This is a genomic window from Rhodovulum sp. HP10, from assembly GCF_047553435.1.
In the GTDB taxonomy this organism is placed as follows: Bacteria; Pseudomonadota; Alphaproteobacteria; order Rhodobacterales; family Rhodobacteraceae; genus Rhodovulum.
On sequence record NZ_CP180201.1, the window covers coordinates 2,613,268 to 2,667,806 of the forward strand.

At 64.7% G+C, this 54,539-nt stretch carries 63 protein-coding genes and 1 tRNA gene (2 of these 64 only partly in view); 57 read left to right on the forward strand and 7 right to left on the reverse strand.

The features are described from left to right. Positions 1-502 carry the 5' portion of an SDR family NAD(P)-dependent oxidoreductase gene (locus ACK8CO_RS12220; RefSeq protein WP_414896798.1) on the reverse strand. 329 nt of this gene lie to the left of the window's left edge, so the window shows 502 of its 831 coding nt (coding positions 1-502); its start codon is at positions 500-502; its stop codon lies beyond the left edge, outside the window. Between the two features lie 53 nt (positions 503-555). On the opposite strand from ACK8CO_RS12220, the gene ACK8CO_RS12225 reads away from it, so the two are divergent. The 43 genes from ACK8CO_RS12225 (at position 556) to rplQ (ending at position 37,839) form a co-directional block, all read left to right on the forward strand. Beyond that, a complete protein-coding gene (locus tag ACK8CO_RS12225; protein WP_414896799.1) occupies positions 556-2,859 on the forward strand; it encodes a DNA topoisomerase IV subunit A in 2,304 nt (767 codons plus the stop codon). 68 nt (positions 2,860-2,927) lie between these two features. After that, positions 2,928-3,641 carry a hypothetical protein gene (locus tag ACK8CO_RS12230; RefSeq protein WP_414896800.1) on the forward strand — a complete coding sequence of 238 codons (714 nt, stop codon included), beginning with the start codon at positions 2,928-2,930 and terminating at the stop codon, positions 3,639-3,641. Positions 3,642-3,729: 88 nt separating this feature from the next. Next, positions 3,730-4,905, forward strand: a complete 1,176-nt coding sequence (tuf, locus tag ACK8CO_RS12235) for an elongation factor Tu (protein WP_080617572.1) — start codon at positions 3,730-3,732, stop codon at positions 4,903-4,905. Between the two features lie 381 nt (positions 4,906-5,286). Continuing rightward, a tRNA-Trp gene (locus ACK8CO_RS12240) sits at positions 5,287-5,362 on the forward strand. 303 nt (positions 5,363-5,665) lie between these two features. Next, positions 5,666-5,857: a preprotein translocase subunit SecE gene (gene secE / locus ACK8CO_RS12245; protein ID WP_414896801.1), complete on the forward strand. Its 192-nt coding sequence runs from the start codon at positions 5,666-5,668 to the stop codon at positions 5,855-5,857. 173 nt (positions 5,858-6,030) lie between these two features. Continuing rightward, positions 6,031-6,567: a transcription termination/antitermination protein NusG gene (gene nusG, locus ACK8CO_RS12250; protein WP_080617570.1), complete on the forward strand. Its 537-nt coding sequence runs from the start codon at positions 6,031-6,033 to the stop codon at positions 6,565-6,567. Positions 6,568-6,673: 106 nt separating this feature from the next. Beyond that, complete coding sequence (rplK, locus tag ACK8CO_RS12255; RefSeq protein ID WP_080617569.1) at positions 6,674-7,126, forward strand: 50S ribosomal protein L11; 453 nt, start codon at positions 6,674-6,676, stop codon at positions 7,124-7,126. A gap of 5 nt (positions 7,127-7,131) precedes the next feature. Continuing rightward, positions 7,132-7,830 (forward strand): 50S ribosomal protein L1, encoded by a 699-nt coding sequence (gene rplA / locus ACK8CO_RS12260; protein ID WP_080617568.1) that lies wholly within the window; start codon positions 7,132-7,134, stop codon positions 7,828-7,830. Between the two features lie 265 nt (positions 7,831-8,095). Further along, positions 8,096-8,614, forward strand: coding sequence for a 50S ribosomal protein L10 (gene rplJ, locus ACK8CO_RS12265; RefSeq protein ID WP_080617567.1), 519 nt, complete (start codon positions 8,096-8,098; stop codon positions 8,612-8,614). A 71-nt stretch (positions 8,615-8,685) separates the two neighbouring features. After that, positions 8,686-9,066 carry a 50S ribosomal protein L7/L12 gene (gene rplL / locus ACK8CO_RS12270; RefSeq protein ID WP_042456871.1) on the forward strand — a complete coding sequence of 127 codons (381 nt, stop codon included), beginning with the start codon at positions 8,686-8,688 and terminating at the stop codon, positions 9,064-9,066. A gap of 249 nt (positions 9,067-9,315) precedes the next feature. Further along, positions 9,316-13,452 (forward strand): DNA-directed RNA polymerase subunit beta, encoded by a 4,137-nt coding sequence (rpoB, locus tag ACK8CO_RS12275; RefSeq protein WP_080617566.1) that lies wholly within the window; start codon positions 9,316-9,318, stop codon positions 13,450-13,452. 94 nt (positions 13,453-13,546) lie between these two features. Then, a complete protein-coding gene (gene rpoC / locus ACK8CO_RS12280) occupies positions 13,547-17,791 on the forward strand; it encodes a DNA-directed RNA polymerase subunit beta' (RefSeq protein WP_414896802.1) in 4,245 nt (1,414 codons plus the stop codon). Between the two features lie 953 nt (positions 17,792-18,744). After that, positions 18,745-19,116: a 30S ribosomal protein S12 gene (gene rpsL, locus ACK8CO_RS12285; protein WP_042456862.1), complete on the forward strand. Its 372-nt coding sequence runs from the start codon at positions 18,745-18,747 to the stop codon at positions 19,114-19,116. A gap of 12 nt (positions 19,117-19,128) precedes the next feature. Continuing rightward, complete coding sequence (gene rpsG / locus ACK8CO_RS12290) at positions 19,129-19,599, forward strand: 30S ribosomal protein S7 (protein ID WP_080617564.1); 471 nt, start codon at positions 19,129-19,131, stop codon at positions 19,597-19,599. A 27-nt stretch (positions 19,600-19,626) separates the two neighbouring features. Beyond that, positions 19,627-21,750, forward strand: coding sequence for an elongation factor G (gene fusA, locus ACK8CO_RS12295; RefSeq protein ID WP_414896803.1), 2,124 nt, complete (start codon positions 19,627-19,629; stop codon positions 21,748-21,750). 66 nt (positions 21,751-21,816) lie between these two features. Further along, positions 21,817-22,992 (forward strand): elongation factor Tu, encoded by a 1,176-nt coding sequence (gene tuf / locus ACK8CO_RS12300; RefSeq protein WP_080617562.1) that lies wholly within the window; start codon positions 21,817-21,819, stop codon positions 22,990-22,992. Between the two features lie 55 nt (positions 22,993-23,047). Then, entirely contained in the window at positions 23,048-23,356 is a 309-nt protein-coding gene (gene rpsJ, locus ACK8CO_RS12305) for a 30S ribosomal protein S10 (protein ID WP_042456850.1), read from the forward strand. 14 nt (positions 23,357-23,370) lie between these two features. Continuing rightward, positions 23,371-24,096 carry a 50S ribosomal protein L3 gene (gene rplC / locus ACK8CO_RS12310; RefSeq protein WP_414896804.1) on the forward strand — a complete coding sequence of 242 codons (726 nt, stop codon included), beginning with the start codon at positions 23,371-23,373 and terminating at the stop codon, positions 24,094-24,096. After that, complete coding sequence (gene rplD, locus ACK8CO_RS12315) at positions 24,093-24,713, forward strand: 50S ribosomal protein L4 (RefSeq protein WP_080617560.1); 621 nt, start codon at positions 24,093-24,095, stop codon at positions 24,711-24,713. Before rplC ends, rplD begins: the two co-directional genes overlap by 4 nt. Continuing rightward, the gene (locus ACK8CO_RS12320; protein WP_414896805.1) at positions 24,710-25,006 is read left to right on the forward strand and encodes a 50S ribosomal protein L23; all 297 of its coding nucleotides are present in this window, start codon (positions 24,710-24,712) and stop codon (positions 25,004-25,006) included. Before rplD ends, ACK8CO_RS12320 begins: the two co-directional genes overlap by 4 nt. Positions 25,007-25,131: 125 nt before the next feature. Beyond that, positions 25,132-25,971 carry a 50S ribosomal protein L2 gene (rplB, locus tag ACK8CO_RS12325; protein WP_080617558.1) on the forward strand — a complete coding sequence of 280 codons (840 nt, stop codon included), beginning with the start codon at positions 25,132-25,134 and terminating at the stop codon, positions 25,969-25,971. A gap of 3 nt (positions 25,972-25,974) precedes the next feature. Next, the gene (rpsS, locus tag ACK8CO_RS12330) at positions 25,975-26,253 is read left to right on the forward strand and encodes a 30S ribosomal protein S19 (RefSeq protein ID WP_080617557.1); all 279 of its coding nucleotides are present in this window, start codon (positions 25,975-25,977) and stop codon (positions 26,251-26,253) included. Positions 26,254-26,258: 5 nt separating this feature from the next. Then, positions 26,259-26,639, forward strand: coding sequence for a 50S ribosomal protein L22 (gene rplV, locus ACK8CO_RS12335; RefSeq protein WP_080617556.1), 381 nt, complete (start codon positions 26,259-26,261; stop codon positions 26,637-26,639). Next, the gene (gene rpsC, locus ACK8CO_RS12340) at positions 26,639-27,343 is read left to right on the forward strand and encodes a 30S ribosomal protein S3 (RefSeq protein ID WP_080617555.1); all 705 of its coding nucleotides are present in this window, start codon (positions 26,639-26,641) and stop codon (positions 27,341-27,343) included. Before rplV ends, rpsC begins: the two co-directional genes overlap by 1 nt. A 19-nt stretch (positions 27,344-27,362) precedes the next feature. Next, positions 27,363-27,776, forward strand: a complete 414-nt coding sequence (rplP, locus tag ACK8CO_RS12345) for a 50S ribosomal protein L16 (protein WP_075784666.1) — start codon at positions 27,363-27,365, stop codon at positions 27,774-27,776. Positions 27,777-27,999: 223 nt separating this feature from the next. Continuing rightward, positions 28,000-28,200, forward strand: coding sequence for a 50S ribosomal protein L29 (gene rpmC / locus ACK8CO_RS12350; RefSeq protein WP_080617554.1), 201 nt, complete (start codon positions 28,000-28,002; stop codon positions 28,198-28,200). Positions 28,201-28,214: 14 nt separating this feature from the next. After that, entirely contained in the window at positions 28,215-28,445 is a 231-nt protein-coding gene (gene rpsQ / locus ACK8CO_RS12355; protein WP_042456821.1) for a 30S ribosomal protein S17, read from the forward strand. 64 nt (positions 28,446-28,509) lie between these two features. Further along, on the forward strand, positions 28,510-28,878 hold the full coding sequence (rplN, locus tag ACK8CO_RS12360; RefSeq protein ID WP_042456818.1) for a 50S ribosomal protein L14: 369 nt from the start codon (positions 28,510-28,512) through the stop codon (positions 28,876-28,878). Then, the gene (gene rplX, locus ACK8CO_RS12365; protein ID WP_080617553.1) at positions 28,878-29,192 is read left to right on the forward strand and encodes a 50S ribosomal protein L24; all 315 of its coding nucleotides are present in this window, start codon (positions 28,878-28,880) and stop codon (positions 29,190-29,192) included. The genes rplN and rplX overlap by 1 nt, the downstream gene beginning before the upstream one ends. After that, positions 29,185-29,748, forward strand: coding sequence for a 50S ribosomal protein L5 (rplE, locus tag ACK8CO_RS12370; RefSeq protein ID WP_080617552.1), 564 nt, complete (start codon positions 29,185-29,187; stop codon positions 29,746-29,748). Before rplX ends, rplE begins: the two co-directional genes overlap by 8 nt. A gap of 21 nt (positions 29,749-29,769) precedes the next feature. Continuing rightward, positions 29,770-30,075 (forward strand): 30S ribosomal protein S14, encoded by a 306-nt coding sequence (gene rpsN, locus ACK8CO_RS12375; protein ID WP_075784671.1) that lies wholly within the window; start codon positions 29,770-29,772, stop codon positions 30,073-30,075. A gap of 12 nt (positions 30,076-30,087) precedes the next feature. Continuing rightward, positions 30,088-30,486: a 30S ribosomal protein S8 gene (gene rpsH, locus ACK8CO_RS12380; protein ID WP_155774103.1), complete on the forward strand. Its 399-nt coding sequence runs from the start codon at positions 30,088-30,090 to the stop codon at positions 30,484-30,486. A gap of 11 nt (positions 30,487-30,497) precedes the next feature. Next, positions 30,498-31,031, forward strand: coding sequence for a 50S ribosomal protein L6 (gene rplF, locus ACK8CO_RS12385; protein ID WP_080617551.1), 534 nt, complete (start codon positions 30,498-30,500; stop codon positions 31,029-31,031). An 11-nt stretch (positions 31,032-31,042) separates the two neighbouring features. Beyond that, positions 31,043-31,402: a 50S ribosomal protein L18 gene (gene rplR / locus ACK8CO_RS12390; protein ID WP_080617550.1), complete on the forward strand. Its 360-nt coding sequence runs from the start codon at positions 31,043-31,045 to the stop codon at positions 31,400-31,402. A gap of 11 nt (positions 31,403-31,413) precedes the next feature. Then, on the forward strand, positions 31,414-31,977 hold the full coding sequence (rpsE, locus tag ACK8CO_RS12395; RefSeq protein ID WP_080617549.1) for a 30S ribosomal protein S5: 564 nt from the start codon (positions 31,414-31,416) through the stop codon (positions 31,975-31,977). Between the two features lie 12 nt (positions 31,978-31,989). Further along, a complete protein-coding gene (rpmD, locus tag ACK8CO_RS12400) occupies positions 31,990-32,178 on the forward strand; it encodes a 50S ribosomal protein L30 (RefSeq protein ID WP_080617548.1) in 189 nt (62 codons plus the stop codon). A 222-nt stretch (positions 32,179-32,400) separates the two neighbouring features. Further along, on the forward strand, positions 32,401-32,877 hold the full coding sequence (rplO, locus tag ACK8CO_RS12405; RefSeq protein WP_080617547.1) for a 50S ribosomal protein L15: 477 nt from the start codon (positions 32,401-32,403) through the stop codon (positions 32,875-32,877). Between the two features lie 118 nt (positions 32,878-32,995). After that, positions 32,996-34,354, forward strand: a complete 1,359-nt coding sequence (gene secY / locus ACK8CO_RS12410; protein WP_080617546.1) for a preprotein translocase subunit SecY — start codon at positions 32,996-32,998, stop codon at positions 34,352-34,354. Then, positions 34,351-34,995: an adenylate kinase gene (locus ACK8CO_RS12415; RefSeq protein WP_414896806.1), complete on the forward strand. Its 645-nt coding sequence runs from the start codon at positions 34,351-34,353 to the stop codon at positions 34,993-34,995. The genes secY and ACK8CO_RS12415 overlap by 4 nt, the downstream gene beginning before the upstream one ends. Positions 34,996-35,391: 396 nt before the next feature. Beyond that, the gene (gene rpsM / locus ACK8CO_RS12420) at positions 35,392-35,760 is read left to right on the forward strand and encodes a 30S ribosomal protein S13 (protein WP_080617544.1); all 369 of its coding nucleotides are present in this window, start codon (positions 35,392-35,394) and stop codon (positions 35,758-35,760) included. A 15-nt stretch (positions 35,761-35,775) separates the two neighbouring features. Continuing rightward, positions 35,776-36,165 carry a 30S ribosomal protein S11 gene (gene rpsK, locus ACK8CO_RS12425; RefSeq protein ID WP_042456782.1) on the forward strand — a complete coding sequence of 130 codons (390 nt, stop codon included), beginning with the start codon at positions 35,776-35,778 and terminating at the stop codon, positions 36,163-36,165. 116 nt (positions 36,166-36,281) lie between these two features. Next, positions 36,282-37,298 (forward strand): DNA-directed RNA polymerase subunit alpha, encoded by a 1,017-nt coding sequence (locus ACK8CO_RS12430; RefSeq protein ID WP_080617543.1) that lies wholly within the window; start codon positions 36,282-36,284, stop codon positions 37,296-37,298. Between the two features lie 121 nt (positions 37,299-37,419). After that, complete coding sequence (gene rplQ, locus ACK8CO_RS12435) at positions 37,420-37,839, forward strand: 50S ribosomal protein L17 (RefSeq protein WP_414896807.1); 420 nt, start codon at positions 37,420-37,422, stop codon at positions 37,837-37,839. Between the two features lie 99 nt (positions 37,840-37,938). Here the strand turns inward: rplQ and ACK8CO_RS12440 are convergent, their stop codons facing one another. Continuing rightward, on the reverse strand, positions 37,939-38,142 hold the full coding sequence (locus ACK8CO_RS12440; protein WP_196774273.1) for a hypothetical protein: 204 nt from the start codon (positions 38,140-38,142) through the stop codon (positions 37,939-37,941). Between the two features lie 89 nt (positions 38,143-38,231). Here ACK8CO_RS12440 and ACK8CO_RS12445 point away from each other — a divergent pair, with 89 nt between their 5' ends. The 12 genes from ACK8CO_RS12445 (at position 38,232) to ACK8CO_RS12500 (ending at position 49,946) form a co-directional block, all read left to right on the forward strand. Continuing rightward, positions 38,232-38,843 carry an autoinducer binding domain-containing protein gene (locus ACK8CO_RS12445; RefSeq protein ID WP_080617541.1) on the forward strand — a complete coding sequence of 204 codons (612 nt, stop codon included), beginning with the start codon at positions 38,232-38,234 and terminating at the stop codon, positions 38,841-38,843. Positions 38,844-38,898: 55 nt separating this feature from the next. Further along, positions 38,899-39,489, forward strand: coding sequence for an acyl-homoserine-lactone synthase (locus tag ACK8CO_RS12450; protein WP_080617540.1), 591 nt, complete (start codon positions 38,899-38,901; stop codon positions 39,487-39,489). A gap of 136 nt (positions 39,490-39,625) precedes the next feature. Next, positions 39,626-41,014: a trypsin-like peptidase domain-containing protein gene (locus ACK8CO_RS12455; RefSeq protein WP_414896808.1), complete on the forward strand. Its 1,389-nt coding sequence runs from the start codon at positions 39,626-39,628 to the stop codon at positions 41,012-41,014. A gap of 23 nt (positions 41,015-41,037) precedes the next feature. Next, the gene (locus tag ACK8CO_RS12460) at positions 41,038-42,354 is read left to right on the forward strand and encodes a replication-associated recombination protein A (RefSeq protein WP_414896809.1); all 1,317 of its coding nucleotides are present in this window, start codon (positions 41,038-41,040) and stop codon (positions 42,352-42,354) included. A gap of 31 nt (positions 42,355-42,385) precedes the next feature. Then, a complete protein-coding gene (gene crcB / locus ACK8CO_RS12465) occupies positions 42,386-42,766 on the forward strand; it encodes a fluoride efflux transporter CrcB (RefSeq protein ID WP_080617537.1) in 381 nt (126 codons plus the stop codon). Further along, on the forward strand, positions 42,763-43,806 hold the full coding sequence (locus ACK8CO_RS12470) for an RluA family pseudouridine synthase (protein ID WP_080617536.1): 1,044 nt from the start codon (positions 42,763-42,765) through the stop codon (positions 43,804-43,806). Before crcB ends, ACK8CO_RS12470 begins: the two co-directional genes overlap by 4 nt. Then, positions 43,803-44,474, forward strand: coding sequence for an HAD-IA family hydrolase (locus ACK8CO_RS12475; RefSeq protein ID WP_414896810.1), 672 nt, complete (start codon positions 43,803-43,805; stop codon positions 44,472-44,474). The genes ACK8CO_RS12470 and ACK8CO_RS12475 overlap by 4 nt, the downstream gene beginning before the upstream one ends. Beyond that, positions 44,471-45,187 (forward strand): ATP12 family chaperone protein, encoded by a 717-nt coding sequence (locus ACK8CO_RS12480; protein ID WP_414896811.1) that lies wholly within the window; start codon positions 44,471-44,473, stop codon positions 45,185-45,187. Before ACK8CO_RS12475 ends, ACK8CO_RS12480 begins: the two co-directional genes overlap by 4 nt. Positions 45,188-45,409: 222 nt before the next feature. Then, positions 45,410-46,429 carry an amino acid ABC transporter substrate-binding protein gene (locus tag ACK8CO_RS12485; protein WP_414896812.1) on the forward strand — a complete coding sequence of 340 codons (1,020 nt, stop codon included), beginning with the start codon at positions 45,410-45,412 and terminating at the stop codon, positions 46,427-46,429. A gap of 138 nt (positions 46,430-46,567) precedes the next feature. Then, positions 46,568-47,824 (forward strand): amino acid ABC transporter permease, encoded by a 1,257-nt coding sequence (locus tag ACK8CO_RS12490; protein ID WP_414896813.1) that lies wholly within the window; start codon positions 46,568-46,570, stop codon positions 47,822-47,824. A gap of 1 nt (position 47,825) precedes the next feature. Beyond that, on the forward strand, positions 47,826-49,142 hold the full coding sequence (locus ACK8CO_RS12495) for an amino acid ABC transporter permease (RefSeq protein ID WP_414896814.1): 1,317 nt from the start codon (positions 47,826-47,828) through the stop codon (positions 49,140-49,142). Positions 49,143-49,154: 12 nt separating this feature from the next. After that, on the forward strand, positions 49,155-49,946 hold the full coding sequence (locus ACK8CO_RS12500) for an amino acid ABC transporter ATP-binding protein (protein WP_414896815.1): 792 nt from the start codon (positions 49,155-49,157) through the stop codon (positions 49,944-49,946). A 48-nt stretch (positions 49,947-49,994) separates the two neighbouring features. Here ACK8CO_RS12500 and ACK8CO_RS12505 read toward each other — a convergent pair whose 3' ends face one another. After that, positions 49,995-50,444, reverse strand: a complete 450-nt coding sequence (locus ACK8CO_RS12505) for a GNAT family N-acetyltransferase (protein WP_080617529.1) — start codon at positions 50,442-50,444, stop codon at positions 49,995-49,997. A gap of 351 nt (positions 50,445-50,795) precedes the next feature. Here ACK8CO_RS12505 and ACK8CO_RS12510 point away from each other — a divergent pair, with 351 nt between their 5' ends. Beyond that, positions 50,796-51,167: a 2Fe-2S iron-sulfur cluster-binding protein gene (locus ACK8CO_RS12510; RefSeq protein ID WP_080617528.1), complete on the forward strand. Its 372-nt coding sequence runs from the start codon at positions 50,796-50,798 to the stop codon at positions 51,165-51,167. 45 nt (positions 51,168-51,212) lie between these two features. Here ACK8CO_RS12510 and ACK8CO_RS12515 read toward each other — a convergent pair whose 3' ends face one another. Both ACK8CO_RS12515 and argB read right to left on the reverse strand, forming a co-directional pair. After that, the gene (locus tag ACK8CO_RS12515; RefSeq protein ID WP_369822793.1) at positions 51,213-51,755 is read right to left on the reverse strand and encodes a SixA phosphatase family protein; all 543 of its coding nucleotides are present in this window, start codon (positions 51,753-51,755) and stop codon (positions 51,213-51,215) included. 39 nt (positions 51,756-51,794) lie between these two features. Then, positions 51,795-52,667 (reverse strand): acetylglutamate kinase, encoded by an 873-nt coding sequence (argB, locus tag ACK8CO_RS12520; RefSeq protein ID WP_231119154.1) that lies wholly within the window; start codon positions 52,665-52,667, stop codon positions 51,795-51,797. Positions 52,668-52,782: 115 nt separating this feature from the next. Between argB and ACK8CO_RS12525 the strand changes: the two genes are divergently transcribed. Continuing rightward, the gene (locus ACK8CO_RS12525) at positions 52,783-53,514 is read left to right on the forward strand and encodes an SDR family NAD(P)-dependent oxidoreductase (protein ID WP_080617526.1); all 732 of its coding nucleotides are present in this window, start codon (positions 52,783-52,785) and stop codon (positions 53,512-53,514) included. Between the two features lie 66 nt (positions 53,515-53,580). Here the strand turns inward: ACK8CO_RS12525 and yihA are convergent, their stop codons facing one another. Next, entirely contained in the window at positions 53,581-54,234 is a 654-nt protein-coding gene (gene yihA, locus ACK8CO_RS12530) for a ribosome biogenesis GTP-binding protein YihA/YsxC (RefSeq protein ID WP_414896816.1), read from the reverse strand. Beyond that, positions 54,231-54,539, reverse strand: partial view of an MOSC domain-containing protein gene (locus ACK8CO_RS12535; protein WP_414896817.1) — the final stretch only. It continues 438 nt past the right edge of the window; only the last 309 of its 747 coding nucleotides appear in the window; its start codon lies off the right edge, out of view — the gene reads right to left on this strand; its stop codon occupies positions 54,231-54,233. The genes yihA and ACK8CO_RS12535 overlap by 4 nt, the downstream gene beginning before the upstream one ends.

Genomic DNA, 54,539 nt, shown 5'->3' on the forward strand with positions numbered 1-54,539 from the left:
TGTCCCGCATCTCGAGCCGCAGCGTGTCGGTCAGCCCTTCCAGCGCGTATTTCGTCGCCGAATAGGCGCCGCGCCATTTCAGCGGGACGAGGCCCAGGACCGATGAGCAGGTGACGATCCGGCCATGCCCCTGCGCCCGCATCGCGGGAATGACCCGCCGGGTGAGGTCATGGACCCCGAAGAGATTGGTCTCGAAGATCTCGCGCAATGCGGCACGGGGCAGATCCTCGACCGCGCCCGGGCAGGCGAAGGCGCCGTTATTGTATAGTGCGTCGAGCTGGCCGCCGGTGCGCGACAGAACTGCGTCGAGGGCCCCGGCGATGCTGTCCTCGCTGGCGTAATCGAGCGGAAAGCTCTCGAGCCCCTCGGCGGCGAGCCGGTCGCAATCGGCCTCCTGCCGGCAGGTGGCGAAGACCCGCCATCCGCGCGCTTTCAGGGCATGGGCGGCGTCATGGCCGATGCCCGAGGCGCATCCCGTGATCAGAACCGACTTTCCTGTCATTGCCCGCGCACTCGCCTCTGGACCCTTTTCAGGCTCCGCTTTACACAGCCGCCATGTCAGACGCCACCGAAGACCCGAAGCACGACGCCCTGTCCGAACCGCTGCGCCGCGCCATCGGCGACCGGTACCTGACCTATGCGCTGTCGACGATCATGGACCGGGCACTGCCCGACGCCCGGGACGGGATGAAGCCCGTGCACCGGCGCATCCTGTTCGCGATGCGCGAGCTCAGGCTGACCGCGACCGGGGGCTTCCGGAAATCTGCCAAGATCTCGGGTGACGTGATGGGCAACTATCACCCCCATGGCGATGCCGCGATCTACGATGCGATGGCGCGTCTGGCGCAGGATTTCAACGTCCGCTACCCGCTGGTGGACGGTCAGGGGAACTTCGGCAATATCGACGGCGACAACCCGGCCGCCAGCCGCTATACCGAGGCCCGGCTGACCGCCGCCGCCGAGGCCCTGATGGAGGGGCTGTCGGAAAACGCGGTCGATTTCCGGCCCAATTATGACGGCACCCTCGAAGAGCCCGTGGTGCTGCCCGCGGCCTTCCCGAACCTTCTGGCGAATGGCTCGAGCGGCATCGCCGTCGGCATGGCGACGAATATTCCGCCGCATAATATCGACGATCTGGTCGGCGCCTGCCTGCATCTGATCAGGGCGCCCGACGCGCAGGACGACACCCTCCTGCAATATGTGCCGGGGCCCGATTTCCCGACCGGCGGCGTCATCGTCGAGCCGAAGGACAGCATCGCCCAGGCCTACCGGACCGGACGCGGCAGCTTCCGGCTGCGTGCCCGGTGGGAGGTCGAGGATCTGGGCCGCGGCCAGTGGCAGGTGGTGGTTTCTGAGATCCCCTATCAGGTGCAGAAATCCAAGCTGATCGAGCGCATTGCCGACCTGATCCAGACCAAGAAGATCCCGATCCTGGGCGATGTCCGGGACGAGAGCGCCGAGGATGTCCGGCTGGTGCTCGAGCCGAAGTCGCGCAATGTCGATCCCGAAGTGCTGATGGGCACGTTGTTCCGGAACTCGGATCTTGAGATCCGCTTCAGCCTGAACATGAACGTGCTGATCGACGGCCGTACGCCCAAGGTCTGTTCGCTCAAGGAGGTGCTGCGCGCCTTCCTCGATCACCGGCGCGAGGTGCTGCTCCGGCGTTCGCAGCACCGGCTGGACAAGATCGACCACCGGCTCGAGGTGCTGGCGGGGCTGCTGATCGCCTTCCTCAATCTCGACCGGGTGATCGACATCATCCGCTATGACGACGAGCCCAAGGCCGCGCTGATGGCCGAGGACTGGACGCGGCCCCATGCCAAGGCGATGTCCGAACGCGACTATGTCTCGCCGCTGCCGGCGTCGGGGCCGGGCGGGCTCACCGATGTGCAGGCCGAGGCGATCCTCAACATGCGGCTGCGCTCGCTGCGCCGGCTCGAGGAGATGGAGCTGACCGCCGAGCGCGACCGGCTGACCGAGGAGCGTGCGGGGCTTCTCGACCTGCTGGGGCAGGAGGAGCTTCAGTGGAAGCGGATCGCCGAAGAGCTGCGCGAGGTGCGCAAGACCTTCGGGGCCAGGGCGCCGGGGGGCGCGCGCCGGACGGTGTTCGCCGAAGCCGCCGAGGTGGCCGATGTGCCGATCGAGGCGATGATCGAGCGCGAGCCGGTGACGGTGGTCTGCTCGAAGATGGGCTGGATCCGGGCGATGAAGGGCCATCTGGCCGACGGCTCGGCGCTGAAGTTCAAGGATGGCGACGAGGGCCGCTTCCTGATCCATGCCGAGACCACCGACAGGCTGATCCTCTTTGGCGCCAACGGGCGGTTCTACACCCTGCCTGTGGTGCAGCTTCCGGGCGGGCGCGGCATGGGAGAGCCGGTCCGGCTGATGGTCGATCTGCCCAATGAAAGCGAGATCGTCGCGCTGTTCATCCACCGTCCCGGCGAAAAGCTTCTGGTGGCCTCCAGCGCGGGCGACGGATTCCTGGTCGCCGCCGATGATGTGCTGGCCCAGACCCGGACGGGCAAGCAGGCGCTCAATGTCAGGGCCCCGGCCGTGGCGCGGGTCTGCGTACCGGTGCGCGGCGATCACGTCGCCTGCGTGGGGCAGAACCGCAAGGTGCTGGTCTTCCCGCTGGAGGAGCTGCCCGAGATGGGGCGCGGCAAGGGCGTGCGGCTGCAGAAATACAAGGATGGCGGGCTTGTGGATGCCACCACCTTCACCCTGGCCGACGGGCTCAGCTGGCACGATCCGGCCGGGCGGACCCGCACCGAGACCGACCTGACCGAATGGCTGGGCAAGCGCGCGGGCAGTGGCCGGATGGCGCCGCGCGGCTTTCCGAGAGATAACCGTTTTACCTGAGCGCGGGCGTTGCGCGACGGCCTTCACCGGGCTATCCCCTGAGGATCTGCCAAAGCTTGAGGAACCACATGCGCGGCCCGTTCACGACCCTTCGGCTCCTCCTGTTCGTCGCCGGTCTGGTGCTTGTCGCCGGCTGTGCCGCGAAGGACGATATCGACGAGCCGCCAGTGCCGCTGGGCGATTTCCGGCTGGGCTATGCCATCGTCGTGGCGAAGAATGCCAAGGACATTCCGCCCTCGCGCCAGGCGACCGCGGAAGAGTGGGAGACGGTGCTGAAGGAAGAGTTGCAGCGCCGTTTCGGTCGCTATGACGGCGACAGGATCTACCATCTCGGGATTGCCGTCGACGGCTACGCACTGGCCGTTCCGGGCGTGCCGGTGATCCTGGCGCCGAAATCGATGCTGGTGGTCTCGGCCAATCTCTGGGACGACGCGGCGGGCAGGAAGCTCAATGCCGAGTCCGAGCAGCTCTCGGTCGGCGAGGGGCTGAACGGGGCCACACTGGTCGGGACCGGGTTGATCCGCAGCAGGGACGAGCAGATGCGCGCGCTGGCCCGCAACGCCGCCAAGCGGATCGAGCGCTGGCTGGTCGAGCATCGCGAGGAGTGGCTGCACTACGATCCGGAGGCCGCACCACCGCTCGATGCGATGGCCGGAACCGCATCGGAGGAGGCCTCCGCCCCGGCGTCCGTTCCGGCTGCAGAGGTCGTTACGACCCCCCTCGATTCCGCGGCCGGGCAGGGCGCCCAGCAGCCCGGCCGGGACCCGTCCCGGGCGAACTGACGCTTGATTTCCGGCGTGCCAGAGACTAGAGAGCGCGCGATGTTGAATCGGGCCCGGAGGCGGCCCCCTAATCCATGAGGCGCCCAAGATGGGTAAGGCAAAGTTCGAACGGACGAAACCGCACGTTAACATCGGCACGATCGGCCACGTTGACCACGGCAAGACGACGCTGACGGCTGCGATCACGAAGTATTTCGGCGATTTCAAGGCCTATGACCAGATCGACGGTGCGCCCGAGGAAAAAGCGCGCGGGATCACGATCTCGACGGCGCATGTGGAATACGAGACCGAGGCGCGTCACTACGCCCACGTCGACTGCCCCGGCCACGCCGACTATGTGAAGAACATGATCACCGGTGCCGCCCAGATGGACGGCGCGATCCTGGTGGTGAACGCGGCTGACGGCCCGATGCCGCAGACCCGCGAGCACATCCTGCTGGCCCGTCAGGTCGGCGTGCCGGCTCTGGTCGTGTTCATGAACAAGGTCGACCAGGTGGACGATGCCGAGCTTCTGGAGCTCGTCGAGATGGAGATCCGCGAGCTTCTGTCGAGCTACGACTTCCCCGGCGACGACATCCCGATCATCTCGGGCTCGGCGCTTGCGGCGATGGAAGGCCGCGACCCGGAAATCGGCGAGAACAAGATCCGCGAGCTGATGGCTGCGGTCGACGAGTTCATCCCGACCCCGGAACGTCCGGTCGACCAGCCCTTCCTGATGCCGATCGAGGACGTGTTCTCGATCTCGGGCCGCGGCACCGTGGTGACCGGCCGTGTCGAGCGTGGCGTGGTGAATGTGGGCGACGAGCTTGAAATCGTCGGCATCCGCGACACCAAGAAAACCACCTGCACCGGTGTCGAGATGTTCCGCAAGCTGCTGGACCGCGGCGAGGCCGGTGACAATATCGGCGCGCTGCTGCGCGGCATCGACCGCGACCAGGTCGAGCGTGGCCAGGTTCTGTGCAAGCCCGGCTCGGTGACGCCGCATACGGTGTTCGAGGCCGAGGCCTACATCCTGACCAAGGAAGAGGGTGGCCGTCACACGCCGTTCTTCGCGAACTACCGTCCGCAGTTCTACTTCCGCACGACGGACGTGACCGGGACGGTCGAACTTCCCGAAGGCACCGAGATGGTGATGCCGGGCGACAACCTGAAGTTCAAGGTCGAGCTGATCGCCCCGATCGCGATGGAAGAGAAGCTCCGCTTCGCCATCCGTGAAGGCGGCCGCACCGTCGGCGCCGGCGTCGTCTCGAAAATCCTGAAGTGATCTGTCTCGCCTGAGCGCGAGCCGGGGCCGCCCTTCGGGGCGGCCCTTTTTCATTGGCCCGAGGCTTTGCGATATCTTCCAGCCTGAATCGGATGAGCGGATGTGTCCGGCCATGCGCGTCCGGGCGAAGGGGTGCATCTGGTCCCGGCTCGGGCGCGGGGGGGGGAATCGGTTGTTCGTCAAGCGGCTCCGGATCGCGCCAGCAGCGGCCCTGACATCGTCGCCCGCGCCTTTCCCGGACGGTCCTGGGGCGGGAGCCTCGCTGTGGCCCGGTCGCGTTTCTGCCGGGCGATTGGCTGCGGCGCTTTCGCGAAACCCGCGGCCGGTGCAAAAACCGCTCTTGATTCCCGCTGCCGCATATTCTAATCGGGCGCACGGCCTAGGGGTGTAGCTCAGTTGGTAGAGCATCGGTCTCCAAAACCGAGGGTCGGGGGTTCGAGCCCCTCCGCCCCTGCCAGGCCGCTTCCCGACAATTCGTCCAGCGGGTGTTCCCGTCGGGCCAGCTGGGCAAGTGTCACCTTCCGGTGGTCGCCCGCCTGCATGGCTGCGCCCTGCGCCTCCGGGGCTGCCCTGGACGGATGTGCGCCGTTCCGGAGTAGTTCGCGCGACTTGAGGTCAGGGCGGGGATGCGGCCGCCTGGTGAGCGTGCCGGAAGCGCCGGGCGCGGCGGTGGGGCGAACGGCCCTGTGGCGCCCTTGCAAACCGATGCCCAAGCGCGTATCTCGGCCCGGTTAACAGGCAGAACGGACCCCGCAGGCCCATGGCGAACCCTCTTCAGTTCATTCAGCAGACCCGCTCGGAAATCTCGAAGGTGGTCTGGCCGACCCGGCGCGAGGTGTTCCTGACCACGATCATGGTTTTCGCGATGGCCACGGTGATGGCCGTGTTCTTCTTTCTTGTCGACTGGCTGATCAGGGTCGGTCTGCAGGCGCTGCTCGCGTTTTTCGGTTGAGGTCGGGGCCGTCGCTGCGCGCCGGGCTTGAAACCGGACGGCTGGGGCGGTAAGGCCTACGCACTTTTCCGGGCGCCGGCGTGCATCGATTCGGGTTGCGCGCTGTTTTTTGTTCCGGACAACGCAGAATTATCGCGGCCCGAACGGCCGACGGACACGAGGTAACGGTCAACATGGCGAAGCGGTGGTATTCGGTTAGCGTTCTCTCGAACTTCGAGAAGAAGGTTGCCGAACAGATCAAGCAAGCCGTGGCGGATGCCGGTCTCGAGGAAGAGATCGACGAAGTCCTGGTGCCGACGGAAGAGGTCATCGAGATCCGGCGCGGCAAGAAGGTGACGACCGAGCGGCGCTTCATGCCCGGCTATGTGCTGGTGCGCATGGAGATGACGGATCGCGGCTACCACCTCGTCACGCAGATCAACCGGGTGACCGGGTTCCTCGGGCCGCAGGGCAAGCCGATGCCGATGCGCGACGAGGAAGTGAACCAGGTTCTCAACCGGGCCGAGGAAGGCGAGGCGCAACCGCGTTCGCTGATCACCTTCGAGATCGGCGAGAACGTGACCGTGACCGACGGTCCCTTCGAGGGCTTCTCGGGCATGGTCGAGGAAGTGGATGACGACAACCAGCGCCTCAAGGTGACGGTGTCGATCTTCGGCCGGGCGACCCCGGTCGAGTTGGAATTCGCTCAGGTGTCCAAGGGGCAGCTCTGACGCGGATCCTGTGGGAGGCGAGCGGGCGCGCCCGCGGACCGCACCACTAAACCGAAGCGCCGCCCTCGCGAGGGGTCCGGCGCGGTGAATGGAAGGAGATGGCCAGATGGCCAAGAAGGTAATCGGGAAGCTCAAGCTTCAGGTGAAGGCGGGTCAGGCGAACCCGTCGCCGCCAGTCGGTCCCGCGCTCGGTCAGCGCGGCATCAACATCATGGAATTCTGCAAGGCGTTCAACGCCAAGACCCAGGACATGGAGCCCGGTGCGCCGTGCCCGACGGTCATCACCTACTACCAGGACAAGTCCTTCTCGATGGACATCAAGACGCCCCCGGCGTCTTACTACCTCAAGAAGGCGGCGGGCCTGAAGCCGGTCGGCAAGCGGAACCGTCCGAAAGGCTCGGAAAAGCCCGGTCGCGAGACTGCCGGCACCGTGACCGTCGCCCAGGTGCGCGAGATCGCCGAAGCGAAGATGAAGGATCTGAACGCCAGCGATGTCGAGGGCGCGATGCAGATCATCCTGGGGTCGGCCCGCTCGATGGGCATCGAGGTTAAGGGGTAAGCGCAATGGCGAAACATGGGAAACGTGTCCGCGCCGCGCGGGAAGCCTTTGCCGGCAAGGAAAACCTGTCGGTCGAGGAGGCGGTGAGCCTCGTCAAGGAAAACGCCTCGGCCAAGTTCGACGAGACGCTGGAAATCGCGCTGAATCTCGGCGTCGATCCGCGCCATGCCGACCAGATGGTCCGTGGCGTCGTCACCCTGCCGAACGGCACCGGCAAGACCGTGCGTGTGGCGGTCTTCGCCCGCGGCGCCAAGGCCGATGAGGCCAAGGCCGCTGGCGCCGATATCGTCGGGGCCGAGGATCTGATGGAGACCATTCAGGGCGGCGCGATCGAGTTCGATCGCTGCATCGCGACCCCGGACATGATGCCGATCGTCGGTCGTCTGGGCAAGATCCTGGGTCCCCGCAACCTGATGCCGAACCCCAAGGTCGGCACCGTCACCATGGATGTCGCCTCTGCGGTTCAGGCCGCCAAGGGCGGTGAGGTCCAGTTCCGGGTCGAGAAGGCGGGCGTGATTCATGCCGGCGTCGGCAAGGCCTCGTTCGATGCCGCCAAGCTGGCCGAGAACGTGCGCGCCTTCGTCGATGCCGTGGTCAAGGCCAAGCCGGCCGGCGCCAAGGGCACCTACATGAAGAAGGTGAGCCTCAGCTCGACCATGGGCCCGGGCGTGTCGGTCGACGTGACCTCGGCAACTGGCAATTGATCTGGGGCAGGTGAACCCCTATCCTAGAGAGAGTTTCCGGGACTCGTGCCCGGGAATGGCGGGGCGGAAACGCCCCGTCCTGTCCGAGACGGAGGGTGTGGGGGTCATCCCCGCTTAATATCCTTCCCGAGATGGGGAAACGAGACAGAATTCCGTGGGGAAACCCTCGGGCGATCCTGGCCTCGGGACCCATACGGACCCGAAAGCCGGCAAGCAGGCCGGCAAACCTAGAGCCGGGGGGAAACCCCCAAATTGGAGTGAAACTGTGGATAGAGCCCAGAAAGAGAAAGTGGTCGAGGAACTCGGCCAGATCTTCGAAAGCTCTGGCGTCGTGGTGGTTGCCCACTACGCGGGTCTCACGGTTGCCGAGATGCAGGACCTGCGCGCACGCATGCGTGAAGCGGGTGGGTCCGTCCGCGTCGCCAAGAACAGGCTCGCCAAGATCGCCCTGGAAGGAAAGCCCTGCGCAAGCCTGGCCACTCTTCTGACGGGCATGACCGTTCTGACCTATTCCGAGGACCCGGTGGCTGCTGCCAAGGTCGCGGAAGGCTTTGCCAAGGACAACTCGAAATTCGAGATCCTCGGCGGCGCCATGGGTGAGACGGCCCTGGACCGGGCCGGTGTCAAGGCAGTGTCCGAAATGCCGTCGCGCGAGGAGCTTATCGCTTCGATCGTCGGCTGCATCGGTGCACCCGCCGCGAACATCGCCGGTGCGATTGGCGCGCCCGCTTCCAATATCGCGAGCATCCTCTCGACCATCGAGGAGCGTGCGGAAGCCGCTTGAGCAACTTGTGATCCCGCGTGAAGGCAGATGCCTCGCGTTGGAACAGACAATGTGAAAGAACGGAACAGAAAATGGCTGATCTGAAAAAACTCGCCGAAGAGATCGTGAACCTCACGCTTCTCGAGGCCCAGGAACTGAAAACCATCCTGAAAGACGAATACGGCATCGAGCCCGCCGCCGGCGGCGCCGTGATGATGGCAGGCCCGGCTGCCGGTGGCGAAGCCGCCGCTGCCGAAGAGCAGACCGAATTCGACGTCATCCTGAAATCGGCTGGCGCGAACAAGATCAACGTCATCAAGGAAGTCCGCGCGATCACCGGCCTTGGCCTGAAAGAAGCCAAGGACCTGGTCGAAGCCGGCGGCAAAGCCGTCAAGGAAGGCGTCGACAAGGCCGAAGCCGAGGACATCAAAGGCAAACTCGAAGCGGCTGGCGCCGAAGTCGAGCTGAAGTGATCGGGACCGCGGGCCGCGTGCCCGTGACCTGAGGAATGTTGGCTGGGTCCGGCGGTTCGTCCGGGCCCAGCCGAACCTGTCTTGGAAAGGGCTTGATCCGTAAGCTCTTTCCAAGGTGCGGTTCTAGGTTCGGGAGCGGTCGGTGGGACGGTCCGCAGGAATTGAACCTTACCCCCCTTCATCGCGAGCGGCGCGCCACCGGGGCCCGACGGCGGATGCGCCCGCGACAGACGAAAGGTGAGACCACACATGGCTCAGAGCTACGTTGGCCAGAAACGACTCCGCAAATACTACGGCAAGATCCAGGAAGTTCTGGAGATGCCGAACCTCATCGAGGTCCAGAAATCCTCCTATGATCTGTTCCTGAACTCCGGCGACGGGGCGGCACCCGCCGATGGCGAGGGCATCCAGGGGGTGTTCCAGTCGGTCTTCCCGATCAAGGACTTCAACGAGACGGCCGTGCTCGAATTCGTTCGTTACGAGCTCGAGAAGCCGAAATACGATGTCGAGGAATGCCAGCAACGCGACATGACCTACTCGGCGCCGCTCAAGGTGACGCTGCGTCTGATCGTGTTCGATGTCGACGAGGATACCGGCGCCAAGTCGGTGAAGGACATCAAGGAACAGGACGTGTTCATGGGCGACATGCCGCTCATGACCCAGAACGGGACCTTCATCGTGAACGGGACCGAACGGGTGATCGTGTCCCAGATGCACCGGTCCCCGGGCGTCTTCTTCGACCATGACAAGGGCAAGACCCATTCCTCGGGCAAGCTGCTCTTCGCCTGCCGGATCATTCCCTATCGCGGCTCCTGGCTCGATTTCGAATTCGACGCCAAGGATATCGTCTTCGCGCGGATCGACCGCCGCCGGAAGCTGCCGGTGACGACCCTGCTCTATGCGCTGGGGCTCGATCAGGAAGGCATCATGGATGCCTATTACGATACCGTCTCGTTCCGGCTGGAACGCAACCGCGGCTGGGTCACCAAGTTCTTCCCCGAACGCGTGCGCGGCACCCGTCCGACCTATGATCTGGTCGATGCCGATACCGGCGAGGTGATCTGCAAGGCCGGTGACAAGGTCACGCCGCGTCAGGTCAAGAAGCTGATCGAGGAAGGCCGGGTCACCGAGCTGATGGTGCCGTTCGACCATATCGTCGGCCGTTATGTCGCCAAGGACATCATCAACGAAGAGACCGGCGCTATCTATGTCGAGGCCGGCGACGAGCTGACCTGGGTCGTCGACAAGGATGGCGATGTCACCGGCGGCACTCTGAAAGAGCTGCTGGATGCGGGCATCACCGACATCCCGGTGCTGGACATCGACAATGTCACCGTCGGCCCGTACATGCGCAACACCATGGCGATGGACAAGAACATGGGCCGCGACACCGCGCTCATGGACATCTACCGCGTCATGCGCCCGGGCGAGCCGCCGACCGTCGAGGCCGCGACCAACCTGTTCAACTCGCTGTTCTTCGATTCCGAACGCTACGACCTGTCGGCCGTCGGCCGGGTCAAGATGAACATGCGCCTGAACCTCGATGCGCCCGACACCCAGCGCACGCTGCGCCATGACGACATCATCTCGTGCATCAAGGCCCTGGTCGAATTGCGCGACGGCAAGGGCGAAGTCGACGATATCGACCACCTCGGCAACCGCCGGGTCCGGTCCGTCGGCGAGCTGATGGAAAACCAGTACCGCGTCGGCCTGCTGCGGATGGAACGCGCCATCAAGGAGCGGATGTCCTCGGTCGAGATCGACACGGTGATGCCGCAGGATCTGATCAACGCCAAGCCCGCGGCTGCTGCGGTGCGCGAGTTCTTCGGGTCCTCGCAGCTGTCGCAGTTCATGGACCAGAACAACCCGCTGTCGGAAGTCACCCACAAGCGGCGCCTCTCGGCCCTCGGGCCGGGCGGTCTGACCCGTGAGCGCGCGGGCTTCGAGGTGCGCGACGTTCACCCCACCCACTATGGCCGGATGTGCCCGATCGAGACGCCCGAAGGGCCGAACATCGGTCTGATCAACTCGCTGGCCACCTTCGCGCGGGTGAACAAGTACGGCTTCATCGAGACCCCTTACCGGGTGGTCAATGAGGGCCAGGTGACCGACGAGGTCCACTACATGTCCGCGACCGAAGAGATGCGGCACGTCGTGGCTCAGGCCAACGCCACGCTCGACGAGGACGGCAAGTTTCTCAACGAGATGGTCAACACCCGGCAGGCCGGTGAATATACGCTGAACCCGGTCGACACTGTCGACCTGATCGACGTGTCTCCGAAGCAGCTGGTCTCGGTCGGGGCCTCGCTGATCCCGTTCCTCGAAAACGACGACGCCAACCGCGCGCTGATGGGCGCGAACATGCAGCGTCAGGCCGTGCCTCTGCTGCAGGCCGATGCGCCCTTCGTGGGCACCGGCATGGAAAGCAAGGTCGCCATCGACTCGGGCGCCGCGATCCAGGCCCGCCGCGGCGGGATCATCGACCAGGTCGATGCGCAGCGGATCGTGATCCGGGCGACGGAAGATCTGGAGCCGGGCGATCCGGGCGTCGACATCTACCGTCTGCGCAAGTTCCAGCGGTCGAACCAGAACACCTGCATCAACCAGAAGCCTCTGGTGAAGGTGGGCGACACGGTGCTGAAGGGCGAGGTGATCGCCGACGGCCCGTCGACCGACATGGGCGAGCTGGCCCTCGGCAAGAACGTGGCCGTCGCGTTCATGCCCTGGAACGGCTACAACTACGAGGACTCGATCCTGATCTCGGAACGGGTCGCCCGCGATGACGTCTTCACCTCGATCCATATCGAGGAATTCGAGGTCGCCGCCCGCGATACCAAGCTGGGTCCGGAAGAGATCACCCGCGACATCCCCAATGTCGGCGAGGAAGCCCTGCGCAACCTCGACGAGGCGGGCATCGTCTATATCGGCGCCGAAGTCGGCCCGGGCGATATTCTCGTGGGCAAGATCACGCCCAAGGGCGAAAGCCCGATGACTCCGGAAGAAAAGCTCCTTCGGGCGATCTTCGGCGAAAAGGCGTCTGATGTGCGGGATACCTCGCTGCGCCTGCCGCCGGGGGATTACGGCACCGTCGTCGAGGTGCGGGTCTTCAACCGGCACGGCGTCGAAAAGGACGAACGTGCCCTGCAGATCGAGCGCGAGGAAGTCGAACGTCTTGCCCGTGACCGGGACGACGAGATGGGCATCCTGGAACGCAACATCTATGCGCGTCTGAAGTCGATGATCCTTGGCAAGGTCGCCGTGAAGGGGCCGCGCGGGGTCAAGCCGAACTCGGAGATCACCGAGGAACTGCTGGAAACGCTGTCGCGCGGCCAGTGGTGGCAGCTTGCCCTGGAAGGCGAAGAGGATGCCGGACAGGTCGAGGCCCTGAACTCGCAGTTCGAGGCGCAGAAACGTGCGCTTGAGCACCGCTTCGAGGACAAGGTCGAGAAGGTGCGCCGCGGCGACGACATGCCTCCCGGCGTGATGAAGATGGTCAAGGTCTTCATCGCGGTGAAGCGCAAGCTTCAGCCCGGCGACAAGATGGCCGGCCGTCACGGCAACAAGGGCGTCGTCTCGCGCGTGGTGCCGATGGAGGACATGCCGTTCCTCGAGGACGGGACCCCGGTCGATCTGGTGATGAACCCGCTCGGCGTGCCGTCGCGTATGAACGTCGGCCAGATCCTCGAGACCCATATGGGCTGGGCCGCGCGCGGCCTGGGGCAGCAGATCCAGGAGGCGCTTCACGAGTACAAGCGCTCGGGCGATCTGACGCCGGTGCGGGATGCGATGCATCACGCCTATGGCGACGAGGTCTATGACGAGGTGATCCGCGACATGGACGAGGCGCATCTGGTCGAATCCGCGTCCTCGGTGACCCGCGGCGTGCCGATCGCGACTCCGGTCTTCGACGGCGCCAAGGAGCAGGACATCAATGATGCGCTGATCCGTGCGGGCTTCGACACCTCGGGGCAGTCGGTGCTGTTCGACGGCCAGACGGGCGAACGTTTCGCCCGGAAGGTCACAGTCGGCATGAAGTACCTGCTGAAGCTGCACCACCTTGTCGACGAGAAGATCCACGCGCGGTCGACCGGGCCCTACAGCCTCGTCACCCAGCAGCCCCTGGGCGGCAAGGCACAGTTCGGCGGCCAGCGTTTCGGGGAGATGGAGGTCTGGGCTCTGGAAGCCTATGGCGCCGCCTATACCCTGCAGGAAATGCTGACGGTGAAGTCGGACGATGTGGCGGGCCGGACCAAGGTCTACGAGTCCATCGTCAAGGGCGAAGACAATTTCGAGGCCGGCGTGCCGGAATCCTTCAACGTTCTGGTGAAGGAAGTCCGCGGCCTCGGGCTGAACATGGAACTCCTGGACGCGGAGGACGACGAGTAGGGGCGCATGAATTTTCGCGGAAAATTCGTGACGATTTTTCCGCGAAAAATCGCGCCCTTGTCCCTCCCTTTGCGCTGATTTGAAGGACTTCAAGATGAACCAGGAACTGACCACCAACCCGTTCAACCCGCTGGCCTCGCCCAAGCAGTTCGACGAGATCAAGGTCTCGCTGGCCTCGCCCGAACGGATCCTTTCGTGGTCCTATGGCGAGATCAAGAAACCCGAGACCATCAACTACCGGACGTTCAAGCCCGAGCGTGACGGTCTCTTCTGTGCGCGGATCTTCGGACCGATCAAGGACTACGAGTGCCTTTGCGGCAAGTACAAGCGCATGAAATATCGCGGCGTCGTCTGCGAGAAATGCGGTGTCGAGGTGACGCTGCAGAAGGTCCGTCGCGAGCGGATGGGCCATATCGAGCTGGCTGCGCCGGTCGCGCATATCTGGTTCCTCAAGTCGCTGCCCTCGCGCATCGGCCTGATGCTGGACATGACGCTTCGCGATCTCGAACGCGTGCTCTATTTCGAGAACTACGTGGTGATCGAACCCGGTCTGACCGATCTGAGCTACGGCCAGATGATGACCGAGGAAGAGTATCTCGACGCGCAGGACCAGTTCGGCGCCGATGCCTTCACCGCCGGGATCGGCGCCGAGGCGATCCGCGAGATGCTGTCGCAGATCGATCTCGAGGCCGAGGCAGAGCGGCTGCGCGAGGAACTAAAGGAAGCCACCGGCGAACTGAAGCCGAAAAAGATCATCAAGCGGCTGAAGGTCGTCGAGAGCTTCATCGAATCCGGCAACCGCCCGGAATGGATGGTGCTGACCGTGATCCCGGTCATCCCGCCGGAATTGCGTCCCCTGGTGCCGCTCGATGGCGGCCGCTTCGCCACGTCGGACCTCAATGACCTCTACCGCCGCGTGATCAACCGGAACAACCGTCTGAAACGGCTGATCGAGCTGCGCGCACCCGACATCATCGTCCGCAACGAAAAGCGGATGCTGCAGGAATCGGTCGATGCGCTGTTCGATAACGGCCGCCGCGGCCGGGTCATCACCGGCGCCAACAAGCGTCCGCTGAAATCGCTGAGCGACATGCTCAAGGGCAAGCAGGGCCGGTTCCGCCAGAACCTTCTGGGCAAACGGGTCGACTTCTCGGGCCGTTCGGTGATCGTGACTGGCCCCGAGCTGAAGCTGCACCAGTGCGGGCTGCCGAAGAAGATGGCGCTCGAGCTGTTCAAGCCGTTCATCTATTCGCGGCTCGAGGCCAAGGGGCTGTCCTCGACCGTCAAGCAGGCCAAGAAGCTGGTCGAGAAGGAACGTCCCGAGGTCTGGGACATTCTCGACGAGGTGATCCGCGAACACCCGGTGATGCTGAACCGGGCGCCGACGCTTCACCGTCTGGGCATCCAGGCCTTCGAGCCGACGCTGATCGAAGGCAAGGCGATCCAGCTGCACCCGCTGGTCTGCTCGGCCTTCAACGCCGACTTCGACGGCGACCAGATGGCCGTGCACGTTCCGCTGAGCCTCGAGGCCCAGCTGGAAGCGCGGGTCCTGATGATGTCGACCAACAACGTGCTGTCGCCCGCCAACGGCGCGCCGATTATCGTTCCGTCGCAGGACATGATCCTCGGGCTCTATTACATCACGATGGAGCGCAAGGGCATGAAGGGCGAGGGCATGGCCTTTGCCGATGTCGACGAGGTGCAGCACGCGCTCGATTCCGGCGAGGTGCATCTGCATGCCGGCGTCACGGCGCGGATCAAGCAGATCGACGAGCACGGCAACGAGGTCTACAAGCGCTACGAAACCACACCCGGCCGGATCCGGCTGGGGGCGCTGCTGCCGATGAACGCCAAGGCGCCGTTCGAGCTGGTCAACCGGCTCCTGCGGAAGAAAGAGGTGCAGCAGGTCATCGACACCGTCTACCGCTATTGCGGCCAGAAGGAGTCGGTCATCTTCTGTGACCAGATCATGGGGCTCGGGTTCCGCGAGGCGTTCAAGGCCGGGATCTCCTTCGGCAAGGATGACATGGTCATCCCGAATACGAAGTGGGAAATCGTCGAGGGCGTGCGCGAGCAGGTCAAGGAATTCGAACAGCAGTACATGGACGGCCTGATCACTCAGGGCGAGAAGTACAACAAGGTTGTCGATGCCTGGTCGAAATGCTCCGACGAGGTCGCCTCGGCGATGATGGCCGAGATCTCGGCGGTCCGCGTCGACGATGCCGGTGCCGAGAAGGAACCGAACTCGGTCTACATGATGGCCCATTCGGGCGCCCGGGGCTCGCCGGCGCAGATGAAGCAGCTGGGCGGTATGCGCGGCCTGATGGCCAAGCCTTCGGGCGAGATCATCGAGACCCCGATCATCTCGAACTTCAAGGAAGGCCTGACCGTGCTCGAGTACTTCAACTCGACCCACGGCGCCCGGAAGGGTCTGGCCGATACCGCGCTGAAGACGGCGAACTCGGGGTACCTGACCCGGCGTCTGGTCGACGTGGCCCAGGACTGCATCGTGCGCAGCCACGATTGCGGCACCGAGAACGCCATCACCTGCGAGGCGGCGATCAATGACGGCGAGGTCGTGGCAACGCTTGCCGAGCGTCTGCTCGGCCGGGTCGCGGCCGATGACGTGCTGAAGCCCGGTACCGACGAGGTGCTGGTCACCCGCAACGAACTGATCGACGAACGCAAGGCGGATGCGATCGAGAAGGCCGGTGTCGCCACCGTCCGGATCCGGTCGCCGCTGACCTGCGAGGCCGAAGAGGGCGTCTGCGCGGCCTGCTACGGCCGTGATCTGGCGCGCGGCACCAAGGTGAACATCGGCGAGGCTGTCGGTATCATCGCCGCGCAGTCGATCGGCGAGCCCGGCACCCAGCTGACGATGCGGACCTTCCACATCGGCGGTATCGCCCAGGGTGGCCAGCAGTCCTTCCAGGAGGCCAGCCAGGAGGGCCGGGTCGAGTTCCGCAACCCCAACCTGCTGACCAATGCGGCGGGCGAGCAGATCGTCATGGGCCGGAACATGCAGCTGGCCATCATCGACGATAACGATGTCGAGCGGGCGAGCTTCAAGCTGGGCTACGGCACCAAGGTCTTCGTGGCCGAGGATGCCCGGGTGGCGCGGGGCGACAAGCTGTTCGAATGGGATCCCTATACCCTGCCGATCATCGCCGAGAAGGCGGGGCGCGCCAGGCTCGTGGACCTCGTGACCGGGATTTCGGTCCGCGAGGATACCGACGATGCCACCGGCATGACCCAGAAGATCGTGTCCGACTGGCGCACCGCGCCCAAGGGCAACGAACTGAAGCCCGAGATCATCATCGTCGATCCCGAAACCGGCGAGCCGGTCCGCAACGAAGCGGGCAACCCGGTCACCTATCCGATGTCGGTGGATGCGATCCTCTCGGTCGAGGATCAGCAGGAAATCCGGGCCGGTGACGTGGTGGCGCGTATCCCGCGCGAAGGGGCCAAGACCAAGGACATCACCGGCGGTCTGCCGCGGGTGGCGGAACTGTTCGAGGCCCGTCGTCCGAAGGATCACGCGATCATCGCCGAGATCGACGGCTATGTGCGCTTCGGCCGCGACTACAAGAACAAGCGGCGGATCACCATCGAGCCGGCGGACGAGACCATCCAGCCCGTCGAATACATGGTGCCCAAGGGCAAGCACATCCCGGTGCAGGAAGGCGACTTCGTGCAGAAGGGCGACTACATCATGGACGGCAACCCGGCGCCGCATGACATCCTTGCGATCATGGGTGTCGAGGCGCTGGCGAACTATATGATCGACGAGGTGCAGGACGTCTACCGGCTGCAGGGCGTGAAGATCAACGACAAGCATATCGAGGTGATCGTCCGCCAGATGCTGCAGAAATGGGAGATCTCGGATTCGGGAGACACCACGCTTCTGAAGGGCGAGCATGTCGACAAGGCCGAGTTCGACGACGCCAACGAAAAGGTGCTGGCGCGCGGCGGACGCCCTGCCGAGGGCCAGCCGATCCTTCTGGGGATCACCAAGGCCTCGCTGCAGACCCGGTCCTTCATCTCGGCGGCCTCCTTCCAGGAGACGACGCGGGTGCTGACCGAAGCCTCGGTCCAGGGCAAACGCGACAAGCTGGTCGGGCTGAAGGAAAACGTCATTGTCGGCCGGCTGATCCCGGCGGGCACCGGCGGGGCCAGCCAGCGCGTGCGCCGCATCGCGGCCGAGCGCGACCAGAAGGTCATCGATGCCCGTCAGGCCGAGGCCATTTCGGCCGCGGCTCTGGCGGCCCCGATGGACACTTTCAGTTCGTCCGATGACGACGATCTGGGGCTGGTGGAAACGCCCGAGAGCCGCGAATAAGCTGGACGAAGACCCCAGGTCGCAAGATCGCCTCCGCCCGTCATGGGCGGGGGCTTTTCGTTGGGGCCGTGCCCGGCCAAGCTACGCCTCGCGCGGGCCGCGCGGTAGCGCGGTAGCGCAAGCGACCTTGCGGGGGGGCAGGGACCTCCGCCGCATCCTGCCTGCCTCGGGCCACGGATCCTGTGGACCGGTTGGCGTCGCGCGGCCCGGTTGGGCCTCCGGACGCCATCTGCTCGGCCTTCTCCGCGCGGCAAGATCGTAGCAAGGCCCACCTTGCCCGTTGGCGGCCCTCGTGCGCGGTGGCCGGGCCGTGATGCGCCTGGCGCCGTAGCGACCTGCCTCATTCGGGGCGCCGGCTTTCTGCGACGCGGCCGGAGCGGCGATCCGCAGGCCCGGTCTCTGGTCCGGGCGAGGGGCGGCAGCCCGCCTCGGTCCATGCGAGCGGATTGCATTTGGCGGCGGTATCCTGCGGGATGTCGGTAACCGGGATCTGCGGCGGCCGGCCCCCGACCATCCCTGCGGGACGGACGTTGCGCCCCTTGCCGAGGCCCTGGCAGGGCACCCGGGCGCGGCACCACCCGCGCGGGGATGCCGGTCTTGTACGACGGGCGCTGCGGCGCTCTGGTGCGATGTCCGGAGGGGCGTCGTTCGGGCGAGGATCGCGGGGCCGCTGACGGGGCAGGGCGGGGTGATCCGGGGGGGCAGGCGGCTGCGGTGTTGACACCCCCGTCGACTCGACATATACCGCGCCCACTTCGGGCTGGCGAACCAAGCTGCCGTGTCTGATACCGAAACTGATGTGGTCATGATCCGGGCGCCCTGCCCCGATCCTCTGGAGCTCCACCGCGTCGTTCCCGCGAACAGGGGAACGAATGCGGTTTTCGCGTTGCCGTAGACGAGTGACGGGCGCACCGAAGACGAGATTTGAACGGGTTGCAATACGGGGAACCGGAATGCCGACGATCCAACAGCTGATCCGCAAGCCGCGGCAGCCGAAAGTGAAACGCCAGAAGTCGCAGCACCTGCAGGCCTGCCCGCAGAAGCGTGGCGTCTGCACGCGCGTTTACACCACTACGCCCAAGAAGCCGAACTCGGCCATGCGGAAAGTCGCCAAGGTGCGCCTGACCAACGGTTTCGAGGTGATCAGCTATATCCCCGGTGAAAGCCACAACCTGCAGGAACACTCGGTTGTCCTTATCCGCGGTGGCCGGGTGAAAGACCTTCCCGGTGTCCGCTATCACATCCTCCGCGGTGTGCTGGACACCCAGGGCGTCAAAGACCGTAAGCAGCGCCGCTCGAAATACGGCGCGAAGCGTCCGAAGTAAGGAGAGACGTAGATGTCCCGACGTCACGCTGCCGAGAAGCGCGAGATTCTGCCCGATGCCAAGTTTGGCGATCGTGTGCTGACGAAGTTCATGAACAACCTGATGATCGACGGCAAGAAATCTGTCGCCGAGAGCATCGTCTACAATGCGCTCGACCGCGTCGAGGGCCGTCTCAAGCGGGCCCCGGTCGAGGTCTTCCACGAAGCGCTCGACAACGTGAAGCCCGCCGTCGAGGTGCGCTCGCGTCGTGTCGGCGGTGCCACCTATCAGGTGCCGGTCGAAGTGCGCCCCGAGCGCCGCGAGGCTCTTGCGATCCGCTGGCTGATCGATGCCAGCCGCAAGCGCAACGAGAACACCATGGAAGAGCGGCTTGCCGGCGAACTGATGGACGCCGTCCAGTCTCGCGGCACTGCCGTGAAGAAACGCGAAGACACCCACAAGATGGCCGACGCCAACAAAGCGTTCAGCCATTATCGCTGGTAACTAAACTTTAGCCTTAGGACCCTCCCAATGGCCCGCGCTTATCCTCTTCAACGCTACCGGAACTTCGGGATCATGGCCCACATCGATGCGGGCAAGACCACGACGACCGAGCGTATCCTCTTTTATACCGGCAAGTCCCACAAGCTCGGCGAAGTCCATGACGGCGCCGCGACCATGGACTGGATGGAGCAGGAGCAGGAGCGGGGGATCACCATCACCTCGGCTGCGACCACGACCTTCTGGCAGCGCCAGGAAGATCCGACTGCGGAGGGGACCTCCGACACCAAATACCGCTTCAACATCATCGACACTCCCGGCCACGTCGACTTCACCATCGAAGTCGAGCGTTCGCTGGCCGTGCTTGACGGTGCGATCTGCCTTCTCGATGCCAATGCCGGTGTCGAGCCCCAGACCGAGACCGTCTGGCGTCAGGCCGACCGCTACAAGGTTCCGCGCATCGTGTTCGTCAACAAGATGGACAAGATCGGCGCCGATTTCTTCAACTGCGTGAAGATGATCAAGGACCGCACCGGCGCGACCCCGTGCCCGATCGCGCTGCCGATCGGTGCCGAGGACAAGCTGGAAGGCATCATCGATCTCGTCTCGATGGAAGAGTGGACCTGGAAGGGCGAAGATCTCGGGGCCTCCTGGACCCGTCAGGAGATCCGTGCCGAGCTGAAGGATGTGGCTGACGAGTGGCGGTCGAACCTTGTCGAGCTTGCCGTCGAGCAGGACGACGAGGCGATGGAGGCCTATCTCGAAGGCAACGAGCCCGATATCGACACCCTGCACAAGCTGATCCGCAAGGGCACGCTGGCGCTGGCCTTCGTTCCGGTGACCGCTGGGTCGTCCTTCAAGAACAAGGGCGTGCAGCCGCTCCTTAACGCGGTGATCGATTATCTTCCCTCGCCGCTGGACGTGCCCGCCTATATGGGCTTCGCGCCGGATGACGAATCCGAAGAGCGCAACATCGCCCGTCATGCCAATGACGACGAGCCGTTCTCGGCGCTGGCCTTCAAGATCATGAACGACCCCTTCGTCGGCTCGCTGACCTTTACCCGGATCTATTCCGGCGTGATGAAGAAGGGCGAATCGATCCTGAACGCGACCAAGGGCAAGAAAGAGCGCGTCGGTCGGATGATGATGATGCACTCGAACAACCGCGAGGAAATCGACGAGGCCTTCGCGGGCGACATCATCGCGCTGGCCGGTCTGAAGGAAACCACCACGGGCGACACGCTCTGCGACGCCTCCAAGCCGGTGGTTCTGGAAACCATGACCTTCCCCGATCCGGTGATCGAGATCGCGGTCGAACCGAAATCGAAGGCCGACCAGGAGAAGATGGCTCTGGCGCTGCAGCGTCTTGCGGCCGAGGATCCGTCTTTCCGCGTCGAGACCAACATCGAATCCGGTCAGACCATCATGAAGGGCATGGGCGAGCTTCACCTCGACATTCTGGTCGACCGCATGAAGCGGGAGTTCAAGGTCGAGGCGAATATCGGCGCCCCGCAGGTGGCCTATCGCGAGACCATCAGCCACAAGGCCGAGGTCGACTACACCCACAAGAAACAGACCGGCGGCACGGGCCAGTTCGCCCGCGTCAAGCTGGAAATCATGCCGACCGAACCGGGCGAGGGCTACTCGTTCGAAAGCCGGATCGTGGGTGGTGCAGTGCCGAAGGAATACATCCCCGGCGTCGAGAAGGGCATCAAGTCGGTCATGGATTCGGGCCCGCTGGCCGGCTTCCCGGTGATCGACCTCAAGGTGGCTCTTGTCGACGGTGCCTTCCACGACGTCGACTCGTCGGTCCTGGCCTTCGAGATCGCGACCCGTGCCGGTATGCGCGAAGGCCTGAAGAAGGCCGGTGCCAAGCTGCTCGAGCCGATCATGAAGGTCGAGGTGGTGACGCCCGAGGAATATACCGGCAGCATCATCGGCGACCTGACCAGCCGTCGCGGCATGGTGCAGGGGCAGGATACCCGCGGGAATGCCAACGTGATCAACGCCATGGTGCCGCTGGCCAACATGTTCGGCTACATCAACACGCTGCGCTCGATGTCCTCGGGCCGTGCGGTGTTCACGATGCAGTTCGACCATTACGAGCCGGTTCCGCAGAACATCAGCGATGAGATCCAGGCGAAATACGCCTGAACGTGACACGGTCCGGGCGCGCGCTGCGCGGCGACGCCCGGCATCAAGGAACTAAAGGAGACGACCATGGGTAAGGCAAAGTTCGAACGGACGAAACCGCACGTTAACATCGGCACGATCGGCCACGTTGACCACGGCAAGACGACGCTGACGGCTGCGATCACGAAGTATTTCGGCGATTTCAAGGCCTATGACCAGATCGACGGCGCGCCCGAGGAAAAAGCGCGCGGGATCACGATCTCGACGGCGCATGTGGAATACGAGACCGAAGCGCGTCACTACGCCCACGTCGACTGCCCCGGCCACGCCGACTATGTGAAGAACATGATCACCGGTGCCGCCCAGATGGACGGCGCGATCCTGGTGGTGAACGCGGCTGACGGCCCGATGCCGCAGACCCGCGAGCACATCCTGCTGGCCCGTCAGGTCGGCGTGCCGGCTCTGGTCGTGTTCATGAACAAGGTCGACCAGGTGGACGATGCCGAGCTTCTGGAGCTCGTCGAGATGGAGATCCGCGAGCTTCTGTCGAGCTACGACTTCCCCGGCGACGACATCCCGATCATCTCGGGCTCGGCGCTTGCGGCGATGGAAGGCCGCGACCCGGAAATCGGCGAGAACAAGATCCGCGAGCTGATGGCTGCGGTCGACGAGTTCATCCCGACCCCGGAACGTCCGGTCGACCAACCCTTCCTGATGCCGATCGAGGACGTGTTCTCGATCTCGGGCCGCGGCACCGTGGTGACCGGCCGTGTCGAGCGTGGCGTGGTGAATGTGGGCGACGAGCTTGAAATCGTCGGCATCCGCGACACCAAGAAAACCACCTGCACCGGTGTCGAGATGTTCCGCAAGCTGCTGGACCGCGGCGAGGCCGGCGACAATATCGGCGCGCTGCTGCGCGGCATCGACCGCGACCAGGTCGAGCGTGGCCAGGTTCTGTGCAAGCCCGGCTCGGTGACGCCGCATACGGTGTTCGAGGCCGAGGCCTACATCCTGACCAAGGAAGAGGGTGGCCGTCACACGCCGTTCTTCGCGAACTACCGTCCGCAGTTCTACTTCCGCACGACGGACGTGACCGGGACGGTCGAGCTTCCCGAAGGCACCGAGATGGTGATGCCGGGCGACAACCTGAAGTTCAAGGTCGAGCTGATCGCCCCGATCGCGATGGAAGAGAAGCTTCGCTTCGCCATCCGTGAAGGCGGCCGCACCGTCGGCGCCGGCGTCGTCGCCAAGATCATCAAGTAACGCAAAAGGCCCGGGCGGGTCACTGACCCGCCCTTCAGCCTGAGGGCAAAAAAACATGCAAAGTCAGAATATCCGCATTCGGCTGAAGGCCTTCGACTACCGCGTTCTGGATGCCAGCACGCAGGAGATCGTGAATACCGCCAAGCGGACCGGCGCCCAGGTGCGCGGGCCCATTCCGCTGCCGAACAAGATCGAGAAATTCACGGTTCTTCGTGGCCCCCACATTGACAAGAAGTCCCGTGACCAGTGGGAAATCCGCACGCACAAGCGGCTTCTCGACATCATCGACCCGACCCCCCAGACCGTGGACGCGCTCATGAAGCTCGACCTCGCTGCGGGTGTCGATGTCGAGATCAAGGTTTGAGGAGGGCACCCAGGATGCGCTCTGGTGTGATTGCAAAGAAGCTGGGCATGACCCGGCTGTTCATGGACGACGGACGTCAGGTGCCCGTCACCGTCCTGCAGCTTGACGGCTGCCAGGTGGTGGCCCAGCGGACCGTCGAAACCGATGGCTACACGGCTGTTCAGCTCGGTTCGGGTTCGGCCAAGGCCAAGCGGGTCTCCGCCGCGATGCGCGGTCATTTCGCCAAGGCCAGCGTGGCGCCGAAGCGGAAGGTCGCGGAATTCCGCGTGGCTCCCGAGAACCTGATCGGCGTCGGTGAGGAAATCACCGCCGATCATTACTTCGAGGGCCAGTTCGTCGATGTCTCGGGCACGTCGATCGGTAAAGGTTTTGCCGGTGCGATGAAACGGCACAATTTCGGCGGTCTGCGCGCCTCGCACGGCGTGTCGATCAGCCACCGCTCGCACGGTTCGACCGGTCAGTGTCAGGACCCGGGCCGCGTGTTCAAAGGCAAGAAGATGGCCGGCCACATGGGCGCTGCCCGCGTGACCACTCAGAACCTGCAAGTCGTCAAGACCGATGCCGATCGTGGCCTGATCATGATCAAGGGCGCGGTTCCCGGTGCCAAGGGCGGCTGGGTCACGATCAAGGACGCGGTCAAGAAGGCGACCCCGGACAACCTCGTGCTGCCTGCGGCTCTGAAATCGGCCAAGGCCGAGGCGACCGCTGCCGAAGCGCCCGCCGAAGGAGGCGAAGAATGAAACTCGACGTGATCAAACTGGACGGCGCCAAGGCCGGCACCGTCGATCTCGGCGACGAGATCTTCGGCCTCGAGCCCCGTACCGATATCCTGCACCGCGTGGTGCGCTGGCAGCGCGCCCGTGCGCAGGCCGGCACCCACAAGGTCAAGACCCGGTCCGAGACCAGCTACTCGACCAAGAAGATCTATCGCCAGAAGGGCACCGGCGGCGCACGCCACGGTGACCGGAATGCGCCGATCTTCCGCAAGGGTGGCGTCTACAAGGGGCCGACCCCGCGCAGCCACGCCCATGACCTGCCGAAGAAATTCCGCAAGCTGGGCCTCAAGCACGCGCTCAGCGCCAAGCTGAAGGCGGGCGAACTGATCGTTCTGGAGACGGCCGATATGGCCGCGCCCAAGACCTCGGAACTGGCTAAATCGGTCAAGAACCTGGGCTGGAAGCGCGTGCTGATCATCGACGGCGCCGAAGTGAACGAGAACTTCGCCATGGCGGCGCGCAACATCGAGGGTCTCGATGTGCTGCCGTCGATGGGTGCCAACGTCTATGACATCCTCCGCCGTGATACCCTTGTGATCACCAAGGCGGGTGTCGAAGCCCTGGAGGCTCGACTGAAATGAGCGTGAAGCCCGAACATTACGACGTGATCCGCAAGCCGATCATCACCGAGAAGGCGACGATGGCCTCCGAGGCCAATGCCGTGGTCTTCGAAGTGGCTATGGATGCGAACAAGCCCGAGATCAAGGAGGCTGTCGAAGGCCTCTTCGGTGTCAAGGTGAAGGCCGTCAACACCACCATCATCAAGGGCAAGGTCAAGCGGTTCAAGGGGATCCTCGGTCGCCGCAAGAACGTCAAGAAGGCCTATGTGACCCTCGAGGAGGGGAACACTATCGACGTGACCACCGGTCTCTGATAGAAGGCTGCGAATCTTCGGCCCCGGCTTCGACCGGGGCCGGATTTTTTCCACCAAGGCGGGGTCCTCGGACCCCTGACGACAACCGGACCATTCTGGTCCGAAGCTGACGGAAGACAGAAAGCATGGCACTCAAGTCGTACAAGCCGACGACGCCGGGCCAGCGTGGGCTGGTTCTGATCGACCGTTCCGAGCTTTGGAAAGGACGCCCTGTCAAGACCCTTACCGTGGGTCTGACCAAATCGGGCGGCCGGAACAATGCCGGGCGGATCACGGCACGCCGCCGGGGCGGCGGGGCGAAACGCCTCTACCGCATCGTTGACTTCAAACGGACCAAGCTGGATGTGGCCGGTACCGTCGAACGGATCGAATACGATCCGAACCGGACCGCCTTCATCGCCCTGATCCGCTACGAGGATGGCGAGCTGGCCTATATCCTGGCGCCGCAGCGCCTGGCCGTGGGTGACAAGGTCGTGGCCTCTAAGAAAGCCGACGTGAAGCCCGGCAACGCGATGCCCTTCACCGGCCTGCCCATCGGCACGATCGTCCACAATGTCGAGCTGAAGCCCGGCAAGGGCGGTCAGATCGCGCGCGCCGCGGGCACCTATGCCCAGTTCGTCGGCCGTGACGGCGGCTATGCCCAGATCCGCCTGTCTTCGGGCGAGCTGCGCATGGTTCGTCAGGAATGCATGGCCACCGTCGGTGCCGTGTCGAACCCCGACAATTCGAACCAGAACATCGGCAAGGCCGGCCGCAACCGCCATCTCGGCAAGCGTCCCTCGGTCCGCGGTGTCGTGATGAACCCGATCGACCACCCCCATGGCGGCGGTGAAGGCCGGACTTCGGGCGGCCGTCACCCGGTGACCCCCTGGGGCAAGCCGACCAAAGGCGCCAAAACGCGCCGCAACAAGACGACCGACAAGTACATTCTCCGGTCCCGTCACGCGCGCAAGAAGGGTCGCTAAGCCATGTCTCGTTCTGTCTGGAAAGGCCCCTTCGTCGACTCTTATGTCCTCAAGAAGGCCGAGAAAGCCCGCGAATCGAGCCGCAACGAGGTCATCAAGATCTGGTCGCGCCGTTCGACGATCCTGCCCCAGTTCGTGGGGCTCACCTTTGGCGTCTATAACGGTCACAAGCACATCCCGGTGCTGGTGAGCGAAGATATGATCGGCCAGAAATTCGGTGAATACTCGCCGACCCGGACCTATTACGGTCACGCGGCCGACAAAAAAGCGAAGAAGAGGTAAGCGTCATGGGCAAGGCAAAGAACCCCCGCCGCGTGGCCGATAACGAAGCCATGGCCAAGGTGCGCATGCTTCGGACTTCGCCCCAGAAGCTGAATTTGGTTGCTGCCATGATCCGCGGCAAGAAGGTCGATCGCGCCCTGGCCGATCTGACCTTCTCGAAGAAACGGATCGCCGAAGACGTGAAGAAGTGCCTTCAGTCGGCCATCGCCAATGCCGAGTTCAATCACCGTCTCGACATCGACGAGCTGATCGTGGCCGAAGCCTATGTTGGCAAGAACCTGACGCTGAAGCGCGGTCGTCCGCGCGCCCGTGGCCGGTTCGGCAAGATCATGAAGCCGTTCTCCGAACTCACCATCAAGGTCCGCCAGGTCGAGGAGCAAGCCTAATGGGTCACAAGGTCAATCCGATCGGCATGCGCCTCCAGGTCAACCGGACCTGGGACAGCCGCTGGTACGCCGACACCAAGGATTACGGCGATCTTCTGCTGGAAGACGTCCGGATGCGCGAATTCATCCGCGCCGAGTGCAAGCAGGCCGGCGTGAGCCGCATCATCATCGAGCGTCCGCACAAGAAATGCCGGGTGACGATCCACACGGCGCGTCCGGGCGTGATCATCGGCAAGAAGGGCGCGGATATCGAGACGCTGCGTAAGAAGCTTGCCAACATGACCAAGAGCGAGCTGCATCTCAACATCGTCGAGGTCCGCAAGCCCGAGCTCGACGGCCAGCTGGTGGCGGAATCGATTGCCCAGCAGCTGGAACGCCGGGTCAGCTTCCGCCGCGCGATGAAGCGCTCGGTGCAGAACGCCATGCGCATGGGTGCGCTGGGTATCCGGGTCAACGTGTCGGGCCGCCTCGGCGGCGCCGAGATCGCCCGGACGGAATGGTATCGCGAAGGCCGGGTGCCGCTGCACACGCTGCGCGCCGACATCGACTATGCCACCGCCGAAGCCACGACGCCCTACGGCATCATCGGCATCAAGGTCTGGATCTTCAAAGGCGAGATCATGGAGCACGATCCCAGTGCCCGTGACCGTCGCCAGGCAGAGCTCCAGGAGGGCGGGAGCGGCCCGTCCCGTCCGCGCCGCTGAGCCCTGAAGGAGAACAGAGATGCTGCAACCCAAGCGCACGAAATTCCGCAAGATGCACAAGGGCCGGATTCACGGCCAGGCAAAAGGCGGATTCGAGCTCAACTTCGGCCATTTCGGCCTGAAGGCGACCGAGCCCGAGCGAGTGACCGCGCGTCAGATCGAGGCTGCCCGCCGCGCCCTGACCCGCCACATGAAACGTCAGGGCCGGGTCTGGATCCGGATCTTCCCCGACACCCCCGTCTCGTCGAAACCGACCGAGGTTCGGATGGGTAAAGGGAAAGGCTCGGTCGATTTCTGGGCCGCCAAGATCAAGCCCGGCCGGATCATGTTCGAGATCGACGGTGTCAACGAGACCATCGCCCGCGAGGCGCTGCGTCTGGCGGCGATGAAGCTGCCGATCAAGACCCGGATCGTCGAACGCGAAGACTGGTAATTCCGGTCGCCTGAACTCACGAGGGGCCCCCGCGCCAAGGCGGGGGCCTTTTCTTTCCGATGGTTCCCGACGCGACGCCCGGCCGGGCGGATGCGATCGGGGCTTGCTTTATTCGGGTTAGGGGCTTAAGGGGGCCTCTCATCCGCTAACCTCCATCGGAATCAGGGTGACCCTCGCGAGAGGCTTGGGGCCCTCCGTTGATGTTGAAAGGACGAAAAAGGCGATGAACGCCCAGGAACTGCGAGACAAGACGCCCGACCAGCTGCGCGACGCGCTGGCGAGCCTGAAGAAAGAGGCCTTCAACCTGCGCTTCCAGCAGGCCACGAATGCGCTCGAGAACACCGCCCGCATGCGCGAAGTCCGTCGTGACGTCGCCCGTGTGAAGACGGTGCTGAACGAAAAAGCCGCCAAGGCGTCGGAATAAGGGGAGCCTGACAGATGCCCAAACGTATCCTGCAAGGCACCGTGACCAGCGATCTGAACGATCAGACCGTCACCGTTCTGGTCGAACGCCGCTTCACGCACCCCGTGCTGAAGAAAACCATTCGTAAGTCCAAGAAATACCGGGCTCACGACGAGAACAACACCTTCAAGGTGGGCGACCGCGTCCGCATTCAGGAATGCGCGCCGAAGTCGAAGACGAAACGCTGGGAGGTGGTGCAGGCCTGACCTGTACCGTCTTCCGGTTTGAGCGAAACCCTGGGACCTGGTCCCAAAGGTCGGGAGTAACCCAATGATCCAGATGCAGACCAATCTGGATGTCGCTGACAACTCCGGCGCGCGCCGGGTTCAGTGCATCAAGGTCCTCGGCGGGTCCAAGCGGAAATACGCTTCTGTCGGCGACATTATCGTCGTCTCTGTGAAGGAAGCCATTCCGCGTGGCCGCGTCAAGAAAGGCGATGTCCGCAAGGCTGTCGTCGTGCGGACCGCCAAGGAAGTCCGTCGCGAAGACGGTACTGCGATCCGTTTCGATCGCAATGCCGCCGTCATCCTCAACAACAACAACGAGCCCGTCGGAACCCGGATCTTCGGGCCTGTCGTGCGCGAGCTTCGTGCCAAGAGCTTCATGAAGATCATCTCGCTGGCTCCGGAGGTGCTCTGATGGCTGCCAAGCTGAAGAAGGGCGACAAGGTCGTCGCGCTCGCGGGCAAGGACAAGGGCCGCGAAGGGACCATCCTCTCGGTCGATCCCAAGACCGGCAAGGCCGTGGTAGAGGGGCTTAACATGGCGGTGCGTCATCAGCGCCAGACCCAGACGAGCCAGGGCGGTCGCGTGCCGAAAGCCATGCCGATGGACCTGTCGAATCTCGCCATCGTCGATCCCAAGGAAGGTGGTCCGACCCGCGTCGGCTTCCGCGTGGAAGACGGCAAGAAGGTTCGCTTTGCCAAGAAATCGGGGGAAGTGATCGATGCTTGATGCTGCCACCTATACCCCGCGCCTCAAGTCGCTTTACCGGGAAACCATCCGGGCCGCTCTGAAGGAAGAGTTCGGCTACAAGAACGACATGATGATCCCGCGGCTCGACAAGATCGTGCTCAACATCGGCTGCGGTGCCGAGGCGGTGCGCGATTCCAAGAAGTCGAAATCGGCGCAGGAAGACCTGAGCCAGATCGCCGGTCAGAAAGCCGTCATCACCAAGGCCAAGAAGTCGATCGCCGGCTTCCGGGTCCGTGAGGACATGCCGCTCGGCACCAAGGTCACGCTTCGTGGCGACCGGATGTACGAATTCTTCGACCGCCTGATCACCATCGCGATGCCGCGCATCCGGGACTTCCGGGGCGTTTCGGGCAAGGCCTTCGACGGCCGCGGCAACTACGCGATGGGCCTGAAAGAGCACATCGTGTTCCCCGAGATCGAGTACGACAAAGTCGACGAGGTCTGGGGCATGGACATCGTCATTGCCACCACCGCGCGCACCGACGCGGAAGCGAAGGCGCTGTTGAAGCATTTCAACATGCCGTTCAACAGCTGATCGCGGGAGGGAGAACACTACATGGCTAAGAAATCTATGGTTGAGCGCGAACTCAAGCGTCAGCGCCTGGTCGAAAAATATGCGGCCAAGCGCGCGAAGCTGAAAGAGATCGCCACCAACGAGGATCTTCCGATGGAAGAGCGGTTCAAGGCGCGCCTCAAGCTTGCCAAGCTGCCGCGCAACTCCTCGGCCACCCGGCTGCACAACCGGTGCCAGCTGACCGGGCGTCCGCACGCCTATTACCGCAAGTTGAAAATCTCGCGGATCATGCTGCGCGATCTGGGCTCGATGGGCCAGATCCCCGGCATGGTGAAGTCGAGCTGGTAAGGAGGGGAAGAGATGTCTGTGAACGATCCTCTCGGCGATATGCTGACCCGCATCCGCAACGCGCAGATGCGGGGGAAATCGACGGTGCGTACGCCCGCCTCCAAGCTTCGTGCCTGGGTGCTCGACGTGCTGAAAAATGAAGGCTACATCCGCGGCTACGAGGCCACGACCGGCAAGACCGGCCTGCCCGAGCTCGAGGTCAGCCTGAAATACTATGAAGGCCAGCCGGTCATTCGCGAAGTCAAGCGCGTCTCGACCCCCGGCCGTCGTGTCTACATGAGCGTGAAGGACCTGCCCTCGGTTCGCCAGGGTCTGGGTGTCTCGATCGTGTCGACGTCCAAGGGCGTGATGTCGGATGCGGCTGCGCGGTCGGCGAATGTCGGCGGCGAAGTGCTCTGCACGGTGTTCTGAGGAGGAAGGCAATGTCTCGTATTGGTAAGAAACCGGTCGAGTTGCCGTCGGGTGTTTCGGCATCCGTCTCCGGCCAGACCGTCGAAGTCAAGGGGCCCAAGGGCACCCGGAACTTCACCGCGACCGACGATGTCACCATCACGGTCGAGGATAATGCCGTCAGCATCACCCCGCGGGGCACGTCCAAGCGTGCCCGGCAGCAATGGGGCATGTCCCGCAGCATGGTCGCGAACCTCGTCAAGGGGGTGAGCGAGGGGTTCAAGCGCGAGCTTGAGATCCAGGGTGTGGGCTATCGTGCCGCGATGCAGGGCAACGTGCTCAAGCTGAACCTCGGCTATTCGCATGATGTCAACTTCGAGGTCCCTCAGGGCGTCACCGTGACGGCCCCGAAACCGACCGAGATCGTGGTGGAAGGCATCGACCAGCAGCAGGTCGGGCAGGTTGCCGCGAACATCCGCGAATGGCGCGGTCCCGAGCCCTACAAGGGCAAGGGCATCCGCTACAAGGGCGAGTTCATCTTCCGCAAGGAAGGCAAGAAGAAGTAAGGGCGCGACAGATGGCAAACAGCAAAAGACACCTGTTCCTGAAACGCCGCCTGCGCGTTCGGAACAAGCTTCGCAAGATGAATGCCGGGCGGCTTCGCCTGTCGGTTCATCGCAGCAACAAGAACATCAGCGTGCAGCTGATCGACGACGTTCAGGGGACCACCCTGGCCGCGGCCTCCACGCTCGAGAAAGAGCTGGGCGTTATCGGCAAGAACAATGTCGAGGCGGCTGCCAAGGTGGGCTCGGTGATCGCCGAGCGTGCCAAGAAAGCCGGTGTCGAAGAGTGCTACTTCGACCGTGGTGGCTTCCTCTTTCACGGCAGTGTAAAGGCTCTGGCCGACGCTGCGCGTGAAGGCGGCCTGAAGTTCTAAGGAGACGAGATATGGCAGAACGTGAGCACCGCCGGGACCGCCGCGACCGCGACGAAACCCCGGAATTCGCCGATCGTCTCGTGGCGATCAACCGGGTGTCCAAGACCGTGAAAGGGGGCAAGCGCTTCGGCTTTGCCGCTCTCGTGGTCGTGGGCGACCAGAAGGGCCGTGTCGGCTTCGGCAAGGGCAAGGCCAAGGAAGTGCCGGAAGCGATCCGCAAGGCGACCGAGCAGGCCAAGCGCAGCCTGATGCGCGTGCCGCTGCGGGAAGGCCGCACCCTGCACCATGATATCGAGGGCCGCCATGGCGCGGGCCGCGTGGTGATGCGTACCGCCCCGCAAGGGACCGGGATCATCGCCGGTGGTCCGATGCGTGCCGTGTTCGAGATGCTGGGCGTGCAGGACGTGGTCGCCAAGTCGATCGGGTCGCAGAACCCCTACAACATGATCCGCGCGACGCTGGACGGGCTTGCCCGCGAAAGCTCGCCGCGTCAGGTTGCGCAACGCCGTGGCAAGAAGGTCGCTGAAATCCTGAAGAAGGATGATGCGCCGGTTGCCGAAGCGGCTGAAGCGTAAGGAGATCCGAGCATGGCCAAGACCATCGTCGTCAAGCAGATCGGTTCTCCGATCCGCCGCCCCGACATCCAGCGCCGGACCCTGATCGGTCTGGGGCTGAACAAGATGCACAAGACCCGGGAACTGGAAGACACCCCCGCGATCCGCGGCATGGTCGCCAAGATCCGGCACCTGGTCGAGATCATCGAAGAGCGCGGCTGAACGCCCGCTTGCAGATCAGAAAGGCGCTCCGGAGATCCGGGGCGCCTTTTTCGTTTCCGTCCTGCGGCACGAGGGCCGGGCAGGGGGGCTTGCGAATCCCTTGCTTCCAATGGGCGCGGCGTCTATACGCCACCGGTGGCCCTCTAGGGCTGCCTCAACAGTCAAGAAACGCCGTGGCCGCCCAACTCGCTTCGGGGGCGCGTCCGGCCAAGGAGAAGCGACATGAAACTTCATGAACTGCGCGACAATGACGGCGCCGCCAAGAAAGCCAAACGGGTCGGCCGTGGCCCGGGCTCGGGCAAGGGCAAGACCGCCGGTCGCGGTATCAAGGGTCAGAAATCCCGTTCGGGTGTGGCGATCAACGGGTATGAAGGCGGCCAGATGCCGCTCTACCAACGTCTGCCCAAGCGCGGCTTTAACAAACCGAACCGCAAGGCCTATGCGGTGGTGAACCTGGGCCTGATCCAGAAATTCGTCGAAGCGGGCAAACTCGACGCCTCGGCTGCGATCACCGAAGATGCGCTGGTTGCTTCGGGCCTGGTGCGCCGCAAGCTCGACGGCGTCCGCGTGCTGGCGAAAGGCGAGGTGACCTCGAAGCTTTCGATCGAAGTCACCGGCGCGTCGAAGGCCGCGATCGAGGCGGTCGAGAAGGCCGGCGGCTCGCTCAAGGTCGCGACCGTCGCGGCCGAGGCCGCGTAAGGCTTCGAATTAAGGGATTGTGGGCGGCGTCCGCGCCGCTTAAATCTCCCATAGTTTTCCAATGCGCCGCCGGAGCCGGAAGACGGCCCGGCGGCGCTGTCCTTGAAAGAGGCTCAGCATGGCATCAGCAGCAGAGCAAATGGCGGCGAACATGAGCTGGGGGGCCTTCGGTAAGGCCTCCGAGCTGCGCCAGAGGATCCTGTTCACCCTGGGGCTTCTGATCGTCTACCGGCTTGGCACCTACATCCCCGTTCCCGGCATTGACGGGGCGGCGCTTCGCGACTTCATGGAGCGCGCCTCGACCGGTCTTGGCGGCATCCTCTCGATGTTCACCGGCGGCGCGCTGGGACGGATGGGGATCTTCGCTCTGGGGATCATGCCCTATATCTCGGCCTCGATCATCGTCCAGCTTCTGGCGGCGATGGTCCCCCAGCTCGAGGCGCTCAAGAAAGAGGGCGAACAGGGCCGCAAGAAGATCAACCAGTATACCCGCTATGGCACCGTCCTGCTTGCGGCGTTCCAGGCCTACGGTCTGGCGGTCAGCCTCGAGGCGGGCAGCCTTGCGACCGATCCGGGCTGGTTCTTCCGTGCCTCGACCGTGATCACCATTGTCGGCGGCACCATGTTCCTGATGTGGCTGGGCGAGCAGATCACTGCCCGCGGCGTCGGCAACGGCATCTCGCTGATCATCTTCGTCGGCATCATTGCCCAGGCGCCTGCGGCACTGGCCCAGTTCCTGAGCCAGGGCCGGTCGGGCGTGATCCATCCCGGCGTCATCGTCGGCGTGCTGATCATGGTGGTCGCGGTGATTGCCTTCGTGGTGTTCATGGAGCGGGCGCTGCGCAAGATCCATATCCAGTATCCGCGGCGTCAGGTCGGCATGAAGATGTATGACGGCGGGTCGAGCCACCTGCCTGTCAAGGTCAACCCGGCGGGCGTGATCCCGGCGATCTTCGCCTCGTCGCTACTGCTCTTGCCGACGACGATCTCGACCTTCTCGGGCAGTCAGACCGGGCCGGTGATGTCGTTGATCCTGGCCTATTTCGGCCCGGGTCAGCCGCTTTACCTGTTGTTCTTCTCGGCCATGATCGTGTTCTTCACGTATTTCTACACGTTCAACGTCGCCTTCAAGACCGAGGATGTGGCAGACAACCTGAAGAACCAGAACGGCTTCATTCCGGGCATCCGGCCCGGCAAACGGACCCAGGACTATCTCGATTACGTGGTCAACCGGGTGCTTGTGCTGGGCTCGGCCTATCTGGCGCTCGTCTGTCTTCTGCCCGAGATCCTGCGCTCGCAGCTTTCCATTCCGTTCTATTTCGGCGGCACCTCCGTCCTGATCGTGGTCTCTGTCACGATGGACACGATCCAACAGGTCCAGTCCCATCTGCTGGCGCATCAGTACGAGGGGATGATCGAGAAATCGCAACTTCGGCGTAAGCGCAAGAACGCAAGAAAAGGGACAGCTCGCAGATGAATATCATCCTTCTGGGCCCCCCCGGAGCCGGTAAGGGCACGCAGGCCCGCCGGCTCGTGGAGGAACGGGGCATGACCCAGCTTTCCACCGGCGACATGCTGCGCGAGGCGCGCAGCTCCGGAACCGAGATGGGAAGGAAGGTGGCCGAGGTCATGGATCGCGGCGAACTGGTGACCGACGAGATCGTTATCGGACTGATTGCCGAGAAGCTTGCGGAAGAGGCCGGCGGCGGCTTCATCTTCGACGGGTTTCCCCGGACGCTGGCCCAGGCCGATGCGCTGGGGGCTCTGCTCGAACGGATGGGGCAGAAGCTGGACGCCGTGATCGAGATGCGGGTCGATGACGAGGCCCTGGTGGCACGGATTACCGCGCGCTCGACCTGCGGCAATTGCGGCGAGGTCTATAACGACCTGACCAAGCCGATCCCGGCCGATGGCAAATGCACCAAATGCGGCGGCACCGAGTTCAAGCGTCGGGCCGATGACAATGAAGACAGCCTGCGCCAGCGGCTGATGGAATATTACAAGAAGACCTCTCCCTTGATCGGCTATTACTACGCCAAGGGCGATCTGACCGGCGTCAACGGCCTGGGCGAGATCGACGAGGTTTCGGGCGCCATCAAGTCCGTTCTCGACGCCTGACCTTCCGGCCGGACGGGATGCCGTCCGGCCCGCGCCGCTGTCGGATCCGCGCTCTCGCAGATGCCGGGCCGCTCCATCGGCCCGGAAAACGTCCCTGTCCCGCGCCTTGCCGGATCCGGACGCTCAGCGCCTCTGCCGGGCTTCTTCGGCCGGATGTTGTCGCGAATGGGCGACAACATCCGTGACGCCGATCTTGACACGGTATTAATCCCCTTGACGGAGTGCCGGAATCGCCCTACGCACGGCCTCTCGAATGAGAATCGACCAATTGCCGCAGGGGTGAAGCTGACCCTGCCCGGCGGTCATTCAAGGCGGCCCGGAGGCGACAGGCTTTCGGGCCATAGTTGTGAAAAAAGGTTCTGGAGCGACGGAACCGCAACGAAAGGAAGATAGCGCGTGGCACGTATTGCTGGCGTCAACATCCCCACCGGAAAACGGGTGCCCATCGCCCTGACCTACATCCATGGCATCGGGCAGTCCACTGCCGAGGCGATCTGCGAGGCCGTGGGCATCGAAAAGAGCCGCCGGGTCAATGAGCTTTCGGATGCCGAAGTGCTGTCGATCCGCGAGCATATCGACGCGAACCTGACTGTCGAGGGCGACCTGCGCCGCGAGATTCAGATGAACATCAAGCGCCTGATGGACCTTGGCTGCTATCGCGGCCTGCGTCACCGCCGCAACCTGCCGGTTCGTGGCCAGCGCACGCATACCAACGCCCGCACCCGCAAGGGTCCGGCGAAACCCATCGCCGGCAAGAAGAAATAAGGGAGGGCTCGATATATGGCACGCGATAAAACCCGGGTCCGCCGCAAGGAACGCAAGAACATCGCCGCTGGCGTGGCGCATGTGAACTCGTCCTTCAACAACACCAAGATCCTGATCTCGGACGTGCAGGGCAACGCCATTTCCTGGTCGTCCGCCGGCACGATGGGCTTCAAGGGGTCGCGCAAGTCGACGCCTTATGCCGCCCAGATGGCCGCCGAGGATGCCGGCCGCAAGGCTCAGGAACATGGCGTCAAGACCCTTGAAGTCGAAGTTCAGGGCCCCGGCTCCGGTCGTGAAAGCGCGCTGCGTGCGCTGGCGGCTGTCGGCTTCAACATCACGTCCATCCGCGACGTGACCCCGATCGCGCATAACGGCTGCCGTCCGCCGAAGCGCCGCCGGGTCTGATCCCGCATCTTTTGCTCGGGCTGCGCGGTCGTCGCGTGGCCCGAGCCTGTCTTCATTGACCTCGGGCGTCTGCTGCTTCTGGACATGGGCTGCGGGCAGGAATTGAGGAGACACGCATGATCCACAAGAACTGGCAGGAACTCATCAAGCCGACCCAGCTCGAGATCAAGCCCGGCAACGATCCGGCGCGGGAGGCGACGGTCGTCGCCGAGCCGCTGGAACGGGGCTTCGGTCTGACCCTCGGGAACGCCTTGCGCCGGGTGCTGATGAGCTCGCTGCAGGGCGCGGCCATCACCTCCGTGCAGATCGACAACGTGCTGCATGAGTTCTCTTCGGTGGCGGGGGTCCGCGAGGACGTGACCGACATCGTGCTGAACCTCAAGGGCGTCGCGCTGCGGATGGATGTCGAGGGCCCGAAGCGGCTGTCGATCTCGGCCAAGGGGCCGGCCGTGGTCACCGCGGGCGAGATCTCGGAAAGCGCAGGCATCGAGGTTCTGAACCGCGACCATGTGATCTGCCACCTCGACGATGGCGCCGATCTGTTCATGGAACTGACCGTCAATACCGGCAAGGGCTATGTCGCCGCTGACAAGAACCGGCCCGAGGACGCCCCGATCGGTCTCATTCCGATCGATGCGATCTATTCGCCGGTCAAGAAGGTGGCCTATGACGTCCAGCCGACCCGCGAGGGCCAAGTGCTGGATTATGACAAGCTGACCCTGAAGATCGAGACCGACGGGTCGGTTGCGCCTGACGATGCCGTGGCCTTTGCCGCGCGTATTCTGCAGGATCAGCTGTCGATCTTCGTCAACTTCGACGAGCCGGAATCGGCCAGCCGCGAGGCGGATGATGACGGGCTCGAGTTCAACCCGCTTCTGCTGAAGAAGGTGGACGAGCTCGAGCTGTCGGTGCGGTCGGCCAACTGCCTGAAGAACGACAACATTGTCTATATCGGCGACCTGATCCAGAAGACCGAGGCCGAGATGCTGCGGACCCCGAACTTCGGCCGCAAGTCGCTGAACGAGATCAAGGAAGTGCTTTCCGGCATGGGTCTTCACCTCGGCATGGATGTCGAGGAATGGCCGCCGGAGAACATCGAGGAACTGGCCAAGAAATTCGAGGACCAGTTCTGAGACCACGGATCGGGGCCGGGCGGAATGTCGTCCGGTCCCTGCGACCCCGGGCAATTCCGCCCCAAGGAGAGCGGCCCATAACGCAGGGCTGCCGGACAAAGTAAAACCAAGGAGTTGAAAAATGCGTCACGCCCGCGGCTACCGCCGTCTGAACCGTACCCACGAACACCGCAAGGCGCTGTTCGCCAACATGGCCGGCTCGCTGATCGAGCATGAGCAGATCAAGACCACCCTGCCCAAGGCCAAGGAGCTCAAGCGCATCGCCGACAAGCTGATCACGCTTGGCAAGCGCGGCGATCTGCATGCCCGTCGTCAGGCCGCCTCGCGCCTGAAACAGGACGCCCATGTGGCGAAACTGTTCGATGTGCTGGGCCCGCGCTACGCCGAACGTCAGGGCGGCTATGTCCGCGTGCTGAAGGCCGGCTTCCGCTATGGCGACATGGCACCGATGGCCATCGTCGAATTCGTTGACCGCGATGCCGATGCGAAAGGGGCCGCCGACCGCGCGCGTCTCGAAGCCGAAGAGGCTGCCGAAGACTGAGACGACTGCTCGGTTCGGCAAGAAATCAGGGGTCCCGCCGGTAGGCAGGACCCCTTTTTCTACTTCGCCACCCCTGGTCTTGAAGGTCTTCTGAAAGCCTCAGCCCGCGCGCAGACGCCCAAGAGGGCTGATCCGGGGCCGGGCCAGATGCTCGTTCTCTATCACATTGCATATGTCGTCGAGCAGCGACCTGATCTGGTCGTCTGCCAGACTTGCCGAACCCGCATATTCCAGCACCTCGCGTCTGAGCGAGCTGGGCAGGCGCATGACACGATTAAATAAAATCGGGTGTATCGCCTGCACTGGACACTCCGTCATACTCTTAAAACTACGTCACATTACCTTTTCCAATTTAAGGTTGACGGGGTCTCAGGCAACTTGTCTAAAAAGTCATGTTCGAAAAGTCGATCTTCGACCGGGAGTTACGGATCCTCGATGCGCTGGCGCCTCAGGGGTACAATATCGGCTTGCATATCCGCTTTACCTCGCCGCTGATCGCGTTCCAGACCTACGCCCCCGAATGGCTGGCCCATTACACCGAACACGGCTACCTCCTGCGTGACCCCTCGGTCGCCTGGGGCTTTTCCACCACGGGCGCGACACGGTGGAGCAATGACAGGATTCCCGACCCTTTCGGCATCTTCCTCAATGCTGCGCGGTTCGGTCTCAAATACGGCGTAACGATCTCCTGGGGCCCCATTACCTCCAGGACCATCGCGAGTGTGGCAAGAGCAGATCGGGAATATGAGGACGCCGAGATCGCCCAGATCGAAGCCCTCGTGCGTCGTCTTCACGACATGACCGAGCCACCCGAAGAACTGACCAAGGCTCAGATCGATGCGCTGAAATGCATTGCGGACGGCGATCGCCACGCAGCTGCTGCCTGCAAGCTGGGGATCTCGGAAAGTGCGCTCAAGGCCAGGCTCTCCTCTGCCCGTCAGAGGCTGATGGCGCGCACCACGGCCGAAGCGATTCAGCGCGCAAAGGACTACAGGCTGCTGTGACGGCAGTCGCCCTCCGCACGGTTTTTACCCACCACCAAACCTGCAGGAGGCACTTATGCAGACCACGACTCTGTCTTTCGAGAACATCCACAATCACGGCGAGCTTTTCGCCAACATGCTTCGTGCGCGCAAAGATCTTTTCATCGAGCGCAACAAATGGGACCTGCCCGAAGCGATGGGGATGGAATATGACCAGTACGACACCCCGGCCAGCCGCTGGGTGGTCGTGCATGACGAGCTGGGGCAGGTCCTCGCCGGCAACCGGCTGACCCCGACCACGGCGCGCTGCGGCATCTATTCCTACATGATCCGCGACGCCCAGAAAGGGCTTCTGGACACGATCCCCTCGGAGCTTCTCTATGACGAGGCGCCGGTGGCGGATACGGTCTGGGAAAGCTCGCGCGGCTTCGTCACCCAGAAGGTCCCGCTGCATCAGCGCCGGCCGATCTATTTCAACCTGGTCCAGGAACTGGCGCGCGCCGCACGTAGTCTGGGCGCCAGCCAGTGTCTGGCCCTGCTGAATGCCAACTGGCCGCTCTGGAACAAGCGGGTCGGGATCGACATGACCGCGATGGGGCCGGTGATGGAGATAGACGGGATCCGGAACCAGGTGATTTCCATGAACTTCGCCACGAACCTGCACTAGACTGTCAGGACCGGCGAGGGGGCGGGGCGCGCGGGGGTAACCGGCGCGCCCCGCCCGCGCTTGCATGGACCCGCCGTTGAACTCGGGCGCGTGCGGCCGCATATGATCGGCCATGCCGCCGATCCGGAGCGTTCCGATGCCACGTCCTGCCGTTCTTCTTTGCCTTCTTCTGATCGCCGGGCCGCTTGCGGCCGAAAACCGTCTTCCCGAAAGCCGGGCCGAGATCCAGCTGAGTTTTTCGCCCGTGGTGCGCGAGGCCGCGCCGGCGGTCGTCAACGTCTTCACCAGCCGGGTGGTCGCCGACCGGCCGACGCCCTTCGCGGCCGACCCGTTCTTTTCCGACCTCTTCCGCAATTTCGGCCGGGCCCAACCCAGGGTCGAGAATGCCCTGGGGTCGGGGGTGATCGTGTCTTCCGACGGGATGGTGGTGTCGAATTACCACGTCGTGGGCCGTGCCGATCAGATCCGGGTGGTGCTGGCCGACCGGCGCGAATTCGAGGCCGAGGTGCTGCTGGCCGACGAGGAGTCCGACCTGGCAGTGCTGCGTCTCGAGGGGGCCAGCGATCTGCCTTTCCTGCCGCTGCGCGATTCCGACGAGATCGCGGTCGGCGATCTGGTGCTGGCCATCGGCAACCCGTTCGGGATCGGCCAGACCGTCAGTTCGGGCATCGTGTCGGGGCTGGCGCGCTCGGGCCTGTCGATCGGGGGCGGGCGGGGCTATTTCATCCAGACCGATGCGGCGATCAATCCCGGCAATTCCGGCGGGGCACTGGTCGACATGGCCGGACGGCTCGTTGGCATCAATACCGCGATCCTGTCGCGCTCGGGCGGCTCGAACGGGATCGGCTTCGCCATTCCGGCCAATCTGGTCTCGCGTTTCATCGAGCAGGCCGAAGCCGGGGCGCGGCGGTTCCAGCGGCCCTGGGCGGGGCTTTCGGGCCAGCCGGTCGATGCGGCGCTGGCCGAGGCGCTGGGGATGGACAGTCCGCGGGGCGTGGTGCTGAGCGCGCTGCATCCCGAAAGCCCGTTCCGGGCCGCCGGGCTCGGGGTCGGTGACGTCGTCCTGGCGCTGGGAGGCGATCCGGTCAACACCCCGCAGGAAATGCTGTTCCGCCTCTCGTCCGAGGGGATCGGCCGACAGATCGAGGTCAGCTACCTTCATCGCGGCGAGGCGCGCCCGCAGGTCGCTTCGGTCGATCTGGTGGCGCCGCCGGAAACGCCGCCGCGCGATCCGTTGACGATCCGCAGCCAAAGCGTTCTGGCCGGGCTCTCGGTGGTGAACCTGAACCCGGCCGTTCTTCAGGAAAAGGGGCTTGCGGCCGGGCTGAGCGGCGTGCTTGTCACCGATCCGGGCGCGATCGGCGGTCGGGGCGGGCTTGCTTCGGGCGATATCCTGCTGCAGATCAATGAGCGTGAGATCCGCTCGACCGCGGATGTGGCGGCGGCCGCGCGCGCGGGGGGGCGCCGCTGGTATGTCGAATATCTGCGCAATGGCCGCCGCGGCGTCTTGCGCTTTCGTGTCTGAGCGCTCTGGCATAGGCTGCCCCGATGACTGATCTTTTCGACCGGACCCCGTCTGCCGCTTCCGACCGCTCCGGGCCGCGCCCGCTGGCCGACCGGCTGCGCCCGAGGCGGCTGGCCGAGGTGATCGGGCAGGAGCATGTCCTGGGCCCGGAGGGGCCCCTTGGCGTGATGCTGGCGGCCGGCACGCTCTCCTCCCTGATCTTCTGGGGCCCGCCGGGCGTCGGCAAGACCACCATCGCGCGGCTTCTGGCCGACGAGACCGATCTGGCCTTCGTGCAGATCAGCGCGATCTTCTCGGGTGTGGCGGAACTCAAGAAGGTGTTCGAGGCCGCAAGGCTGCGCCATGCCAATGGGCAGGGTACGCTTTTGTTCGTCGACGAGATCCACCGCTTCAACAAGGCCCAGCAGGACGGCTTCCTGCCGCATATGGAGGATGGCACCATCCTGCTGGTCGGCGCGACCACCGAAAACCCCAGCTTCGAGCTGAACGCGGCCCTTCTGTCGCGGTCGCAGGTGCTGGTGCTGGAACGGCTCGACCCCGCGCATCTGGAGCTTCTGGCACAGCGCGCCGAGCACGAGATCGGCCGCCCGCTGCCCCTGACCGGCGAGGCGCGGGACGATCTGATCGCCATGGCCGATGGCGACGGGCGGGCGCTTCTGAACCTGATCGAGCAGCTCATGGCCTGGAAGGTGACGGGGCCGCTGGCGCCCGCCGATCTGGCCCGGCGGCTGCAGAAGCGCGCGGCGCAATATGACAAGAGCGGCGACGGCCATTACAACCTGATCTCGGCGCTGCACAAATCGGTCCGGGGCTCGGACCCGGATGCGGCGCTGTACTGGCTGACGCGGATGCTGGAAGGCGGCGAGGACCCGCGCTTTCTGGCGCGCCGGATCGTGCGCATGAGCGTCGAGGATATCGGGCTTGCCGATCCGCAGGCCCAGACCGTCTGTCTTGACGCCTGGTCGGTCTATGAACGGCTGGGGTCGCCCGAGGGCGAACTGGCGCTGGCGCAGGCGGTGATCTATCTGGCGCTCGCGCCGAAATCGAATGCGGGCTACAGCGCCTACAAGGCCGCGCGGCAGGCGGCGCAGAAGACCGGATCGGAGCCCCCGCCCAGGCATATCCTGAACGCGCCGACCCGGCTGATGAAGGAACAGGGCTTCGGCGCGGGCTATCAGTACGATCACGATGCCGAGGACGCCTTCTCGGGGCAGAACTACTTTCCCGAAAGCATGAAGCGGGGCGTCTACTACACGCCCGTCGAGCGCGGTTTCGAGCGCGAGCTGAAACGGCGGCTGGACTATTTCTCAAAGCTGCGCGAGCGGCGGCAGGACGGTTGACAAGCCCGCCCGGCGGGGCGATGGGAGGCCCATGACTGGCGCGACACTCCTGCAAGTGGCCCTCGGGGGCGCAATCGGCTCCGTGGGCCGGTATCTTTCCGGTGTGGCGGCCACGTCGCTCTTGGGGCGCGGCTTTCCCTGGGGCACGATCTTCGTCAATGTTCTGGGCTCGTTCCTGATGGGTGTGCTGATCGTGGTTCTGGCCAAGAAGGGCGGCACGCCCTTCGCGCCGTTCTTCCAGATCGGTCTTCTGGGCGGCTTCACCACCTTCTCGTCCTTCTCGCTCGATGCGATGACGCTGTTCGAACGCGGTCAGGCCGAGCTGGCGATCGCCTACGTGGCGGGCTCGCTGATCCTGTCCCTGAGCGCCATCGCGCTCGCCTTTTGGTTGATGCGGAGCCTTCTGACATGAGTGGCGTTCAAACCCTGACAGTCGCGCGCGGCGATGGCGACCAGCGGCTCGACCGCTGGTTCCGGCGGCAGTTTCCCCATGTCTCGCAGGGGCGGATCGAGAAGCTGTGCCGCAAGGGCGAGATCCGGGTCGATGGCGGCCGGGCCAAGCCCGCCACACGGTTGGAAGAGGGCCAGCAGGTGCGGGTGCCGCCGCTGCCCGAGCCGGGTCAGATAGAGGCCGCGCCCAAGCCCAAGGTCTCCGAGGCCGATGCCGAGATGATCCGCAGCTGCGTGATCTTCCGCGACGCCCATATCATCGCGCTGAACAAGCCGCCGGGGCTGCCGGTGCAGGGCGGCAGCGGCCAGGCGCGCCATGTCGACGGCATGGGCGAGGCGCTGCGCTTCGGTTATGACGAAAACCCGCGCCTGGTGCACCGGCTCGACCGCGACACGTCGGGTGTGCTGATCCTCGCGCGGACCCGTGCCGTTGCCAAGGACCTGACCTCTGCCTTCCGTGCCCGCGAGACCCGCAAGATCTACTGGGCCGTGGTGGCGGGCGTGCCGCATCCGCGGATGGGCACGATCCGCTTCGGGCTGGTCAAGGCGCCCGGCCATGGCAGCAAGGGCGAGGGCGAGAAGATGCTCTGCATCCACCCCGCCAAGGTCGATCAGACCGAGGGCGCCAAGCGCGCCACCTCGGATTACGCGGTGCTCTCGGCGCTGGGAACGCGGGCCAGCTGGTGTGCGCTGGTGCCGGTCACGGGCCGCACCCATCAGCTGCGCGCGCATATGGCCGAGATCGGGCATCCCATTGTCGGCGACGGCAAATATGGCGGTTCGGGGCAGGAGAACCTGGGCGAGGGCTGGGGCGCGCAGCTGGGCGGCGAGATCAGCCGCAAGCTGCATCTGCATGCCCGCCACCTGTCGCTGACCCATCCGGTGACCGGTGCGCATCTCAGGCTGACCGCGCCGCTGCCGCCGCATATGAAACGCACCTGGGAGATGCTCGGCTGGTCCGAGTCCGATGTCCCGCTTGACCCGTTCGAGGAGCTGGAATGACCGCCCGCCGCCTTGCGATCTTCGATGTCGACGGCACCCTTGTCGACAGTCAGGCCCATATCGCGGGCGCGATGGAAGCGGCCTTCGCGGCCGAGGGTCTGGCCGTGCCGCCTCATGCCGAGGTGCTGGGCGTCGTCGGCCTGTCTCTGCCGCTGGCGATCGAGGCGCTGGCGCCGGGGCTCGGGCCCGACCGGCGTGGCCGCATGGTCGAGGCCTACCGGCAGTCCTTCTTCTCGCTCAGGGTGGGGCAGTCGGCCTCGCCGCTCTTTCCCGGCGCGGCCGCGGCGCTCGACGCGCTTCTGGCGGTCGACGGGATGGAACTGGGCATCGCCACCGGCAAGTCGCGGCGCGGGCTCGACGCGATTCTCGCGTCGCATGGGCTGGCGGGTCATTTCGCGACCCGGCAGGTCTCGGACGACCATCCCTCGAAGCCGCATCCCTCGATGGTGCTGGCCGCTCTGGCCGAGACCGGCGTCGCGCCCGACCGGGCGGTGATGATCGGCGATACCGAATTCGACATGGAGATGGGCCGCGCCGCCGGCGTGCGCACCCTGGCCGTGGCCTGGGGGTATCACCGGGCAGACCGGCTGGGTGCGGCCGATGCGGTGGTCGAGCGCTTCGCCGATCTGCCCCGGGCGGTGCTGGCGCTGGTGGGAGAGACGGCATGAGCGAATGGGCGCTGAAACGGTTCTGGACCGAGACGGGCGTGACCCCGGCCGAGGCAGGCTTTGCCATCCTGCTTGACGGGCGTCCGGTGAAAACCCCCGCCAAGCGCCCGCTTGCGGTGCCGACCCGCGCCATGGCCGAGGCCGTGGCGGCCGAATGGGATGCGCAGGAAGATCAGGTTGCGCCGCTGAGCATGCCGGTCACCCGGGCGGCCAATGCCGCCATCGACAAGGTCATGGAACAGCAGGCCGAAGTGGCCGAACTCATTGCCGCCTATGGGGAAAGCGACCTGATTTGCCATCGCGCCGAGAGCCCTGCGGAACTGGTCAGCCGCCAGGCCGAGGGCTGGGACCCGCTGCTGGCCTGGGCCGCCGCCACGCTGGGGGCGCCGCTGGAACCCACCCGGGGCGTGATCCCCCGGCCGCAGCCCGCCGAAAGCCTCACGCGGCTGCGGACCCGCGTCGCCGGGTTCGACGCTTTCGAGCTGACCGCGCTTCATGATCTGGTCGGGCTGTCGGGCTCGCTGGTGATCGGGCTTGCCGCGGCCGAGGGGATCGAGGCGCCCGAACGGCTCTGGGAGCTGTCGCGGATCGACGAGACCTGGCAGCAGGAGCAATGGGGCATCGATGCCGAGGCCGCCGAGGTCGCGGCGGCGCGGCGGCGCGACTTCCTGCAGGCGCGCCGTTTCCTCGATCTTGCGCGCGCATCGCTCTGATGCCCTCGCTTTGCGCCGCCCCGCGTAAATCGTGAGCAGGCGGCGACGTTTCTATCCCAATGGTTGTGCGATGCGCACGGCATCTCCTGTGCACTTGACCTGACGGCGGTATTTTGCCCAGACTTGAGGCGCTGAGGGGATTGGGGTCTCTCATTGCCATGCCCCTGCGTGCCGGGGGACCGATAAGCCGTATGAACGGACCGATATTCAGAAGAGGTGAAAATGAAGAAATCCGTTATTCTCGGCGCGCTGACCGTGGCCGCCTGCGCCGCGGCGGCGGCGGGCGCGGCTACGCTCGATGATGTCAAGGCGCGCGGCAAGCTCAACTGCGGGACCAATACCGGCCTTGTCGGTTTTGCGGCGCCCGATGCGAATGGCGACTGGCAGGGCTTCGACGTGGCGGTCTGTCGCGCCGTTGCTGCCGCCGTGCTGGGGGATTCCTCGGCCGTCGAATTCGTTCCCACGACCGGCAAGACCCGGTTCACCGCCCTGGCCTCGGGCGAAATCGACATATTGGCGCGCAACACCACCTGGACCTTCTCGCGCGATGTCGACCTCAAATTCACCTTCGTGGGCGTCAATTATTACGACGGCCAGGGCTTCATGGTGCCGAAGGCGCTAGGCGTCAGCTCGGCCAAGGAACTCGACGGCGTCACCGTCTGCATCCAGACCGGGACCACGACAGAGCTGAACCTCGCGGATTTCTTCCGCGTCAACAACATCTCCTACGAGCCGGTTCCTATCGAGACCAACGAACAGGCCCAGCAGCAATATCTGGCCGGGGCCTGTGACGTCTACACCACCGATGCCTCGGGTCTGGCCGCGACGCGCGCCACCTTCGAGGATCCCTCGGCGCATGTGGTCCTGCCCGAGATCATCTCGAAAGAGCCGCTGGGCCCGCTGGTGCGCCATGGCGATGACGAATGGGCCGATATCGTCCGCTGGACTCTGAACGCGCTGATCGCCGCCGAGGAATATGGCGTGACCTCGGCCAATATCGACGAACTGACCGCGACGGTCACTGCCAATCCCGAGATCAACCGTCTGCTCGGCACCGAGGGTGCCCTGGGCGAGATGCTCGGCCTGCCGGCTGACTGGGCGGTCAAGGCGATCAAGGCCGGGGGCAATTACGGCGAACTTTTCGAGAAATATATCGGTCAGAACACCCCGATCGGGCTCGCGCGGGGGCTGAACGCGCAATGGACCGATGGCGGGCTGATGTACGCGCCGCCGTTCCGGTAAGGCAGTTTCGAGGGGCGCGGGACATTCCGCGCCCTTTGCGCATCTGGGAAAGGAAAGACTGGGATCCCGGAGGGGCGCGGCCGTGTCGGTCGGCGCATGGTCCCGCTGTGCCGGGAGGGAGCGACAGGGAGCGCCCGCATGAGCAGCTATCCGGAGGTACCGCGCGAGGCGTTCCGTCTGCGCATGCTGATCTTCGATACCCGCTACAGGTCGCTGACGATTCAGATCGTCACGCTGGCTGGTTTCCTGCTGCTGGTGAGCTGGATGATCAGCAACACCGTGCAGAACCTCGCCGAGCTCGGCAAGCCGATCCGGTTCGACTTCCTCTGGAACGAGGCGCAATATGACATCAACCAGACGCTGATCGCCTATAGCAGCCGCGACACCCATCTCAGGGCCGCCATCGTCGGGCTTCTGAACACGCTGCTGGTGGCCTTTCTCGGCTGCGCGCTGGCCAGCGCGATGGGGGTGGTGATCGGGGTGCTGCGGCTGTCGCGCAACTGGCTCGTGGCGCGGCTGATGACGGTCTATGTCGAGATCTTCCGCAACGTGCCGGTCCTGCTCTGGATCCTGTTCTTCATGGCGATCCTGATCGAGACCCTGCCGCCGCCCAATGCCTTTCGCGGTGCGGATGCCACGGCCTCGATGCTGCTGGGCGACAGCGTGGCGTTGACCAATCGCGGCTTCTACATCCCCGAGCCGCTGTTCTTGCGCAGCCTGGGCGATCTGTCTGTCTTCGGGGCCTTCGGGATCAGCCTGGATCTGCTCGCGGTCCTCGCGGTCCTGGCGGCCGGGCTCTGGGTCTCGGCGCGGATCCGGGCGCGGGCCGAGCGGATCCAGAACCGGACCGGGCTGAGACCCACGACCTGGTATCTGCGTCTTGGCGTGATCGTGCTGCCGCTTTCGGTCCTGCTGGCAGGGCTGGGCTTTCATCTGGGTTATCCCGAACTGAGAGGCTTCAACTTCCGCGGCGGGATCTACATGCGCAATTCGCTGATCGCGCTCTGGCTTGCGCTCAGCTTCTATACGGCCGCCTTCATCGCCGAGATCGTCCGGGGGGGCATCCTCGCGATCTCGAAGGGCCAGACCGAGGCCGCGGCGGCGCTGGGTCTCCGGCCGAACCGGATCATGTCGCTGGTGATCCTGCCGCAGGCGCTCAGGGTCATCATCCCGCCGCTGATCTCGCAATACCTGAACCTGACCAAGAACTCGTCGCTGGCGATCGCGGTGGGCTACATGGACATCACCGGAACGCTGGGCGGCATCACCATGGGCCAGACCGGGCGCGAGTTGGAATGCGTGCTGCTGATGATGGGGTTCTATCTGGCGATCTCGCTCGCGATCTCGACGGCAATGAACTGGTACGATGCCAGGGTCCGGCTGGTGGAGCGGTGAGGTGAGCGACACCCATTCCCACAGCGCGGCCTTCGCCCGGGGCAGGCTGCTTCCGCCGGAGCCGCCGCCCGCGCGTTCGGTGGGGCCTGTCGGATGGCTGCGCCAGAACCTGTTCTCATCCTGGTTGAACGCGGCGCTGACGCTGTTGTCGCTGGCGCTGCTGACATGGCTTCTGGCCGCGGTCCTGCCCTGGATCGTCCAGTCCAGCTGGACCGCCAGTTCGCTGTCCGAATGCCGCGCGCAGATCAGGGCGGCCTTCGGCCCCGAGGCCAGCGGCGCCTGCTGGGCGGTGATCCGTGAACGCTGGGCGCAACTGGTCTTCGGCTTCTACCCGTCCGAGATCTACTGGCGTCCGGTCCTGGCCTTCGGCATCGCGCTGGGCGGGATGGCGCCGGTACTGTTTCCCGGCGTTCCGCGCAGGGCGCTGTATCTGTCAGTGGCGGCGCCCTTCCTCGTGCCCTGGTTGCTCTGGGGCGGGACGGTCTGGCTGCCGGTCGCGGTGGCGCTGGGCTTTGCCCTCGGCTATGTCGCCTACCGGATCGTCGATGCGGTGGCGGGCACGCTTCCCGGCACGATCGCGGCCGCGCTGGTGCCGGTCCTGTGGTGGCTCTGGCTGGCAGGCCCGGCCGCCGGGCAGCTGCAGGCGGTTCTGCCGCTGGGGATCGAGCCTGTCTCCAGCCGTGATTTCGGCGGCTTCATGCTGTCGATCACCATCGGCGTGACGGCGATCACGTTGTCTCTGCCTTTCGGCATCCTGCTGGCGCTGGGCCGGCAATCGCGGATGTTCATCGTCAAGTCGCTTTGCGTCGGCGTCATCGAGTTCGTCCGTGGCGTGCCGCTGATCACGCTGCTTTTCGTGGCCTGGCTTCTGCTCAACTATTTCATGCCGCCGGATACCAATTTCGACATCGTCCTGCGCGTCATCATCATGGTCACGCTGTTCGCCTCGGCCTATGTCGCCGAGGTGATCCGGGGCGGGCTCGCGGCGCTGCCACGGGGCCAGTACGAGGCGGCCGATGCGCTCGGGCTCGACTACTGGAAGGCGCAGCGGCTGATCGTCATGCCGCAGGCGCTGAAGATCTCGATACCCGGGATCGTCTCGACCTTCATCGGCGTCTTCAAGGATACCACGCTGGTCTCGATCATCGGCCTGCTCGATCCGGTCGGCTTCTCGAACTCGATCCGGGCCGATGTCAACTGGAACGGCATCGTCTGGGAGCTTTACGGCTTCATCGCGGCGCTGTTCTTCGTCTTCTGTTTCTCCATGTCCCGCTACTCGATGTATCTGGAGCGCAGGCTCCGGACCGAGCGCCGCTGAGGAGGTCCCGCCATGTCTGACCCCATGTCCGGCCCCATCACCGACCCGTCCCGACCGTCCCCGTCGGATGAGATCGCCATCGATATCGTCGGCATGAACAAGTGGTACGGGGCCTTTCACGTGCTGCGCGACATCAACCTGACGATCTGCAAGGGCGAGCGCATCGTTGTCTGCGGCCCCTCGGGCTCTGGCAAGTCGACCCTGATCCGCTGCATCAACCGGCTCGAGGAACACCAGGCGGGCAGGATCGTGGTCGAGGGGATCGAACTGACCAATGACCTCAAGCATATCGATCAGGTCCGCTCCGAGGTCGGGATGGTGTTTCAGCATTTCAACCTCTTCCCGCATCTGACGATCCTGGAAAACTGTACGCTGGCGCCGATCTGGGTGCGCAAGGTGCCGAAAAGGGAGGCGGTGGAGACCGCCATGTCCTATCTCGAAAAGGTCCGCATCCCCGAACAGGCCAATAAATATCCGGGCCAGTTGTCGGGCGGCCAGCAGCAGCGGGTCGCCATCGCGCGCGCGCTCTGCATGCGGCCGAACATCATGCTGTTCGACGAACCGACCTCGGCGCTCGATCCCGAGATGATCAAGGAGGTGCTCGACACCATGATCGCGCTTGCCGAAGAGGGCATGACGATGATCTGCGTCACCCATGAGATGGGCTTTGCCCGGCAGGTGGCGAACCGGGTGATCTTCATGGATCAGGGGCAGATCGTCGAGCAGAACGCGCCCGAGGCCTTCTTCAACACCCCGCAATCGGATCGCACCAGGCTGTTTCTCAGCCAGATCCTGGGTCACTGAGCCGAAGGGCCGCGACGGCGCGGGAGAATGTCCTCCCGCGCCGCCCGTTCAGGCCTCCCGCCGCAGCCGCAGCGTTTCGAAGGGCAGCCCCTCATCGTCCTGCGGCCGGCGCGAAACCTCGGTAAAGCCGAGCCCGCGATAGAAGGCGCAGGCGCGGGGATTGGCGCTGTAGACCTCGAGCTCCAGCGTGCCCTTCAGCCCGGCCGCATGGGCGACGAGCCTGCGCCCTATGCCCCGGCCCTGCCGGTCGGGGGCCACGAAAAGACCGCCGATAAACGCCCCCAGAAGGCCGATGAAGCCCAGGGGACGGTCCTGCATACAGGCCAGCCAGAGCTCTGAGCCGGGCAGGTATTGCGTTTCGATCAGCCTTCGCTGGGCGCGCAGCCTGTCCTCGCCGAGAAAGCCATGAGCCTCGCGCGAGGCGGCGTACCAGATCTCCGAAAGCCGGGCATGATCGCCCGGCCGCGGCGCGCGGATGAGGATGTCGGATTGTGTCATCTGTAAGTCCGAAAGTTGGATATGCGTTTTGAGCGGGCCCGGTTGCCGGGCGCCGGGGCGAACCGCGTCCTGCGGTGTCACGACTGATCGCTACGCATATCTCTCCTTCTTCCATCAGGGCTCAGAATGGCCCCTGCGCCGCGCGGGTGCAAGCCCTGTCCCGAGCTGTCGGCTTTGCGCGACGGACCTGTCGTCTTCCGGACATGCCACAAGGGAATGACGCGGTTTCAATGCTCTGGTCGTGGCATGGAACCTGCTTCCTGCGGGGTGGAGACGTGCGACCGGTTCGAACCGACATCCCCCCTCCGTCCGTTCGCAGGACGGAGGGCCCAAGCCAAGGACGGATACGACATGGCGATCATCACCTTTACCTCTCCGCAGATGCACAAGGACAAGAAGGTCTATGGCGTGGCGGGCGACACCCGGACGATCCTCGCGCTGGCCGAGGATAACAGGATCCCGATCCCCTTCGATTGCCGCGACGGGAATTGCGGCTCCTGCCTGATCGAGGTCAGCTATGACAATCCCGCCGACAAGAAGGCGATCATGCTGACCGACAAGGAAAAGCAGAAGCTGAAGGAGCTGGGCAAGCTGACCGGGCAGGAAATCGAGGATGCCGAGGTGCGGGACATGCCGCCGCGCTATCGTCTGGCCTGCCAGTTCATCGCTCGCGACGAGGATGTCACCGTCAGCTTCAGCGGCACGCCGGGGGGCGCCGACTGATCCTGCCTGTCACGGCCGCGGCGGCGTCCTGCCGTCGCCGCGGGATCAGCCGTCAAGCTGCTTGGGCGTGATGAAATCGACCAGCCGGCCGGTTCCGAACTCGACCTCTGTCCAGTCGCCCAGCTCGAATTCCGCGACCAGCGTGGCGCAGGTGGGAAAGCTTGCAAAGCGTGGCAGCTCGGGCGGGGCATCCAGCAGGCGAGCCGCGAATTCCGCGATGCCGGGATTGTGGCCCAGCATCAGCACCGGCGAGGCCGCGCAATTGTTCAGTGTCTCCAGCATCCGCTCGGCCGGTGCCTGATAAAGCGCGGGATCGCGGCGCATGACGGTGGATTCGCCCAGCAGGGGTGCCATCCGGTCCCAGGTTTCCAGCGTGCGGCAGGAGGTGGAGCTGACCACTTCGGCCGGCACATGGCCGCGCCCGGCCAGCCAGCGGCCGATCTTCGGCGCCGCCTCGCGACCGCGCGCATTGAGCGGACGGTCATGGTCGTCCTCGCTCGGGTCGTCCCAGCTCGATTTCGCATGTCGGACGAGGATCAGGCGCAAACTCATCGGCAGGCGGCTTTGCTTGTCGCGGGTCGGGGGCATCCTGTCACAGCCTGTCGCTTCCGGCCAGCGGGTTCGGCGTCAGGGACGCGGCGCTCGGATCAGGGACCCCGCCCCGTGATCGGTGAAAAGCTCCAGAAGGCAGGCATTGGGTGCACGACCGTCGAGGATGACCACCGCGCGCACGCCCCCCTCGATCGCCGACAAAGCGGTTTCGGTCTTCGGGATCATGCCGCCCGCGATCACGCCCGAGGCGGTCATCTCGCGGATATTGTCGGGGCTCAGCTCGGTCACGACGCGGCCCGAGGCATCCTTGACGCCGGCGACATCGGTCAGCAGCAGCAGCCGGTCGGCCTTCAGCGCCGCGGCGATGGCGCCCGCGGCGGTGTCGCCGTTGATGTTGAATGTCTCGCCAGCGCGCCCGGCGCCGAGCGGCGCCACGACCGGGATCATTCCCGCGGCAAAGAGCTGGTGCAGCACCTCGGGATTCACCTCGGCAGGCGCCCCGACAAAGCCGAGCGCCGGATCGGCCTGGTCGCAGACGATCAGCCCCGCATCCTTGCCCGAGAGCCCGACCGCCTTGCCGCCCTGATCGTTGATGGCCTGGGTGATGCGCTTGTTGACCCGTCCCGAGAGCACCATCTCGACCACCTCGACGGTGGCGGCATCGGTCACCCGCTTGCCCTTGACGAAGTCCGACACGACGCCGAGCCGCGCCAGCATCTCGTTGATCATCGGCCCGCCGCCATGGACGATCACCGGGTTCACGCCGACCTGCCGCATCAGCACCACGTCGCGGGCGAAGCTCTCCATCTCGGCATCGTTGCCCATGGCATGGCCGCCGAACTTTATGACGACGATGGCGCCGGTATAGCGCTGAAGATAGGGCAGCGCCTCGGACAATGTCCGGGCGGTGGCGATCCAGTCGCGATTCATGGCCGTCTGTCTTCTCATGCTGCGGGTCCGTTTGGTGAACTTCTGTTAGCGCCTGCGCGTCCGCAGGCCAAGGGTGATTGTCTTTTGGCATGTCGGGCTTACGTTGATCACGCCGCAGAACGGGAAAGGTGCGATGGAACAGAAGGTAATGTTGCTGACCGGGGCAAGCCGGGGCATCGGGCATGCGACGGTCAAGCGCTTTTCGGCCGAAGGCTGGCGGGTTCTGACCTGTTCGCGCCAGCCCTTCGACTCGCGCTGCCCCTGGCCCGGCGGTGCCGAGAACCATATCCAGATCGACCTGGCCGACCCGGCCATGACCAAGCGCGCCATCGAGGTCGTGCGCGGCAAGCTGACCGGGGGCAAGCTGCATGCACTGGTCAACAATGCCGGGATCTCGCCCAAGACCGAGGAGGGCGGGCGGCTCAACACGCTTGAAACCGACATGCGGACCTGGGGCATGGTCTTCAACGTGAACTTCTTCGCCTCGATCGTGCTGGCGCGCGGGCTGCAGGACGAGCTGGCCGCCGCAAAGGGGGCCATCGTCAACGTGACCTCGATCGCGGGCAGCCGCGTGCATCCTTTCGCAGGCGCGGCCTATGCGACGTCCAAGGCCGCTCTGGCGGCGCTGACCCGCGAGATGGCGCATGATTTCGGCCCCCTGGGCGTCCGGGTGAACGCCATCGCGCCCGGCGAGGTCGAAACCTCGATCCTCAGCCCAGGCACCGAGAAGATCGTCGAGGGCCTGCCGCTGCGCCGTCTGGGTCAGCCCGAGGAAGTGGCGAGCGTCATCCATTTCCTCTGTTCGGAAGAGGCCAGCTACGTCACCGGGACCGAGATCGAGGTGAATGCCGGCCAGCACGTCTGAGCCGGCCGCAAGGCGGGCATGACAAGACGGGCATAAACAGGATGGGCCATGAAACCGGCCGGGACCCTAGGCGATGCCCTCGATGATCGCGCGCAGGGTCGCGATCCCGTCGCCCTTTTCGGATGAGGTCAGCACGATCTCGGGGAAGGCGGCCGGGTGGCGCGCCAGCGCGGCCCGGACCTGGGTCAGAACCTTGTCGCGCTCGGCGGCCTTCACCTTGTCGGCCTTGGTCAGCACCGTCTGGAACGTCACGGCCGCCCTGTCGAGCAGCTTCATGATCTCCTCGTCGACCGGTTTCACCCCGTGGCGCGCGTCGATCAGCACGAAGGCCCGGCGCAGGGTCTGCCGCCCGGCCAGATAGGCCTTGAGCAGGCGCTGCCATTTCTCGACCACCTTCAGCGGCGCCTCGGCATAGCCATAGCCCGGAAGGTCGACGAGGTAATGGCTCTCGCCCAGCGTGAAATAGTTGATCTCCTGCGTCCGGCCGGGCGTGTTCGAGGCCCGCGCCAGCCCCTTGCGTCCGGTCAGCGCGTTGATCAGGCTCGACTTGCCGACATTCGAGCGCCCGGCAAAGCACAGCTCGGGCCGGTCGGCGGGCGGCAGCCCGTCCATCGCGACCACGCCCTTGAGGAACTCGACGGGCCCTGCGAAGAGCTTGCGCCCGCGTTCGGCGGCCTCGGCATCGGGTTCGGGCGTCAGGGGGAAGGGAAGGGGGGTCATAGCGCCTCCACAGCGTCGCCAAGGGCCACGCGACCGCCCTCGATCACCTCGGCATAGACGCCGAATTGCTTGTGCCCCCAGCCGGCCTGCAGCGCGCCCAGCGTGTCGGCGTCGCGTTCGCCGGTTTCGGGGTTGGCGGCCGTCGCCATGCAGCGGGTGATGCGCTCGCGCATCTCGATTACCGCCCGGCCCAGCCGGATCTTCCGTCCGATCCAGTCGAACTCGGCGAAGGGGGCGAGCCCCTCGATCCAGAAATTGCCGCGAAAGCGCAGCGGCGACAGGCTCTGGCCGAGTTTTCCAGACAG

Excerpts from the sequence above, each read along its gene's own strand:
- ACK8CO_RS12225 (WP_414896799.1), top strand. The coding sequence starts at position 556 with ATGTCAGACGCCACCGAAGACCCGAAGCACGACGCCCTGTCCGAACCG.
- ACK8CO_RS12230 (WP_414896800.1), top strand. The coding sequence starts at position 2,928 with ATGCGCGGCCCGTTCACGACCCTTCGGCTCCTCCTGTTCGTCGCCGGT.
- tuf (WP_080617572.1), top strand. The coding sequence starts at position 3,730 with ATGGGTAAGGCAAAGTTCGAACGGACGAAACCGCACGTTAACATCGGC.
- secE (WP_414896801.1), top strand. The coding sequence starts at position 5,666 with ATGGCGAACCCTCTTCAGTTCATTCAGCAGACCCGCTCGGAAATCTCG.
- nusG (WP_080617570.1), top strand. The coding sequence starts at position 6,031 with ATGGCGAAGCGGTGGTATTCGGTTAGCGTTCTCTCGAACTTCGAGAAG.
- rplK (WP_080617569.1), top strand. The coding sequence starts at position 6,674 with ATGGCCAAGAAGGTAATCGGGAAGCTCAAGCTTCAGGTGAAGGCGGGT.
- rplA (WP_080617568.1), top strand. The coding sequence starts at position 7,132 with ATGGCGAAACATGGGAAACGTGTCCGCGCCGCGCGGGAAGCCTTTGCC.
- rplL (WP_042456871.1), top strand. The coding sequence starts at position 8,686 with ATGGCTGATCTGAAAAAACTCGCCGAAGAGATCGTGAACCTCACGCTT.
- rpoB (WP_080617566.1), top strand. The coding sequence starts at position 9,316 with ATGGCTCAGAGCTACGTTGGCCAGAAACGACTCCGCAAATACTACGGC.
- rpoC (WP_414896802.1), top strand. The coding sequence starts at position 13,547 with ATGAACCAGGAACTGACCACCAACCCGTTCAACCCGCTGGCCTCGCCC.
- rpsL (WP_042456862.1), top strand. The coding sequence starts at position 18,745 with ATGCCGACGATCCAACAGCTGATCCGCAAGCCGCGGCAGCCGAAAGTG.
- rpsG (WP_080617564.1), top strand. The coding sequence starts at position 19,129 with ATGTCCCGACGTCACGCTGCCGAGAAGCGCGAGATTCTGCCCGATGCC.
- fusA (WP_414896803.1), top strand. The coding sequence starts at position 19,627 with ATGGCCCGCGCTTATCCTCTTCAACGCTACCGGAACTTCGGGATCATG.
- tuf (WP_080617562.1), top strand. The coding sequence starts at position 21,817 with ATGGGTAAGGCAAAGTTCGAACGGACGAAACCGCACGTTAACATCGGC.
- rpsJ (WP_042456850.1), top strand. The coding sequence starts at position 23,048 with ATGCAAAGTCAGAATATCCGCATTCGGCTGAAGGCCTTCGACTACCGC.
- rplC (WP_414896804.1), top strand. The coding sequence starts at position 23,371 with ATGCGCTCTGGTGTGATTGCAAAGAAGCTGGGCATGACCCGGCTGTTC.
- rplD (WP_080617560.1), top strand. The coding sequence starts at position 24,093 with ATGAAACTCGACGTGATCAAACTGGACGGCGCCAAGGCCGGCACCGTC.
- ACK8CO_RS12320 (WP_414896805.1), top strand. The coding sequence starts at position 24,710 with ATGAGCGTGAAGCCCGAACATTACGACGTGATCCGCAAGCCGATCATC.
- rplB (WP_080617558.1), top strand. The coding sequence starts at position 25,132 with ATGGCACTCAAGTCGTACAAGCCGACGACGCCGGGCCAGCGTGGGCTG.
- rpsS (WP_080617557.1), top strand. The coding sequence starts at position 25,975 with ATGTCTCGTTCTGTCTGGAAAGGCCCCTTCGTCGACTCTTATGTCCTC.
- rplV (WP_080617556.1), top strand. The coding sequence starts at position 26,259 with ATGGGCAAGGCAAAGAACCCCCGCCGCGTGGCCGATAACGAAGCCATG.
- rpsC (WP_080617555.1), top strand. The coding sequence starts at position 26,639 with ATGGGTCACAAGGTCAATCCGATCGGCATGCGCCTCCAGGTCAACCGG.
- rplP (WP_075784666.1), top strand. The coding sequence starts at position 27,363 with ATGCTGCAACCCAAGCGCACGAAATTCCGCAAGATGCACAAGGGCCGG.
- rpmC (WP_080617554.1), top strand. The coding sequence starts at position 28,000 with ATGAACGCCCAGGAACTGCGAGACAAGACGCCCGACCAGCTGCGCGAC.
- rpsQ (WP_042456821.1), top strand. The coding sequence starts at position 28,215 with ATGCCCAAACGTATCCTGCAAGGCACCGTGACCAGCGATCTGAACGAT.
- rplN (WP_042456818.1), top strand. The coding sequence starts at position 28,510 with ATGATCCAGATGCAGACCAATCTGGATGTCGCTGACAACTCCGGCGCG.
- rplX (WP_080617553.1), top strand. The coding sequence starts at position 28,878 with ATGGCTGCCAAGCTGAAGAAGGGCGACAAGGTCGTCGCGCTCGCGGGC.
- rplE (WP_080617552.1), top strand. The coding sequence starts at position 29,185 with ATGCTTGATGCTGCCACCTATACCCCGCGCCTCAAGTCGCTTTACCGG.
- rpsN (WP_075784671.1), top strand. The coding sequence starts at position 29,770 with ATGGCTAAGAAATCTATGGTTGAGCGCGAACTCAAGCGTCAGCGCCTG.
- rpsH (WP_155774103.1), top strand. The coding sequence starts at position 30,088 with ATGTCTGTGAACGATCCTCTCGGCGATATGCTGACCCGCATCCGCAAC.
- rplF (WP_080617551.1), top strand. The coding sequence starts at position 30,498 with ATGTCTCGTATTGGTAAGAAACCGGTCGAGTTGCCGTCGGGTGTTTCG.
- rplR (WP_080617550.1), top strand. The coding sequence starts at position 31,043 with ATGGCAAACAGCAAAAGACACCTGTTCCTGAAACGCCGCCTGCGCGTT.
- rpsE (WP_080617549.1), top strand. The coding sequence starts at position 31,414 with ATGGCAGAACGTGAGCACCGCCGGGACCGCCGCGACCGCGACGAAACC.
- rpmD (WP_080617548.1), top strand. The coding sequence starts at position 31,990 with ATGGCCAAGACCATCGTCGTCAAGCAGATCGGTTCTCCGATCCGCCGC.
- rplO (WP_080617547.1), top strand. The coding sequence starts at position 32,401 with ATGAAACTTCATGAACTGCGCGACAATGACGGCGCCGCCAAGAAAGCC.
- secY (WP_080617546.1), top strand. The coding sequence starts at position 32,996 with ATGGCATCAGCAGCAGAGCAAATGGCGGCGAACATGAGCTGGGGGGCC.
- ACK8CO_RS12415 (WP_414896806.1), top strand. The coding sequence starts at position 34,351 with ATGAATATCATCCTTCTGGGCCCCCCCGGAGCCGGTAAGGGCACGCAG.
- rpsK (WP_042456782.1), top strand. The coding sequence starts at position 35,776 with ATGGCACGCGATAAAACCCGGGTCCGCCGCAAGGAACGCAAGAACATC.
- ACK8CO_RS12430 (WP_080617543.1), top strand. The coding sequence starts at position 36,282 with ATGATCCACAAGAACTGGCAGGAACTCATCAAGCCGACCCAGCTCGAG.
- rplQ (WP_414896807.1), top strand. The coding sequence starts at position 37,420 with ATGCGTCACGCCCGCGGCTACCGCCGTCTGAACCGTACCCACGAACAC.
- ACK8CO_RS12445 (WP_080617541.1), top strand. The coding sequence starts at position 38,232 with ATGTTCGAAAAGTCGATCTTCGACCGGGAGTTACGGATCCTCGATGCG.
- ACK8CO_RS12450 (WP_080617540.1), top strand. The coding sequence starts at position 38,899 with ATGCAGACCACGACTCTGTCTTTCGAGAACATCCACAATCACGGCGAG.
- ACK8CO_RS12455 (WP_414896808.1), top strand. The coding sequence starts at position 39,626 with ATGCCACGTCCTGCCGTTCTTCTTTGCCTTCTTCTGATCGCCGGGCCG.
- ACK8CO_RS12460 (WP_414896809.1), top strand. The coding sequence starts at position 41,038 with ATGACTGATCTTTTCGACCGGACCCCGTCTGCCGCTTCCGACCGCTCC.
- crcB (WP_080617537.1), top strand. The coding sequence starts at position 42,386 with ATGACTGGCGCGACACTCCTGCAAGTGGCCCTCGGGGGCGCAATCGGC.
- ACK8CO_RS12470 (WP_080617536.1), top strand. The coding sequence starts at position 42,763 with ATGAGTGGCGTTCAAACCCTGACAGTCGCGCGCGGCGATGGCGACCAG.
- ACK8CO_RS12475 (WP_414896810.1), top strand. The coding sequence starts at position 43,803 with ATGACCGCCCGCCGCCTTGCGATCTTCGATGTCGACGGCACCCTTGTC.
- ACK8CO_RS12480 (WP_414896811.1), top strand. The coding sequence starts at position 44,471 with ATGAGCGAATGGGCGCTGAAACGGTTCTGGACCGAGACGGGCGTGACC.
- ACK8CO_RS12485 (WP_414896812.1), top strand. The coding sequence starts at position 45,410 with ATGAAGAAATCCGTTATTCTCGGCGCGCTGACCGTGGCCGCCTGCGCC.
- ACK8CO_RS12490 (WP_414896813.1), top strand. The coding sequence starts at position 46,568 with ATGAGCAGCTATCCGGAGGTACCGCGCGAGGCGTTCCGTCTGCGCATG.
- ACK8CO_RS12500 (WP_414896815.1), top strand. The coding sequence starts at position 49,155 with ATGTCTGACCCCATGTCCGGCCCCATCACCGACCCGTCCCGACCGTCC.
- ACK8CO_RS12505 (WP_080617529.1), bottom strand. The coding sequence starts at position 50,444 with ATGACACAATCCGACATCCTCATCCGCGCGCCGCGGCCGGGCGATCAT.
- ACK8CO_RS12510 (WP_080617528.1), top strand. The coding sequence starts at position 50,796 with ATGGCGATCATCACCTTTACCTCTCCGCAGATGCACAAGGACAAGAAG.
- ACK8CO_RS12515 (WP_369822793.1), bottom strand. The coding sequence starts at position 51,755 with ATGCCCCCGACCCGCGACAAGCAAAGCCGCCTGCCGATGAGTTTGCGC.
- argB (WP_231119154.1), bottom strand. The coding sequence starts at position 52,667 with ATGAGAAGACAGACGGCCATGAATCGCGACTGGATCGCCACCGCCCGG.
- ACK8CO_RS12525 (WP_080617526.1), top strand. The coding sequence starts at position 52,783 with ATGGAACAGAAGGTAATGTTGCTGACCGGGGCAAGCCGGGGCATCGGG.
- yihA (WP_414896816.1), bottom strand. The coding sequence starts at position 54,234 with ATGACCCCCCTTCCCTTCCCCCTGACGCCCGAACCCGATGCCGAGGCC.